Origin of the sequence: Chitinimonas sp. JJ19 (genome assembly GCF_036961565.1) — a bacterium.
Lineage (GTDB): Bacteria > Pseudomonadota > Gammaproteobacteria > Burkholderiales > Chitinimonadaceae > Chitinimonas.
The window spans coordinates 115,344-173,014 of sequence record NZ_JBAMDD010000009.1; the positions used below are offsets into that span (position 1 = coordinate 115,344).

47 protein-coding genes and 1 other RNA gene (2 of these 48 cut by a window edge) are annotated in these 57,671 nt (G+C 61.2%); 25 read left to right on the top strand and 23 right to left on the bottom strand.

The window, feature by feature from the left end; all coding sequences use genetic code 11:
- The 6 genes from aceE to V7714_RS12895 all read left to right on the top strand — a co-directional run.
- Positions 1–572, top strand: partial view of a pyruvate dehydrogenase (acetyl-transferring), homodimeric type gene (aceE, locus tag V7714_RS12870; protein ID WP_335710159.1) — the final stretch only. It extends 2,083 nt beyond the left edge of the window; only the last 572 of its 2,655 coding nucleotides appear in the window; the start codon falls outside the window, past its left edge; it ends in the stop codon at positions 570–572.
- A 98-nt stretch (positions 573–670) separates the two neighbouring features.
- Complete coding sequence (gene aceF / locus V7714_RS12875) at positions 671–2,308, top strand: dihydrolipoyllysine-residue acetyltransferase (RefSeq protein ID WP_335710093.1); 1,638 nt, start codon at positions 671–673, stop codon at positions 2,306–2,308.
- A gap of 190 nt (positions 2,309–2,498) precedes the next feature.
- Positions 2,499–4,277, top strand: coding sequence for a dihydrolipoyl dehydrogenase (lpdA, locus tag V7714_RS12880; protein ID WP_335710094.1), 1,779 nt, complete (start codon positions 2,499–2,501; stop codon positions 4,275–4,277).
- Between the two features lie 159 nt (positions 4,278–4,436).
- Positions 4,437–5,468, top strand: coding sequence for a sensor domain-containing diguanylate cyclase (locus V7714_RS12885; RefSeq protein WP_335710095.1), 1,032 nt, complete (start codon positions 4,437–4,439; stop codon positions 5,466–5,468).
- Positions 5,469–5,599: 131 nt separating this feature from the next.
- Positions 5,600–7,582, top strand: a complete 1,983-nt coding sequence (locus tag V7714_RS12890; protein WP_335710096.1) for a methyl-accepting chemotaxis protein — start codon at positions 5,600–5,602, stop codon at positions 7,580–7,582.
- Positions 7,583–7,728: 146 nt separating this feature from the next.
- Entirely contained in the window at positions 7,729–8,772 is a 1,044-nt protein-coding gene (locus tag V7714_RS12895) for a GGDEF domain-containing protein (protein ID WP_335710097.1), read from the top strand.
- An 18-nt stretch (positions 8,773–8,790) separates the two neighbouring features.
- On the opposite strand, the gene pyk is transcribed toward V7714_RS12895, so the two are convergent.
- The 6 genes from pyk to V7714_RS12925 form a co-directional block, all read right to left on the bottom strand.
- Positions 8,791–10,212, bottom strand: coding sequence for a pyruvate kinase (gene pyk, locus V7714_RS12900; RefSeq protein ID WP_335710098.1), 1,422 nt, complete (start codon positions 10,210–10,212; stop codon positions 8,791–8,793).
- Positions 10,213–10,451: 239 nt separating this feature from the next.
- Positions 10,452–10,940, bottom strand: a complete 489-nt coding sequence (gene tadA, locus V7714_RS12905; RefSeq protein ID WP_335710099.1) for a tRNA adenosine(34) deaminase TadA — start codon at positions 10,938–10,940, stop codon at positions 10,452–10,454.
- A 69-nt stretch (positions 10,941–11,009) separates the two neighbouring features.
- Complete coding sequence (locus tag V7714_RS12910) at positions 11,010–12,008, bottom strand: ABC transporter substrate-binding protein (protein WP_335710100.1); 999 nt, start codon at positions 12,006–12,008, stop codon at positions 11,010–11,012.
- A 206-nt stretch (positions 12,009–12,214) separates the two neighbouring features.
- The gene (gene recN / locus V7714_RS12915) at positions 12,215–13,873 is read right to left on the bottom strand and encodes a DNA repair protein RecN (RefSeq protein WP_335710101.1); all 1,659 of its coding nucleotides are present in this window, start codon (positions 13,871–13,873) and stop codon (positions 12,215–12,217) included.
- 68 nt (positions 13,874–13,941) lie between these two features.
- Positions 13,942–14,820, bottom strand: coding sequence for an NAD kinase (locus tag V7714_RS12920; RefSeq protein ID WP_284195911.1), 879 nt, complete (start codon positions 14,818–14,820; stop codon positions 13,942–13,944).
- A gap of 82 nt (positions 14,821–14,902) precedes the next feature.
- The gene (locus V7714_RS12925; protein WP_335710102.1) at positions 14,903–16,819 is read right to left on the bottom strand and encodes a B12-binding domain-containing radical SAM protein; all 1,917 of its coding nucleotides are present in this window, start codon (positions 16,817–16,819) and stop codon (positions 14,903–14,905) included.
- A 285-nt stretch (positions 16,820–17,104) separates the two neighbouring features.
- On the opposite strand from V7714_RS12925, the gene mnmC reads away from it, so the two are divergent.
- The 10 genes from mnmC (at position 17,105) to V7714_RS12975 (ending at position 28,189) form a co-directional block, all read left to right on the top strand.
- A complete protein-coding gene (mnmC, locus tag V7714_RS12930) occupies positions 17,105–18,982 on the top strand; it encodes a bifunctional tRNA (5-methylaminomethyl-2-thiouridine)(34)-methyltransferase MnmD/FAD-dependent 5-carboxymethylaminomethyl-2-thiouridine(34) oxidoreductase MnmC (RefSeq protein WP_335710103.1) in 1,878 nt (625 codons plus the stop codon).
- A 55-nt stretch (positions 18,983–19,037) separates the two neighbouring features.
- Positions 19,038–20,345 (top strand): TRZ/ATZ family hydrolase, encoded by a 1,308-nt coding sequence (locus V7714_RS12935; RefSeq protein WP_335710104.1) that lies wholly within the window; start codon positions 19,038–19,040, stop codon positions 20,343–20,345.
- Between the two features lie 33 nt (positions 20,346–20,378).
- Positions 20,379–21,125: a bifunctional 2-polyprenyl-6-hydroxyphenol methylase/3-demethylubiquinol 3-O-methyltransferase UbiG gene (gene ubiG, locus V7714_RS12940; protein ID WP_335710105.1), complete on the top strand. Its 747-nt coding sequence runs from the start codon at positions 20,379–20,381 to the stop codon at positions 21,123–21,125.
- On the top strand, positions 21,122–21,778 hold the full coding sequence (locus V7714_RS12945; RefSeq protein ID WP_335710106.1) for an HAD family hydrolase: 657 nt from the start codon (positions 21,122–21,124) through the stop codon (positions 21,776–21,778). Before ubiG ends, V7714_RS12945 begins: the two co-directional genes overlap by 4 nt.
- A gap of 52 nt (positions 21,779–21,830) precedes the next feature.
- Positions 21,831–23,261, top strand: a complete 1,431-nt coding sequence (locus V7714_RS12950; protein ID WP_335710107.1) for a hypothetical protein — start codon at positions 21,831–21,833, stop codon at positions 23,259–23,261.
- Positions 23,258–23,974 (top strand): hypothetical protein, encoded by a 717-nt coding sequence (locus V7714_RS12955; RefSeq protein ID WP_335710108.1) that lies wholly within the window; start codon positions 23,258–23,260, stop codon positions 23,972–23,974. The genes V7714_RS12950 and V7714_RS12955 overlap by 4 nt, the downstream gene beginning before the upstream one ends.
- On the top strand, positions 23,971–25,398 hold the full coding sequence (locus V7714_RS12960; RefSeq protein WP_335710109.1) for a glycosyltransferase: 1,428 nt from the start codon (positions 23,971–23,973) through the stop codon (positions 25,396–25,398). The genes V7714_RS12955 and V7714_RS12960 overlap by 4 nt, the downstream gene beginning before the upstream one ends.
- 55 nt (positions 25,399–25,453) lie before the next feature.
- Positions 25,454–25,814: a transfer-messenger RNA gene (gene ssrA, locus V7714_RS12965) on the top strand.
- Positions 25,815–26,501: 687 nt separating this feature from the next.
- On the top strand, positions 26,502–27,560 hold the full coding sequence (locus tag V7714_RS12970; protein WP_335710110.1) for a PDDEXK nuclease domain-containing protein: 1,059 nt from the start codon (positions 26,502–26,504) through the stop codon (positions 27,558–27,560).
- Positions 27,561–27,634: 74 nt separating this feature from the next.
- Positions 27,635–28,189 (top strand): hypothetical protein, encoded by a 555-nt coding sequence (locus V7714_RS12975; protein WP_335710111.1) that lies wholly within the window; start codon positions 27,635–27,637, stop codon positions 28,187–28,189.
- Between the two features lie 123 nt (positions 28,190–28,312).
- On the opposite strand, the gene V7714_RS12980 is transcribed toward V7714_RS12975, so the two are convergent.
- The 5 genes from V7714_RS12980 to V7714_RS13000 form a co-directional block, all read right to left on the bottom strand.
- A complete protein-coding gene (locus V7714_RS12980) occupies positions 28,313–28,693 on the bottom strand; it encodes a Rieske (2Fe-2S) protein (protein WP_335710112.1) in 381 nt (126 codons plus the stop codon).
- Positions 28,694–28,887: 194 nt separating this feature from the next.
- Positions 28,888–29,646 (bottom strand): 23S rRNA (guanosine(2251)-2'-O)-methyltransferase RlmB, encoded by a 759-nt coding sequence (gene rlmB / locus V7714_RS12985; RefSeq protein WP_284195900.1) that lies wholly within the window; start codon positions 29,644–29,646, stop codon positions 28,888–28,890.
- Between the two features lie 2 nt (positions 29,647–29,648).
- On the bottom strand, positions 29,649–31,343 hold the full coding sequence (recJ, locus tag V7714_RS12990; RefSeq protein WP_335710113.1) for a single-stranded-DNA-specific exonuclease RecJ: 1,695 nt from the start codon (positions 31,341–31,343) through the stop codon (positions 29,649–29,651).
- 43 nt (positions 31,344–31,386) lie between these two features.
- Positions 31,387–32,400, bottom strand: coding sequence for a hypothetical protein (locus V7714_RS12995; protein WP_335710114.1), 1,014 nt, complete (start codon positions 32,398–32,400; stop codon positions 31,387–31,389).
- Entirely contained in the window at positions 32,400–34,001 is a 1,602-nt protein-coding gene (locus V7714_RS13000; RefSeq protein WP_335710115.1) for a hypothetical protein, read from the bottom strand. The genes V7714_RS12995 and V7714_RS13000 overlap by 1 nt, the downstream gene beginning before the upstream one ends.
- Before the next feature lie 536 nt (positions 34,002–34,537).
- On the opposite strand from V7714_RS13000, the gene V7714_RS13005 reads away from it, so the two are divergent.
- The 4 genes from V7714_RS13005 (at position 34,538) to V7714_RS13020 (ending at position 37,965) form a co-directional block, all read left to right on the top strand.
- Entirely contained in the window at positions 34,538–35,779 is a 1,242-nt protein-coding gene (locus V7714_RS13005) for a lipoprotein-releasing ABC transporter permease subunit (protein ID WP_335710116.1), read from the top strand.
- On the top strand, positions 35,772–36,485 hold the full coding sequence (gene lolD / locus V7714_RS13010) for a lipoprotein-releasing ABC transporter ATP-binding protein LolD (RefSeq protein WP_335710117.1): 714 nt from the start codon (positions 35,772–35,774) through the stop codon (positions 36,483–36,485). The genes V7714_RS13005 and lolD overlap by 8 nt, the downstream gene beginning before the upstream one ends.
- A 7-nt stretch (positions 36,486–36,492) precedes the next feature.
- Positions 36,493–37,347, top strand: coding sequence for a phosphoserine phosphatase SerB (serB, locus tag V7714_RS13015; protein WP_335710118.1), 855 nt, complete (start codon positions 36,493–36,495; stop codon positions 37,345–37,347).
- A 423-nt stretch (positions 37,348–37,770) separates the two neighbouring features.
- Positions 37,771–37,965 carry a hypothetical protein gene (locus tag V7714_RS13020; protein ID WP_335710119.1) on the top strand — a complete coding sequence of 65 codons (195 nt, stop codon included), beginning with the start codon at positions 37,771–37,773 and terminating at the stop codon, positions 37,963–37,965.
- On the opposite strand, the gene V7714_RS13025 is transcribed toward V7714_RS13020, so the two are convergent.
- The 10 genes from V7714_RS13025 to V7714_RS13070 all read right to left on the bottom strand — a co-directional run bounded on the left by V7714_RS13025 (position 37,959) and on the right by V7714_RS13070 (position 49,479).
- Complete coding sequence (locus tag V7714_RS13025; RefSeq protein ID WP_335710120.1) at positions 37,959–38,843, bottom strand: alpha/beta fold hydrolase; 885 nt, start codon at positions 38,841–38,843, stop codon at positions 37,959–37,961. The two genes, V7714_RS13020 and V7714_RS13025, sit on opposite strands and share 7 nt — an antisense overlap.
- A gap of 230 nt (positions 38,844–39,073) precedes the next feature.
- Complete coding sequence (locus V7714_RS13030; RefSeq protein WP_335710121.1) at positions 39,074–41,491, bottom strand: DUF1631 domain-containing protein; 2,418 nt, start codon at positions 41,489–41,491, stop codon at positions 39,074–39,076.
- A gap of 396 nt (positions 41,492–41,887) precedes the next feature.
- Positions 41,888–42,805, bottom strand: a complete 918-nt coding sequence (locus tag V7714_RS13035; RefSeq protein ID WP_335710122.1) for an alpha/beta fold hydrolase — start codon at positions 42,803–42,805, stop codon at positions 41,888–41,890.
- Between the two features lie 56 nt (positions 42,806–42,861).
- Positions 42,862–43,989, bottom strand: coding sequence for a GNAT family N-acetyltransferase (locus V7714_RS13040; RefSeq protein ID WP_335710123.1), 1,128 nt, complete (start codon positions 43,987–43,989; stop codon positions 42,862–42,864).
- A 12-nt stretch (positions 43,990–44,001) separates the two neighbouring features.
- Positions 44,002–45,150 carry an NAD(P)/FAD-dependent oxidoreductase gene (locus V7714_RS13045; protein WP_335710124.1) on the bottom strand — a complete coding sequence of 383 codons (1,149 nt, stop codon included), beginning with the start codon at positions 45,148–45,150 and terminating at the stop codon, positions 44,002–44,004.
- A gap of 115 nt (positions 45,151–45,265) precedes the next feature.
- Entirely contained in the window at positions 45,266–45,433 is a 168-nt protein-coding gene (locus V7714_RS13050) for a rubredoxin (protein ID WP_284195887.1), read from the bottom strand.
- A gap of 40 nt (positions 45,434–45,473) precedes the next feature.
- Positions 45,474–45,950, bottom strand: a complete 477-nt coding sequence (locus V7714_RS13055; protein WP_335710125.1) for a rubrerythrin family protein — start codon at positions 45,948–45,950, stop codon at positions 45,474–45,476.
- A gap of 130 nt (positions 45,951–46,080) precedes the next feature.
- Positions 46,081–47,019, bottom strand: coding sequence for a hydrogen peroxide-inducible genes activator (locus V7714_RS13060; RefSeq protein WP_335710126.1), 939 nt, complete (start codon positions 47,017–47,019; stop codon positions 46,081–46,083).
- A gap of 46 nt (positions 47,020–47,065) precedes the next feature.
- On the bottom strand, positions 47,066–48,382 hold the full coding sequence (rimO, locus tag V7714_RS13065) for a 30S ribosomal protein S12 methylthiotransferase RimO (RefSeq protein WP_335710127.1): 1,317 nt from the start codon (positions 48,380–48,382) through the stop codon (positions 47,066–47,068).
- Between the two features lie 404 nt (positions 48,383–48,786).
- On the bottom strand, positions 48,787–49,479 hold the full coding sequence (locus V7714_RS13070) for a substrate-binding periplasmic protein (RefSeq protein WP_335710128.1): 693 nt from the start codon (positions 49,477–49,479) through the stop codon (positions 48,787–48,789).
- Between the two features lie 295 nt (positions 49,480–49,774).
- On the opposite strand from V7714_RS13070, the gene pap reads away from it, so the two are divergent.
- From pap to V7714_RS13095, 5 genes are all read left to right on the top strand, one after another.
- Positions 49,775–51,256: a polyphosphate:AMP phosphotransferase gene (gene pap / locus V7714_RS13075; RefSeq protein WP_335710129.1), complete on the top strand. Its 1,482-nt coding sequence runs from the start codon at positions 49,775–49,777 to the stop codon at positions 51,254–51,256.
- A gap of 96 nt (positions 51,257–51,352) precedes the next feature.
- The gene (locus tag V7714_RS13080) at positions 51,353–51,646 is read left to right on the top strand and encodes a hypothetical protein (protein WP_335710130.1); all 294 of its coding nucleotides are present in this window, start codon (positions 51,353–51,355) and stop codon (positions 51,644–51,646) included.
- 125 nt (positions 51,647–51,771) lie between these two features.
- On the top strand, positions 51,772–53,184 hold the full coding sequence (locus V7714_RS13085; protein WP_335710131.1) for an ATP-binding protein: 1,413 nt from the start codon (positions 51,772–51,774) through the stop codon (positions 53,182–53,184).
- Entirely contained in the window at positions 53,181–53,849 is a 669-nt protein-coding gene (locus V7714_RS13090) for a response regulator (RefSeq protein WP_335710132.1), read from the top strand. Before V7714_RS13085 ends, V7714_RS13090 begins: the two co-directional genes overlap by 4 nt.
- A gap of 132 nt (positions 53,850–53,981) precedes the next feature.
- Positions 53,982–55,307 (top strand): cytochrome-c peroxidase, encoded by a 1,326-nt coding sequence (locus tag V7714_RS13095; RefSeq protein WP_335710133.1) that lies wholly within the window; start codon positions 53,982–53,984, stop codon positions 55,305–55,307.
- A gap of 263 nt (positions 55,308–55,570) precedes the next feature.
- Here the strand turns inward: V7714_RS13095 and V7714_RS13100 are convergent, their stop codons facing one another.
- Positions 55,571–56,245: a general secretion pathway protein GspB gene (locus V7714_RS13100; RefSeq protein ID WP_335710134.1), complete on the bottom strand. Its 675-nt coding sequence runs from the start codon at positions 56,243–56,245 to the stop codon at positions 55,571–55,573.
- A gap of 1 nt (position 56,246) precedes the next feature.
- Positions 56,247–57,671: the 3' portion of an AAA family ATPase gene (locus V7714_RS13105; RefSeq protein ID WP_335710135.1), read on the bottom strand. Its footprint extends 225 nt past the window's final position; the window shows 1,425 of its 1,650 coding nt (coding positions 226–1,650); the start codon falls outside the window, past its right edge; its stop codon occupies positions 56,247–56,249.

Below are 57,671 nucleotides of genomic sequence, written 5' to 3' on the forward strand. Positions count from 1 at the left end.
ACCCTGCCATGCCGGCCGATGTTGAAGCAGGCATCGTCAAGGGCATGTACCTGCTGAAGCAAGGCGGTGCGGGCGATCTGCGCGTGCAGTTGCTGGGTTCCGGCACCATCTTCAATGAAGTGATCGCCGCTGCGCAGTTGCTGCGCGATGACTGGGGCGTGGAGGCCGATCTGTGGAGCTGCCCAAGCTTTACCGAACTGGCCCGCGACGGTATGGCAGTGGAGCGGGAAAACCTGCTCAACCCGCTGGCCGAACCCAAGCTGCCCTATGTGACCCAATGCCTGAAGGACACCCAGGGCCCGGTGGTGGTGGCAACCGACTATATGCGCCTCTACGCCGAGCAGATACGCGCCCATGTGCCACGCCGTTACGTAGTACTCGGCACCGATGGCTTCGGCCGCTCGGACACGCGCGAACAGCTACGGCAATTCTTTGAGGTCAATCGCCACTATGTGACGGTAGCTGCGCTGAAATCGCTGGCCGACGATGGCAAGCTGCCGCGTGCCAAGGTGGCAGAAGCCCTGGCCAAGTACGGTATCGATAGCACCAAGCCCGCCCCTTGGACCGTTTAACCACGTGAAAAGTGGAACGTGAAAGGTGAAATGTGGTGAAACACCACGTTTCACATTTCACCGCCGCATGACGGCTTCACGTTTCACGGAGGATGAAAATGAGCAATCTGATTGAACTGAAAGTGCCCGACATTGGCGATGCCAAGGATGTCGACGTGATTGAAGTCTTTGTCAAACCAGGCGATGTGATCAAGAAGGATGATTCGCTGATCACCCTGGAAACCGACAAGGCCAGCATGGAAGTCCCGGCCAGCGCCGCCGGCTTGGTCAAGGAAGTCCGCCTCAAGGTGGGCGACAAGGCCTCTGAAGGCAGCGTGGTAGTCGTGATAGAAGCGGGTGCTGCTGCCGCTGCGCCCGCTGCAGCGCCTGCGGCCGCGCCCGTGTCCGAAGTCGCAGCCCCCCCCGTAGCAGCGCCAGTTGCCGCACAAGCTGCTGCCAGCACGTCGATCGAGGTCAAGGTGCCCGATATCGGTGACGCCAGCAATGTCGACGTCATCGAAGTCTTCGTCAAAGTCGGTGACAGCGTGAAGAAGGATGACTCCCTGATCACACTGGAAACCGACAAGGCCAGCATGGAAGTGCCCTCCCCTGTTGCCGGTGTCGTGCAAAGCCTAGCCATCAAGGTGGGCGACAAGGCATCGGAAGGTACGCTGATCCTGACCCTGTCCACGCAAGTTGGTGCCGCCGCGACACCCGCCCCCGCAGCCAGTACTCCCACCCCGCCTGCAGCGGCGCCTGCCGTTGCGGCGACTCCCCCTGCACCCGCAGTCGCCGCCGTTAGCCCAGCACCTGCAGCCAAGGTTGATGAAGCCGGCTTCAAGACCGCCCATGCCAGCCCGTCGGTACGCAAGTTTGCCCGCGAGCTGGGAGTGGACCTGGCTCGTGTCAAGGGTAGCGGCCCCAAGGGACGCATTGTTGCCAGCGATATTCAGGCTTTCGTCAAGAACGTACTCAGCGGCGCCGTGGCCGGTACTGCCACGCCCACCAATGGCAGTGGCAGCGGCCTAGACCTGCTGCCCTGGCCCAAGGTCGACTTCGCCAAGTACGGCCCAATCGAGGCCAAGCCACTCTCGCGTATCAAGAAGATTTCGGGCGCCAACCTGGCGCGCAACTGGGTCATGATTCCGCACGTCACCCAGTTCGACGAAGCCGATATCACGGACATGGAAGCCTTCCGCAAGGAAATGGGCGAGGAACTGAAAAAGCAGAACCTCAAGATCACCCCCTTGGCCTTCATCATCAAGGCCGTGGTCGCAGCGCTGAAGAAATTCCCCGACTTCAACAGCAGCCTCGACGGTGAGAACCTGGTGCTGAAGCAGTATTTCCATATCGGTTTTGCCGCCGACACCCCCAATGGCCTGGTGGTGCCGGTCATACGCGATGCCGACAAGAAGTCGCTGATCGAGCTGGCGACCGAAACCGGCGCCCTGGCGGCCAAAGCACGCGACGGCAAGCTGCTGCCGGCCGAGATGCAGGGCGGTTGCTTCTCCATCTCCTCGCTCGGCGGGGTCGGGGGAACGGCCTTCACGCCCATCGTCAATGCACCGGAAGTCGCCATCCTCGGGGTTTCCAAGTCCAGCATCAAGCCAGTCTGGAACGGCAGCGAGTTTACTCCGCGGTTGATCCTGCCGCTCTCGCTGAGCTATGACCACCGTGTGATCGACGGCGCTTCGGCAGCCCGGTTCACCACCTATCTGTCACAGGTACTGGGCGATATCCGCCGCCTGATGCTTTAACCCCAAGTGAACAATGGAAGCGTGAAGGACCAGCCTGCAAACCCCACGGCCCAGCCTGTCCAGGCCAGGTAGTGATGCGCCAGCGGCAGCGAGCGTGGGCTTGAGGGTAGGTCCGGCAAGTGGGGCGGCCGCCAGGCCCTCTCGCTTTCCATCGCCACCCGGCGGTATCACGTTTCACGGAGGAACCCCCATGAGCAATGTGATTGAATTGAAGGTCCCCGACATTGGCGATGCCAAGGACGTGGATGTGATCGAAGTCTTCGTCAAGGTAGGCGACAGCATCGCCAAGGAAGACTCACTGATCACCCTGGAAACCGACAAGGCCAGCATGGAAGTCCCGGCCAGTGCCGCCGGTGTGGTCAAGGAAATCCGGATCAAGGTCGGTGACAAAGTCAGTGAGGGCAGCGTGATGCTGCTGCTGGAGGCACGTGAGGCCACGGCGACCAGCCCTGCTGCGCCACCCGCCGCCGCACCCGCTGCGCCGGTTGCAGCCGCCGTAGCCACACCGCAACCTGCCAGCCATGGCGGCGCGGCTGACGCTGAATACGATGTCCTGGTTCTGGGCGGCGGTCCTGGCGGCTATTCTGCCGCCTTCCGCGCCGCGGACCTGGGCCTGAAGGTGGCCATGGTCGAGCGTTACGCGACGCTGGGTGGCGTTTGCCTGAACGTGGGCTGCATCCCCTCGAAAGCCTTGCTGCATAACGCCGCTGTCATTGACGAGGTGCGCCATCTGGCCGCCAACGGCATCAAGTATCCCGAGCCGGAGATTGATCTGGATGCCCTGCGTGGCTACAAGAACAAAGTGATCGGTAAGCTGACTACCGGGCTGACCGGCATGGCCAAGGCCCGCAAGGTCGAGGTGGTACGTGGCTTGGGACGCTTTCTTGACCCCTACCATGTCGAGGTTGAGCTCACAACCGGCACAGGCCAGGAAAAAACCGGCCAGAAGCAGGTGATCAAGTTCAAGCAGGCCATCATCGCAGCCGGTTCCCGCGTGGTGAAGTTGCCCTTCATCCCTGAGGACCCACGCATCGTCGACAGTACGGGTGCGCTCGGACTGCAAGCTGTTCCCAAGAAAATGCTGGTGATAGGTGGTGGCATCATTGGCCTGGAAATGGGCACGGTCTACTCCACACTGGGTGCCCGCCTGGATGTAGTCGAAATGATGGACGGCCTGATGCAGGGCGCAGATCGCGACCTAGTGCGGGTATGGCAGAAGATGAATGCCCACCGTTTCGACAACATCATGCTCAAGACCAAGACAGTCGCGGTCGAAGCCAAGCCCGACGGCATCTATGTCACCTTCGAGGGTGATGCAGCACCCAAGGAGGCACAGCGCTACGATATGGTGCTGGTCGCTGCTGGCCGTGCCCCCAATGGCAAGCTGATCGGCGCCGAGCAGGCTGGCGTGGCCGTGACCGACCGGGGCTTTATCGAGGTGGACAAGCAGATGCGCACCAATGTGCCGCATATCTTTGCCATCGGCGATATCGTCGGCCAACCCATGCTGGCGCACAAGGCCGTGCACGAGGGCCATGTGGCTGCCGAAGTGGCTGCCGGCCACAAAGCCTACTTCGACGCCCGCGCCATCCCTGGCGTGGCCTATACCGACCCGGAAGTGGCGTGGGTGGGGGTGACCGAGGACGAAGCCAAGAAGAATGGCATCAAGATCGAAAAATCGGTCTTCCCCTGGGCCGCTTCCGGCCGCGCCATCGCCAATGGCCGCGACGAGGGATTCACCAAGCTGATTTTCGACGCGGAGACCCACAGGCTGATCGGGGGTGCCATCGTGGGCACCCATGCCGGCGATATGCTGGGCGAGATAGGCCTGGCGATAGAGATGGGGTGTGATCCTACCGATATCGGCAAGACCATCCATGCTCACCCGACACTGGGCGAGTCCATAGGCTTGGCGGCCGAAGTGGCCGAGGGCAGCTGTACCGACCTGCCGCCTGTACGCAAGAAATAATCGGGCTGCAAGCACAACGCCGGCTTAGCCCCATGAGGGTTGGCCGGCGTTGTCTTGCCGGCGTGTCATCTGCAAGTGCTTGAGCAAACAGGCTACCGACCATCGGTTACCTTGATAATGCTCACTATGGCCTATGCTGAAGCAACTGCGGAGGACACCATGAACCGTCAGAATGCCGACCCGGAAGCCACCCGCCTGGCAGCGCTGCATCGCTGCGGTATATTCCAGACCCCTGCCGAGCAGGATTTCGATTTTCTGACCCGCCTGGCGGCTGAGATATGCCAGGTGCCCTATGCCTTTGTCACATTCGTGGATCAGGACTATGTCTGGGCCAAGGCCTGGCATGGCGTGGAAAAGATCGCCCCAGCGGCCCGCTGTGACGATTACTGCGACTTTGTCATCCGTAGCGGCCAGCCTCTGGTCGTGCATGATCTTTGCAGCGACCCGCGCACCGCCAGCTTGCCACCGACCCTGGACGGTTTCCGCATGTATGCCGGTGTTCCCCTGCTGACTGCCGACCAGCAGGCTATAGGTACGCTCTGCGTGCTCGACAAGCAGGCGGGCCGGCCCAGCGATCACCAGGTAGAGCTGCTGCAGTCCCTGGCCCGCCAGGTCATGGCCCTGGTGGAACTGCGCCAGCACAAGCGTGAGCTGGAAGACAATGTGCATCTGCTGGAACGCCTGGCCACAACCGACGAACTGACCGGGCTGATGAACCGCCGCCGCCTGATGGAGCGCCTGGGCGAGGAGTGTGCCAGGGCGCGGCGGTTCAAGGAGCCGATGGCGCTGGTGCTCTTGGACCTGGACCATTTCAAGCAGGTGAACGACCAGTGGGGCCACGCCACTGGCGATATCGTGCTGGCCAATACCGGCAGACTGATACGCGAGACCCTGCGCGAGACGGACAGCGCCGGCCGTTATGGCGGCGAGGAACTGTGCCTGCTGCTGCCGCATACCGAGCTGGATGGTGCCGCCACCGTGGCGGACACCCTATGCGGCCGGCTGGCTACCCGCTCGCATCGTACTGCCGGTGCGCCGGAATATGTCACCGCCAGCCTGGGGGTGGCAGCCAGCAGCCACCTGGATCAGTGCCACCCGGCCACACTGCTGGCCCAGGCTGATGCAGCCCTGTATCGCGCCAAGGATAACGGCCGCAACTGCGTTGTGGTCGCGCAAGAGGCGCTGGCCTAGTCTAGGCTGAAGCAGCAGCAACTTGATTCGCAACCCAAGCTTGCCAATGATTAGAGCGTAAACCGGCACAGCTGGTTGTCACGATGTTGTCCCGTTGCTACTGACCCTACTCCCTCCAAGCGAGCAGACGCATGCAATCACTACGCAGCAAACTCATTATCGCCATGGCCATTCTGGTCAGCATAGTCGCCTTGATCCTTACCATTGCCTCTTACATACGCATGCGCGATGAGCTGATGGCGGCATTGCAGTCCCAGTCCAGCGAGGCCGCCCAGGCAGCTGCACGATCGGCGGACGAATGGCTGAACGCCAAGTCCTCCATCATCACCGCCCTGGCGGGTACGGCGGGTCAGCTTGCCACGGCTGCCCCACCAGCAGCCCCAGAACCCGCTGCAGATGCGAGCACACCCGCAGCAGGCACGGCAGAAGCCGCCGCACCCGCCGCGCCGCCGACACCAGCAGCCCCGCCCGTGCTGCCCTTCCTGCAGTTGAGTGAGAAGTCCGGGCAGTTCGATACCACCTATGTGGGCTACGACGATAAGCAGATCGTTTTCTCCAAACCACAAAACCTGCCCGAGGGTTACGACCCGACTGGCCGGCCGTGGTACCAGCAGGCCAAGTCGGCAGGTAAGACCATCATCACCGAGCCCTATCTGGATGCTGCCACCAAGAAGCTGGTGATTTCCATGGCCAGCCCAGTCAGCGGCGCAACAGCCGGTGTGGCAGCCGGTGATGTGTTCATGGATGGCCTGGTCAGCGGTGTACTGGGGGTCAAGCTGGCCCATCAGGGCTACGCCTTTGCACTCGATGCCAAGGGTGTGGTGCTGATCCACTCCGAAGAAGCCAAGCGCATGAAGCCGGCCATAGAAATGGCACCAGGGCTGGATGCCAGCAAGCTCAAGACCTTGGCCGAAGGCGGCCAGATGGAGCAGATCACCATTGATGGGCAGGAAAAATTTGTCCAGGTGCGCCCCATCCCCAGCACCGGTTGGTATCTGGCAGTGGCCATAGACAAATCCGATGCCCTGGCGCCGCTGGGCAAGCTGCTGATCTTCTCAGTCATGCTGGTAGTCGTGCTGCTGGCAATATCCATGGCCCTGCTGACGGCCACCATCAGCAAGATGTTGGCAGGCCTGATGCGGGTACGTGATGCCATGCGTGCCATCGCTACCGGTGGCGGCGATCTCACCCGTCGCATCCCGGTCAGCGGTAATGATGAGATTGCCCAGACGGCCCAGGCCTTCAACCAGTTTCAGGAACAACTGCGGCAGATGTTTGTAGAACTGCAGGGCGAAGCCAGCCACCTCACCGACGGCGTCAACAATATCGCCACCCTTACCCGCCGTATGGCGGAGGATTCGCGCCAGTTGGCCGACCACGGGGCGGCTAATGCCGCCACCATAGAGGAGTTGACCGTCAGTATTTCGCACATCGCGGACTACGCGGGTGATGCCAACACGCTTGTCGATGCCACTGGCAAGCTGTCGGCCGAGGGTTCCAACAGCATTGCCCAGGTGTCCGGCGAAATCGACAACTCGGCCAGCGCCGTGCGCGAACTGTCCTCGCTGTTTACCGAGGTCAATCGCCGTGCCGACGATATCGGTGGCATTGTGCAGGTGATCAAGGAGATTGCCGACCAGACCAACCTGCTGGCGCTCAACGCCGCCATTGAAGCGGCACGCGCCGGCGAGCAGGGCCGTGGCTTTGCCGTGGTTGCCGACGAAGTCCGCAAGCTGGCCGAGCGCACCGGCCAGGCCACCCAGGAAATCTCCACCATGATAGGCAGCATGCGCGATGCCACGCAGGGCGCCACGGGCAATATGCAACGCACGCTTAGCTCGGTAGAGGCCGGCGCCGGGCTGATACGTGAGACTGCCAGCAACATCGCCCAGATACAGCAGCGCATGTCGGAAGTCGTCAGCAATATGCGTGAAATCGCCCATTCCACCAGCGAGCAGCGGCAAGCCGCCACCCTGATGGCACAAAATGCCGAGCGCGTGACGGCCCAGATCCAGCAAAGTGACGAAGCCTTGCAGGCCATGACCGGCACCCTGGGCGAGCTGGATCAACTGGCCAGTGGCATCCGCACCATGTTCGCCAAGTTCAAGCTGTGAATAACTTGCACTTGGAAAACTGACACTTTGCTGCCCAAAGCCATGAAATGGCGATATACGGCGGTTACCGCGTGAAATATCTGCCCAAAGGCTGATTGCTTTGTCATAAAACTCCCCTATGCTGAAACAGGCAAAGGGGAGTTTTCATGTCAGGCGCGGCACATTACGACGAAGAACAAAGGCTCAAGGCGCTCTACCAAAGCGGCTTGCTGGACAATCAGAAGCACGAGGATTTCGATTTCATCGTGCAGGCCGCCGCCAGGCTGTGTGATGTTCCCCAGGCCTTCGTCGCCTTTGTCGATCGCGGCCTGGTCTGGATCAGCGCCTCGGTGGACTACCTGCCCTTTCGCCAGTTGCCGCGCAGCGGCACTTTTGCCGACCTGGCACTAACTGGCGATGCCTTTATCAATATCCCCGACCTGCATACCGACCCGCGCACGGCAAGCCACCCGCTGACCCAAAGCGGATTCGGTTTTTGCATGTATGCGGCCACGCCCATCTGCGCGCCAAATGGGCATGCCATAGGGGTATTGAGCCTGCTGGACAATCGCCCTCGCCTGCTGGATGCAGAGCAGCGTGAATGGTTGCTGCAGCTGGGCCGGCAAGCCTCGGCCCTGGTCGAGTGGCGGCGGGTACGCAAGGAACTGGAGGGGGCACTGCTGGAGCAAGAGCGCGCGACCCGGATGGACCATCTCACCGGCCTGCCCAACCGGCCGTGGTTGCTGGCGCGCATTGAAGAGGAATGCAACCGTGCCCATCGGTTTGGCCACCCCTTCTCCCTGATCCTGTTCGATCTGGACAAGCTGGGCGAAATGAACGAGCAAATGGGCCGAGACTGCGGCGATGCCGCGCTGGGTCGGGTGGGCAGGCTGCTGCGTCAATCATTGCGCAATACCGATACCGCAGGCCGCCTGTCTGGCGACCGCTTCTGCATCGTCCTGCCCAACACCTCGGCCGATGGCGCTGCCACCCTGGCCGAGATGCTGCGCGGGCGGATCGAGTCCAAACCCAATCCACTGGAACCCGCCCTGGCCATGACCGCCAGCTTTGGCGTGGCCTGTGCTGCCGAGCACGGCATATACGGCGCGCACAGCCTGTTGGCTGCCGCTGGTGCGGCACTGGACCAGGCAAGAATCGATGGGCGCAACCGCGTGGCGGTAGCCCTCAGCACACCGCCTGATCTGGGCTAAGCGCCGCTGCCGCTCAGATCAGCGTTGCGCCACCCTGACGATCTTCATGGTATTGGTACTACCCATCAATCCCACCGTATCGCCCACTGTGACCACGATCAGGTCACCAGGCTGAACCAGGCCTTGCTCCAGCAGCTTGAGTTCAGCCGACACCAGCAACGATTTCTGGTCGCAATCGTGCGCCAGCATCATGGGATAGACATCGCGGAACAGACTCAGGCGCCGATAGGTGGCGATTTCCGGAGTCATGGCATAGATAGGCACACCGCAGTTCACCCGGCTGGTCCAGAGTGCGGTCGCCCCTGTCTGCGTCAATGCCACGATGGCCTTGACCTTGAGATGGGTAGCGGTAAACAGGGCCGCCATGGCGATGGACTGATCGACCCGGATGAATTCACGATTCAGGAAGTCGCGGTCCAACTGATAGTCCGAGGACTTCTCTGCCTCCAGGCAAACCCGCGCCATCGCTTCCACCGTCTCGATGGGGTATTTGCCCGCCGCCGTTTCGGCCGACAGCATCACGGCATCGGTACCATCCAGCACCGCATTGGCCACATCGCTCACCTCGGCACGGGTGGGCACCGGGCTGGAGATCATCGATTCCATCATCTGTGTCGCGGTAATGGTCAGCTTGTTCTTTTCCCGTGCCAGACGAATCATGCGTTTTTGCAGGGCAGGTACGGCTGCATCGCCGACCTCCACCGCCAGGTCACCCCGGGCCACCATGATGGCATCCGAGCTTTCGACCAGCTCGTCGAGATTGGCAATGGCCTCGGTGCGCTCAATCTTGGCCACCACCTGAGCACGGCTGCCTGCAGCCTGTATCAGGGTACGGGCCATATACATGTCGGCGCTGCTCTTGGGAAAGGACACGGCCACATAGTCAGCCTCCAGCTTGGCGGCAACCTTGATGTCCTCCATATCCTTGGCGGTCAGGGCCGGCGCAGAAAGCCCGCCGCCTTGCCGGTTGATGCCCTTGTTGTTGCTCAGCACGCCCCCTACCCGCACACGGGTATGAATGGCGCTGCCCTGCACGCTCTCCACATCCAGCACCAGGCGGCCATCATCAAGTAGCAGCACATTGCCAGGGCTGACATCGCGTGGCAGCTCCTTGTAATCCAGCCCGACCCGCTCGTTATTGCCCAGCTCGCATGCCGAATCCAGGATAAACAACTGGCCCGGTTCCAGCGTGATCTTGTTCTTCTCGAACTTGCCTACCCGTATCTTGGGGCCTTGCAAGTCCACCATGATGGCGACCGGCAAATTCAGCTTCTCAGCTGCCGCCCGCACCATCTCGGCACGACCGATATGGTCCTCAGGCTTGCCGTGTGAAAAATTCAAACGAACGACATTGACACCCGCTGCGATCAAGCGGGTAAGCACCTCAGGGTCGCTGGTGGCGGGGCCTAGCGTGGCAACTATCTTGGTACTGCGCTGCATGCGGTAGCACTCCTCGGCTTGGGTGGGTGTTCCGTACACCGCCAGGGTTTTCGGCGGCATTCCGGCAACCGGCTGATACCGGTCTCTTATGTAGTAATTCTACAAGCCGATTGCGATGTAATCCCGACTATCTGACTACGCCCTAGCTATCACGACATCTTTATCGCTTTTCGCCCACAGCGGCTACCGCCGGCAAGCCCATGCAGCATGGGCAAGGCAAGCAACAGGTCAGCCCGGTGTTATGCTTCGCCAAGCCCTTGCCTGCGTGCCTTGGCTGCAGCCCGCCGCTCGGCAAAGAAATCCTTGAGCAATTGCCCGGCTTCCTCCGCCATGACACCGCCCTCCACCATGGTGTGGTGATTTAACTGTGCGTAGCCAAACAGGTCCAGCACGCTGCCAGCCGCCCCGGTCTTGGGGTCGGGCGCGGCATAGACTACCCGCGCAAGACGGGCGTGCATCATGGCGCCGGCGCACATGGCACAGGGCTCCAGCGTCACATAGAGTTCACAGCCCGGCAGGCGGTAATTACCCAACAGGGCGGCAGCGGCACGCAAGGCGCGCATTTCGGCATGGGCAGAGGGATCGTGCAGGCCTATGGGCGCATTGCTGCCCCTGGCTATGACCACGCCGTCCTTCACCAGCACCGCCCCTACAGGCACCTCACCGGCCGCCCGGGCCAACTCGGCCTCCTGTAGGGCCAGTCGCATAAAGTGTTGGGCATCGCTCATGGCTTGCTAGGTTCATGTGGGCAGCAAAAGAGGCGGCGAAGTTAACCCGATTCCCGCACTGCCCGCCAGCTATTTGTTGGCTGCCAGGGCCCGTTCAAATGCGGTGGACTGTATCAGGCTACGGGCTTCCGGCTCGGTTTGTATCAACCTCGCCTCGCGCATGAAGCGAAGCACGGCACGCACATGGTATTCCAACCCACCCAGGTCGCCATGGCGCTTGGCAGCTTCTGCCGCATTGGGAAACTTGATGCTGGCCAGGCCCGCCATCATGCTGGTATCGCCCTCGGCGACAAAGCCCTTGAACAGGCCAGCATTCAAAGATGACTTGAAATCGGCAAAGCGGGTGCCGCCACTGCGTACCCAGCTCACCCCCTTGAGCCATCCCCGATAGAACCGCACCCATTGCTCGTCCGGTATGCTGGCAATAGCTTGCTTGTTGGCGGCAAATCCCTCGGTCACGATGCCGGCATAGGTTGCGCTATCGGCCGGTATCGATGCGCCCACGGTGCGGTAGATAAACATGGCTTGCGGGTCGGGCAACACGCTGAGCGATATCTGGCCCTTGGCAAAGGCGGCAGCCAACTTCTCGGGACTGGCCTCCATCAATCTGTAGTCGCTCAGTTGCCGACCATTGGCACTGAGATAACGCGCCAGCAGGAACAGCTGTCCAACCTGCTTGTCGCCTACGCCCAGTATCTGGCCATTGAGTTTGGTGACATCGGCGCCGGCCTTCAGCAGTATCTTCACGCTGCCGTTGGAGGTATGGGTTTCTGCCGTCAGCTTGATCGGTGCGCCTTCCATCTGGGCACCCACGAAATTCGCGGTCAGGTCGCCGGCAATATCCACCTCGCCATCCCCAAGCGCCTTCAGCAGCGTACGGCTCTCGGTGAAGGGCACCAGCTGTACCTGCACCCCCAACTCCTTCCAGTAGCCTTTCTCCTCTGCCACATTGAGCGGGGCAAAGCCCAGGTTGGGTAGATAGCCTACCTTGATCGGTGCAGCGTGCGTCAGCAGCGCCAGCGAGGAAAGAACGGCGGCGAACGCCCCGCGCTTGATAGTAGCCCACATACGTTTGCATCCCTCTGGCACACCCCGTGGTCGGAGCTTTGTTCTAATTGCAGTCAACAGCCGATGCTGACGGCATTAAGCTTAACCAAATTGGTGATGTTGTAGATGCGGGATTACAGCGATGTGACTTTTATCCCTACACCAAGCGCTTAGTTGGCAACACTTTCATGCCAAATACAGGGCAAATACCCGAACTAAATATGCAATCAGGCTATACCCAGCAACTCTGCGGCATGCTTGCGGGTGGTATCAGTAATGTCCACCCCTCCCAGCATGCGGGCGATCTCTTCTATCCGCCCGGCATCGTCCAGCCTGGCAATGCGGCTGAGCACCGTCTCGGCGGTCTGCACCTTGCTGACCTGTAACTGCTGGTCACCGCTGGCGGCAACCTGCGGCAGATGGGTAATGCACAGCACCTGGTGACGCTTGCCCAGCGTCTTGAGCAGCTTGCCCACTATCTCCGCCACGCGCCCGCCTATGCCCACGTCCACTTCGTCAAATATCAAGGTCGGCACCTCGGCCACCTGGCTGGTGACCACCTGCAAGGCCAGGCTGATACGTGACAGCTCGCCGCCCGATGCCACTTTGGCCAGCGAGCGTGCGGGCGCACTGGCGTGCGGCGCCACCTGGAACTCCACTTGTTCCAGGCCATAGGCCGCAGCAATTTCACCGGGTATCAAGGCAATCTCGAAGCGGCTACCGGCCATGGCCATGGTCTGCATCTCGGCACTGACAGCCTTGCCCAGCTTCTCGGCTGTGGCGCCGCGCGCCTTGCTCAGCTGCGCGGCAGGCTTGCGGTAGGCCGCCTCGGCCTTCTGCACCGCTGCCGTCAATGCTTCCATCCCCTCATCGCCGCCCAGCTCGGCCAGACGGGCACGCCAGCCGGCCAGCTTGCCCGCCAGTTGCTCAGGCTCGATACGGTACTTGCGCGCCAAGCGGTAGATATCGTCCATGCGCCTTTCCACCTCGACCAGCCTGCTGGGGTCCAACTCCACCTTGTCGGCGTAGTGCCGCAAGGCATGTACTGCCTCAGACAAGTTGGCATCGGCCGTCGCCAGCAACTCCACCGCCTCATTCAGGCCGGGGTCCAGGCTGGCCAGATCGGCCAGGCGCGACTGCACACCCGCCAGCAATGACTGCGCATTGACCTCCCCATCCGCCAGCGTCTCCAGCGCGCTCTGGCCGCCTTCGATCAGGCTGGCCGCATGGCTCAACCGGCTATGCTCGCTCTGCAGCTCCTGCCACTCACCAGCCGTCATGTTCAGGGTGGCAATCTCCTCGATCTGCCACTGCAAACGCTCGCGCTCGGCAGCGTATTCACCAGCATGCTTGCTGGCCTCATTGAGTTTTTCCTCAGCCTTCTTCCAGGCCACGAACGCCTGCCGCACGCTACGTGCCAACTCAGTCTGGCCGGCAAAGGCATCCAGCAACCCACGTTGCGATTCTGCCCGCATCAGCGACTGGTGGGCGTGCTGGCCGTGGATATCCACCAGGAACTCCCCCACCTCCTTGAGCTGGGCCAAGGTCGCTGGCTGACCATTGATAAAGGCACGCGAACGGCCGGTCGCGTCTATGGTACGGCGCAACAATAGGCTGTTCTCATCGCCTTCCAGCTCGTAGTCCTTGAGTATCTGGGCCAGTTCGTCATGTCCCTGGATATCGAACTGGGCCGACAGGTCCGCCTTGTCCGTGCCATGCCTGACCACGCCGGTATCTGCCCGCGCACCCAGCAACAGCGACAAGGCATCGATCAGGATGGATTTACCGGCCCCCGTCTCACCCGTCAGCACCGTAAAGCCATGGCTAAAGGTCAGCTCGAGTTCATCAACGATCACGAAATCGCGTAGGTGGAGTGTCAGCAGCATGGTTTAGGCACACAAAGATAGAGCCCGGCACCGCAGCTAACCGCAATGCGGGCAGGCAAAATGGCGAATCAGAACAGGCGCTCGCCCCAGTGCAGCTTGTGGCGCAGCATGTCGTAGTAGTTGTACCCCACAGGGTGCAGGATGCGTAGCGAGTTGCGGTAGCGCTTGATGGTCACCCTGTCCATTTCGCGCAGGTCAAAATGTGAATGCCCGTCAAAGTGCACCTTCACCTCGGACCCACGCGTCAGCATGAACTCCACGGTAGACGCATCGTTGACCGCGATAGGCCGTGCTGTCATGGTTTGCGGGCAGATAGGCACCAGGGCAATGGCCGGCACCGTGGGATGCAATATGGGCCCACCCGACGCCAAGGCATAAGCCGTGGAGCCTGTCGGCGTACTGACGATCAGGCCATCCGAGCGCTGGCTGTAAACAAACTGGTCGTCGATAAAAATCTCGAACTCGATCATGGCGCCCAGCGAACCCCGGCTGAACACCACATCGTTGAAGGCCAGGGCGGCATGCACCTCGCGCTCGTCGCGTATCACCTTGGCGGAGAGCAGCATGCGCTCTTCCGGCACAAAGTCGCCGTCCAGTATGCGGGGGATGATGGTTTCGATGTCATCCACACCCACATCCGTCATAAAGCCCAAGCGCCCCTGGTTGATGCCGACCAGGGGAATGCGATAAGGCGCCACCAGCCGCGCAATCGACAGCATGGTGCCGTCGCCACCCAGCACGATGACCAGATCAGCCACCTTGCCTATCTGCTCGGGCGGCACCACCAGGGTATCGGGAATGGGGTGCTCGGCCGCCGTATCGGCATCCAGCACGATGCTGGCACAGTCGTGCTGGCGCAGCAGGGCAGCGAGGCGGCGCAAGGGCTCGCCGATATTGGGGCTGTTGCGCCTCGCCACCAGGGCGATCTTCTTGAAGAGCGTACTCATGGGAAGGATTTAACCATAAGGCCAGCGCCTTGGGTTAGCGCCGCTTGCTTGCATCTTGCTGACGACAGGCCAGCACACCTATTTAGCGGCCTGCAGCCAGCGCCAGGGCAATGAAATCGCGTGGCACGCTGGTGCGTGGCACCCTGCCGACAAACCAGCGCCGTACATCGTCTTCCAGCCCTATACCGTGCATGTAGTTGTACAGGGCCTTGTTCAAAGCCTCGCCCAGGCTGTTATGGTCTACGCCGGTAGGGTCGTGGAAGCCCACATCGTTCTTGGCAAAGCTGATCTCGGGCAAAGGCAGCAGCGTCACCCCGTATTCTTCCGGGTTCTTGCCTACCGGCGAATGCACGGTGCAGACAAAGCGATGGAAGAAGCCAGACTGGATGCAACCTGCCGCAAACAGCTGCCGCACATACTCAAGCGCATCGACCGTATCGTGCACCGTCTGCGTAGGAAAGCCATACATCAGATAGGCATGTACCAGGATGCCGGCCTCGGTAAAACCATGGGTAACCCGCGCTACCTGGTCTACCGACACACCTTTTTTCATCAGCTTGAGCAAACGATCCGACGCAACTTCCAGGCCTCCGGAAATAGCGATACAGCCACTATCGGCCAGCAGCTGGCACAGATCCGGCGTAAACGACTTCTCGAACCGAATATTACCCCACCAGGAGATGGCAACATTGCGTCGCAGCAACTCCTCCGCCAGGGCGCGCAGCATCTTTGGGGGGGCGGCCTCATCGACGAAATGAAAGCCCGTCTGGCCTGTCTCGGCAATGATGGCCTCTATCCTGTCTACCAGGGTGGTGGCGGAGGCCGTCTCATAGCGAGAGATGTAATCCAGGCTCACATCGCAGAAACTGCATTTCTTCCAGTAGCAGCCATGGGCTACCGTCAACTTGTTCCAACGCCCGTCCGACCATAGCCGGTGCATGGGGTTGAGCATGTCGAGCAGGGAGAGATAGTGGTCCAGCGGTAGGCCGTCCCAGGTCGGCGTGCCTATCTGCTCGAACGGCACATCCGCTTCCATGAAGTTGATATAGCGCACCTTGCCCGACTCAGCATCGCGCACATAGGTACGCACCAAGCGTTGCTGCGAGCGTTTGCCCTTGAGGTGGTCCAGCAAGGCCAGCAAAGGCCGCTCGCCTGCGTCCAGCATCACATAATCAAAGTAATCAAACACCCGCGCCTCGGTCAGCTCGCGCAGCTCGGTGTTGACGAAGCCGCCGCCCAGCAGAGTCACGATCTGCGGGTGGCGGGCCTTGATGGTCTGGGCAATACGGAAGGCCGCATACACGGCGCCAGGAAACGGTACCGACAGCAACACCACCTGCGGCACCTCACGCTCGATGGCAGCCAGCGTCAATTCGGCCAGCAGGTCGTCGACCAGGTTAAGCGGTGCGGCCAGGGCCTGGGCCAGAGGCTCGAAAGTAGGCTGCGCCTGCGCCAGCGACTCGGCATAGCGGACAAACTCGAAGCGCTCATCCACCGCGTCGCGCAGCACATCGGCCAGGTCATTCAGATAGAGCGTAGCCAGGTGGCGGGCACGATCCTGCATGCCCAAGGCCCCAAAAGCCCAGGCCAGCGGGTCGCCGCCCTCTGGATCATCCGGGTCTACATAGACATCCAGCGCGTCGAATCGCGGCCCTTCCGGCAAAAAGCGCCGGCTGCAGATGCGATGGGCGACGGTGGAGTCTCGGCCCTGCAGGAAGGCGATCACCGGGCCTACCGTCCCCTGATACAAATCGAAGTGGGTATCAAAACCCTCGACCAGGGGTGTACGCGCCGACGGCGGCAGCGTTGCAATATGCTCACGCACCCGCGCCAGACCCTCGGCAGAAAACAGGCGCAGCACCAGGGCCAAGGCCAGATCCTGCTGTACTGCATCCACCCCCTGCGAACGCAGGAAGCCCGTCAGGTAGGCTGTAGAGGGGTACGGCGTATTCAGCTGCGTCATCGGCGGGATAAGCGACAGCACACGCGGGGATTGCATATCGGCGCTCATGCCGCTGCCCCCAAGGCCCATATACAGGCCGTCCTGCTGCTGTCTATCCACCATACTTGCTGCATCTTCATCACCAACTACCTAACAGAACTGCCGCCCCAGACCGGGCTGCCCACCCGTCATTTTGCCTGATCAGCGCGCCCAGGTGGCGATGGTGCAAGGCTATCGCACCAAGCCCTCACCCCGCGCAGGCCCCAAATCGCTGCAAAAGCGCCGCAGCCATGATTGAATACGCTCTTTCGGCACCCCGCGCTATCTCGCCTTCTTCTTCGCATGCCCCCCGCCCCGCTGCACCTTACGCCTGCCACCCTGCATCTCACCGAGCAAGGCATCCCCTATTCCGCTGCGTTCGACGATATCTACCACACCCAGGATGGCGGCCTGGCGCAAGCGCGCAATGTGTTCCTGGCCGGTAATCAGCTGCCGCAGCGCTGGCAGGGTACCCAGCACTTTGCCATATGCGAAACCGGCTTCGGCCTGGGCTTGAGCTTTCTGGCCACCTGGCAGGCCTGGCGTGCCGATCCGGCACGCGGTACCCGGCTGCACTTCATCTCCTGCGAGTTACACCCCTTCAGCGCGGCCGATCTCGCCAGTCTGTACCAGCATCTGTTTGCCGATGATGCCGATCTGCACGCACTAGGGCAGGCGCTGATAGCGCAATGGCCCACCCTGGTGCCCGGCCTGCACCGGCTGGAACTGCCCGACGGCGTGGTGTTGACCCTGCTGCTGGGCGATGCACTGGAATGGCTACCCAGACTCTCAGCCCAGATCGACGCCTTTTTCCTGGATGGTTTTGCGCCCAGCAAAAACCCGGAGCTATGGCAGGCGGCGCTCTACCAGCAATTCACCCGCCTGGCGGCCAGTGGCGCCACGCTGGCTACCTACACGGTAGCGGGCGCAGTCCGGCGTGGTTTGGAGGCCGCCGGCTTCAATGTGGCCCGCCAACCGGGCTTTGGCAGCAAACGGCAGATGCTGACAGGCCAATTTCGCGGAAAGCGCCACCGGCAAGCAGCCCCGGCAACACAGCACGCAATCGTGATCGGTGCAGGCGTAGCGGGCAGCGCTATCGCCGCGCGACTGGCAGCGCGTGGCTGGCGCATTACCCTGCTGGATCAGGCCCAGGCTGCGGCACAGCAAGCATCAGGCAACCATGCGGGTGCCTATCGCCCTGTGCTTTCAGGCGATGACAACCTCCAGGCACGCCTGGTCCGGGCGGCCTTTCTCTATGGTTTAAGGGGCTTGCGCAAACTGCCCAATGTCATCTGGGCCACCTGCGGTGCACTGCAACTGGCACGCGACACCGCCGAGGCCGAACGCTTCGAGCAACTACCCGACAGGCTGGGCTTGCCACCAGAATATGCCCAGGCCGTTACCCAACAAGCAGCCAGTGCGCTGGCCGGGCATGAGCTGGCCGCAGGTGGCTTGTGGTTCCCACAAGCCGGCTGGGTCAACCCGCCCAGCCTGGTACAGGCCCTGCTGGCTGAAGCGGGCGGTCGCCTGGATGCCCACTTTGGCAAGACCGTGGCCCAGTTGCAGCCTGGGCCCGACGGATGGCAGGCATGGGATGCCGCCGGGCAGTTGCTGGCGAGCGCGCCGGTGGTCGTCCTGGCCAATGCGGCAGACGCCACCCGCCTTGCCCCAGAGCTGGAGGTCGGCCAGGATGAACGCCTGGTCAGCCACCTGCCGCAAGCGCAAGTGCCGGCACTCCGTACAGTGGTGTGTCGTGGCGGCTATCTCACGCCCGCCCATGGCGGCCTGGCCTGCATAGGTTCCAGCCCGGCAGGCGCCAGTGCAGCCAGCGACAACCTGGCCCTGCTCGCGGCCATGCTACCCGCTGCTGCCCATGGCCTGGATGCCAGCCAGCTCGGCGGCCGGCGCTGCCATCGGCCCGGCACCCCCGATCGCCTGCCCCTGGTTGGCCCGCTGGTCGCGGTAGAGCGCTTCCAGCCCAAGCATGCCGGCAGCCTGCATCTGGCCCCGCGCCGCGCCGGGTTGTACGCCTTTACCGGCCTGGGTGCCCGTGGCCTCGTCTGGTCGCAGCTCTGTGCCGAGCTGCTGGCATCACAGATCTGTGGCGAGCCCTTACCACTGGAACGGGAGCTGGTGCAGGCCCTGGACCCAGCCCGCTTCCTGGCGCGCCGCAACAAATAAGCCCTGCTTGCGCAGGCAGGTTAAAATGGCGGGCTAGATCAGACTATCCAAGCCTATGACACTCACCGTATTACACCCACGCTGGCTTATCCCCGTCGAGCCGCAAGGCCTGGTACTGCAGCAGCATGCCCTGGTCATCGAGGCCGAGCGCATCGCCGCCCTGCTGCCCAGCGAGCAAGCCCGCGAACGCTACCCGCAAGCCCGCCATATCGAGCTTGCCGATCACGCCCTGCTGCCCGGCCTGGTCAATCTGCACGCACACTCGGCCATGAGCCTACTGCGCGGCCTGGCCGACGACCTGGCCCTGATGGACTGGCTCAACAACCATATCTGGCCGGCCGAGGGCAAGCATGTATCCGATGCCTTCGTCTATGACGGCACCCTCCACGCCATGGCAGAAATGCTGCGTGGCGGCACCACCACCGTCAACGACATGTATTTCCACCACGAAGCTGTGGCCCGTGCCGCCATTACCGCCGGCATGCGCACCGTGGTCGGCTGCTCCATCCTGGAGTTTCCTACCGGCTACGGACAAAACGCAGACGACTACATCAGCAAGGCCATCGCCGCGCGCGAAGCCTTCCGTGGCGAACCACTGGTCGGCTTCAGTCTGGCGCCCCACGCCCCCTATACGGTATCGGACGAGACCTTCAGCAAGGTGGTCACCCTGGCCGAGCAACTGGAGATGGGCATCCATTGCCATATCCATGAAACCGAAGACGAGATTGCCGGTAGCCTCACCCAGTATGGCGTCCGCCCATTGGAACGGCTACGCGCCCTGGGCGTGCTCGGCCCCGGCCTGGTGGCCGCCCACGTGGTTCACGCCAACGATGCAGAAATCGAACTGCTGGCCCACCATGGCGTGCATGTGGCACACAACCCGGCCAGCAACCTCAAACTGGCGTCCGGCTTTGCCCGCATCCATGCCTTGCAGGCAGCCGGTGTCAACGTAGGCCTGGGCACGGACGGTGCCGCCAGCAACAACAAGCTGGACATGCTGGGCGACCTACGCCTAGCCGCCCTGATCGCCAAGGCACAATCGGCCAACCCCACGGCATTGCATGCCGCCGCCGCACTCGAAATGGCCACGCTGGCCGGCGCCCGTGCGCTGGGCATGGCCGACCAGATAGGCAGCCTGGTCGTCGGCAAGCAGGCCGACATCATTGCCATCAACCTGGCCGATATCGGCTCACAGCCGCTGTACGATCCCATTTCGCAAATCGTCTACGCAGCAGGCCGCGAGCAGGTATCCCACGTCTGGGTTGCCGGCCGCGCCTTGCTACACGAAGGCGAACTGAGCACGCTCAACCCCGGCCAGTTGCTTGCCCGTGCCCATTTCTGGCAAGCGCGCATCAGCGCCTGAACGCCGCCCGCCCATCACGCCAGGACACCACATATGACGGAATCCACACACAACCTAGGCCAGCAGGCCAACGACGCCGTACGCAACGCCGACGATGCCGAACTGGCCAAGTTTGCCGACCTGGCCCACAAATGGTGGGATATGGAGAGCGAATTCAAGCCCCTGCACGAGATCAACCCCCTCAGGTTGGGCTTTATCGATGGCCACGCCGGGTTGGATGGCAAAACCGTGCTGGACGTGGGTTGCGGTGGCGGCATCCTGGCAGAAGCCATGGCCCGTAGGGGCGCAACGGTCACCGGGCTGGACCTGGCCGAGAAGTCACTCAAGGTAGCCCGGCTGCATGGCCTGGAATCCGGCATCAAGGTCGATTACCGTTGTCTGCCGGTAGAGCAACTGGCGGAGAGCATGCCCGCCGCCTTCGATGTGGTGACCTGCATGGAGATGCTGGAACACGTGCCCGAACCCAGCAGCGTGGTGGCCGCCGTCTCCCGCCTGGTCAAACCGGGTGGCTGGGTATTCTTCTCTACCATATCGCGCAACCCCAAGGCCTATCTGCAGGCTGTCGTGGGCGCCGAGTATGTGCTGGGCCTGCTGCCACGGGGCACGCATGATTACGCCAAATTCCTCAAGCCTTCCGAACTGGCCCGCATGGCCCGCAACAACAGCCTAGACCTGGTCGAGCTAAAGGGCATGGGCTACGACCTGATAGCCAAGAGCTACCACTTGAACGACGATGCCAGCGTCAACTACCTGCTGGCCTGCCGGAAAGCCGCAGCATGATCTCTGCCATTCTGTTCGACCTGGACGGCACGCTGGCCGATACCGCACTGGACTTGGGCGGCGCGCTGAACCGCTTGCTGGCCGAGGAAGGCCGGCCACCGGTAGCACATGAACGGATACGCCCCATCGCCAGCCACGGCGCCCGTGGCCTGGTTGAGCTGGGTTTTGGCATGAAACGCGACGAACCCGGTTTCGATGCCTTGCGTTTGCGCTTTCTGGACCACTACGAAGCCGGTTTCTGCGACCAGACCGTACTGTTCGATGGCATCAACCCGCTGCTGGAAGCGCTGGACGGCTTGGGCCTGCAATGGGGCATCGTCACCAACAAGCCCATGCGCTTCACCGACCGCCTGGTACCCAGCCTGGGTTTTAGCGTGCCGCCCTGTGTGGTGGTATCGGGCGACACAGTAGGTGTGGCCAAGCCCGACCCCCGCCCCATGCGCTACGCCTGCGAAGCCATGGGGGTGTCCAGCGCACACTGCTGGTACGTGGGCGATGCCGAGCGCGATATCGCCGCTGGCCGGGCGGTAGGCATGACCACCGTGCTGGCGGATTACGGCTATATCGCCGCAGAAGAAAAACCAGACGAATGGGGTGCGGATCTGCGCATCGCCACCCCGATGGAACTACTCACGCTGCTGCCGGCGCGTTGACACCGGCAGGCTCGGCTATGATGGGGGCTGAGACTCTATTCTTCCGGTTGGCATGAAACCCACGCGGCGCAGCTTCGACATCTTCGATACCCTGATCACACGCCGTCATGTGATGCCGCAGTGGGTACAGCATGAGCTGGAGCGCCGCACCGGCCTCGTCGGCCTGGCCGATGCTAGGCGCCAGGCAGATTTCCAACTCTACCAGGCAGGCCAGCCCTATGGCCTGGACGACATCTGGTATGCGACAGCGCAGCAACTGGGGCTGGACGACCGCACCCGCCAGCATTGCCAGCAGCTGGAAATCCAGCTCGAGCAGGAAGAACTCATCCCCATCCAGGCCAATCTGCAACAGGTGCAGGACGGCGACCTGCTGGTGTCAGATATGTACCTCAGCGTGCCCATCATTGAAGCCTTGCTGACGCAGGCAGGATTGCGCCGCAAGGTCGGCATGGTCATCAGCAACGATGGCAAGCACCGTGGCCATATCTGGCCAGCCCTGCTGGCCGAGTGCACCATCGCCAGCCACCTCGGTGACCACCCCCACAGCGATGTCGCCAGCCCCCAGTCTGCCGGCATTCCCAGCCAGCATTACACCGGTGCCAAGCTGACCCAGACCGAGCAATGGCTAAGCGACCAAGGCCACGCCAGCCTGGCAAGGTGGCTGCGCGAAGCCAGGTTGGCCAACCCCTATTCAGATCATCCCGGTAGGCCTGCCCTGGCGCACCTGTGGCTGCTGGCCACCCAGTTCAATCTACCCCTGCTCTACAGTGCCAGCCTCGCGCTGGAGGCGTATTGCCGCCAGCATGCCATCACCGATCTACTATTTATCAGCCGCGATGCCTGGCTGTGGCAGAAGCTGCACCAAGCCCTGTTTCCGCAGCGGCGCTGCCATTACTTCCTCAGCTCGCGCGCCTGCCTGCTCAAACCCAGCGCCAGCTATATCCAGTATGCCCAAACCATGCTGCACCCCCATGCCCTGCTGGTGGACCTGGCCGGCACCGGCACCTCCTGGCAACAATTCCTGGCAGAACAGCAACTAACAGCCCAATTATTCCTGCTGCAGCAGGTAGACAACTACCAATACCTGCAACATGCCCCCCCAACCAGCGACAGACTAGCCCTGCACGCACTCAGTCGTGCCAGCGAAATCGGCCCGCCCTACTCCAATGCCCTTGAGCAGCTCAATTTCGCGCAGCATGCCCGCGTGCAGGATGTGGTGCAAACCCCCGATGGCCAGTGGCAAGCGCAACTGGTCGATACGTTGGAATACCCCGAGGTCTATGCCCAGACGGCTGCCCAGGGCTTTGCCGCCGGCCTGGCAGCCCTGCCGCACTACCCTGAACTCACCGACCCCGTGGCAAACCAGGCTAGCGATCTGATACCCACGCTACTGCGCGCCATCAATGCCGACCGGGGTCTCGCTGGCCTGTATCAAAACCAGCGCCAGCACGACGCCCGCTATATCGCCAGCCTGCAAGCATGAACGGCCCACTCACCCAGCTCGCCAATCACTACCATTCAGATAAGGGCACGGCCTTTCTCGATGCACACGGCTACACCCGTGTCTACGACGCCCTGTTCGCCCCCTTGCGCCACACCCCGATACACCTGCTGGAAATCGGCCTGCTGCACGGGCTGGTACAAACCCGCAGCGGGGTCAGCCAGTTCAGCGATTGCCCCAGCCTGCGCATGTGGCGCGATTATTTCCCACAAGCCACCCTCTATGGCCTGGACATCGCCGATTTCTCGGCTGTGCAACTGCCCGGTACCGAGATCATCCGGGGCGATCAAGGCCAGCGTAACGATCTCACCAAGCTGGGCGAGATACTGGCACGCCATGGCAGCGATGGTTTCGATGTCATCATCGACGATGGCAGCCACGCCTCGCACCATCAGCAGATCAGCCTGGCCACCCTCTTCCCCCTGCTCAAACCAGGCGGGCTCTACATCATCGAAGACCTGCATTACCAGCCCGCCGAACTGGAACGCCCCGGCATCACCAAGACCCGGGCGCTACTGCAGTATCTACGGCATCGGCAAGGCACACTCCAGGCCGCCATCAGCCAGCAGGAATTCGACTACCTGCTGGAATACACCGCCGAACTGGGCTTTTTTGACAGCCTTACCAGCAACTACCCCATCACCCAGACAGCCGATGCCTTGGCCGTGCTGGTCAAGCGCGCGCCTACACCATGACAGCCACGTTCAACATCGTCCTGATCTCACCGGCAGGCTACCGTCATCCCGCCGCTTTCACCGAGCTGGCCCTGATACTGCGGCAAGCCATCACCGATGCCGGCTACCAGGCCGACATCGCCTACAACCAGCTAAGGCACGATGCCATCAACCTGGTGTTCGGCCCCCACCTGCTCAAGCCCCATGACCTGCCCGCCGTCCCGCCCGGCACCGTCTTCTTTCAGCTGGAGCAGATAGACGCCAATTCCCCCTGGTATCAACAGACCCTGCCCCACCTTATCAAGCACTTCGAGGTATGGGACTACAGCAGCCGCAATCTGCAAGCGCTGGCCCCTCAGTTGGGGCAGGCAAAGCGCTACCTGCATATGCCGCTGGGCGGCCAGCCACAGCGCGCGCCCATGCCGCCTGTTGAGCAGGACATCGATGTCCTGTTCTATGGCTCCCCCATGCCACGCCGGGACGCCATCATCCAGGCCCTGCAGCAGCAAGGCCTGGTAGCGCAGCAATACTGCAATATCTACGGCCCCGAGCGCGACGCCCTCATCGCCCGCGCCAAGCTGGTACTCAACCTGCACAGCTACGACGCCAAACTGTTCGAAATCGTCCGGGTAGCCCATCTGCTCGCCATAGGTGCTGCCGTCGTCAGCGAAACCAGTAGCGACCAGGCCGACTACCCCGGCATAGACCAAGCCATCTGCATCGTGCCGTACGAGCAATTGGTAGCAAACTGCATCAAGCTGGTCGCCGACCCCGCCGCCCGCCTGCAACAGGCCCAGCAAGGCCAGGCCTGGCTGGCGAACTACCCTCCGCTCCCCCAACTGTTACCAGCACTACAGCGCTTGGCCGCAGACTGGCAACCCGCCGCCGCCAGCGCCTGCCCCAACCGCATCAAGCTAGGCCTGAACCTGGCAGCCCATCCAGGCTGGCTAACCATCGCCGACAGCCCCGCAGCCGATATCCGCCACGACCCCTGCCAACCCCTGCCTCTTGGGCAAACCTTTCAGACCACCCGCTACGGCCCTGTCACCCTGGCGCCCGGCCTGTTCCAGCAGATAGACACCGCCGACTACGCCATGCTGTGCGACGACCTGCCCAACTTCATGGCCGCCTGCGCCCGGCTGCTTGTGGCCGACGGCGAATTCCGCCTCAACCTGCCACACGAACTCTCCGCTTATGCCTGGCGCCATCCCCGCACCCGCCGCAGTTTCAACGAGCAGAACTGGGGCATCTGGCACGACGCCCATGCCACCCTGGGCTGGGGCGATGTGGCGCTGGACTTGGCCGAATGCCGTATCACCCTCAGCCCCCTGGGCCAACAGCTGCAACGCACCGGCCAGCCCGACGACATCCTGCTACGCACACCGCGTGCCGTGGATAGGCTGGAAATCACCCTGCGCCGCCGCTGGCTAAGCGCAATAAACTAGTTTCCCTGCCCCCGTTGGGGGTATAATGGCCTCGCTTAAGACGCAAAGCACAACCGGGGACGACATGGCTTCGACGGGGGTTGCGAAGCGGATGAGGGCATGCCGGGATCTCAGCACCCCGTTAAACGCTGAATCGATTTAGTCGCAAACGACGAATCCTACGCTCTGGCTGCTTAATCCCAGCCGGACGCTGCACTGATCTGCTCATGGGTCAGGCCGGGCAACCGGCAGCAGCGTTATATACATGAGATCGCAGTACGGCGGGCTACTTGTCGTACTGTCAAATCTAGGTAGCTCGCGGTTGGCAAGCCTGTCGGTCGGCGTGTCACCCGTTAAATCCAGTTGGCCAGACTAAGCATGTAGAACTTGCCGTAGAGGGCTTTCGGACGCGGGTTCAATTCCCGCCGTCTCCACCAACACAACCAAGCGAAATCAACAACTTAGATTTTGCGGATTGTCATTAGAACGACTGTTTCTGCCCTGTTTTGCCTATGTAATGACAGCTTTAATGACAGCACCTAGCCCCGCCGCAAGCGGGGCTTTTGCTTTTGCAGAACGCTCGTCCCCGCTCGCAACACCCATGAGGACAACTCCCTCATGCGCTACATATCGCACACGGCCACCCCGCTCTCATCACCCGAATCTCGCATCGAGACCATCTGACGTAACGCGCTGGGCCTACCGCCACCGCAGCGCCTTGGCCAACTCCATAGGGCGGACGGCGTGAATACCGTTCTATGGCTGTACATACAGTCGGCGATAAAGCAATTGCGAGCCGATGACACCAATTCGCTGCGTGAACAGGTTAAGCGACAGACTGCGTTACTCCACGTGCTCTGCCCCAATGCCAACTCGGAGAGAGATGTGACGAGCCGCAGATCGATGATGGGCACACTTTACAATGCGTCGGCGCCTCGCCATCGGTCAGCACTTGAAGCGATGCGCCGCACCCCATGGCTATGCATAACTACTCGCAACTGAGTTGAGCTAAGTTAGCAGGCTGGGACGTAGGTCGCTTACCGTTCGTCGGATGTACCAATAAATGCCCATTTTCTGGAAGGCGTATACTGCGGATTCTGACTTTGACCACCAAGTGAGACAGGATGAGTCATCCAGCACCCCATGCGGGAGCCCTGCTTAGCGAATTGCGTGAGCTGATAGAAGACGCTCGGCGCCAAGTCGCGCGCACGGCGAATTCGGCACTGACCATTACTTACTGGCGTATCGGCAAGCGCCTGCTGACCGATAACCTTAACGAAGGCCGGGCTGCGTACGGTCAGCAGATTCTTGCATCACTGGCGCAATCATTGGAGCGCGAGTTTGGCAAGGGCTTCAGCTACTCGGCCTTGACCAGAATGATCCGATTTGCCGAACTGTTTCCCGACGAGCAGATTCTTGTGCCACTGATACAAGAATTGACCTGGACCCACTTCCTGGCGCTCCTGCCGCTGAAAGACCCGCTAGCTCGTGAGTTTTACGCCGAAATGTGTCGGATCGAGCGGTGGAGCGTTCGCACACTGCGTCAGAAGATCGGTGGCATGCTGTTTGAACGTACAGCGTTGTCGAAGCACAGCCAAGACGTTGTGCGGCAGGAACTGGCCTCGTTGCGCAACGGCCAGTTGTCGCCCGACCTGGTATTCCGTGATCCGTACCTACTAGATTTCCTCGGCCTCTCTGGCGCATGGAGCGAAAAGGACCTGGAGACAGCCATCCTACGCGAGATGGAGACCTTTCTGCTCGAAATGGGCAGTGGCTTCTGCTTCTTAGCCCGCCAGAAGCGCATGTCGGTAGGCAAGGATGATTTCTACCTGGACCTGCTGTTCTACCATCGCCACCTTCGGCGCCTGGTGGCCGTCGAACTGAAGCTGGAATCCTTCCAACCAGCACACACCGGTCAGATGGAGCTTTATCTGCGCTGGCTGGACAAGTATGAGCGTGCACCGTGCGAAGAAGCTCCGATCGGCCTGATTCTATGTGCCAGCGCCGACGCAGAGCAGGTCGAGTTGCTGCAGCTGGACGACAAGTCGATTCGCGTCGCTGAATATTTGGTCGAATTACCGCCGGCCGAGATTCTCCGAGAGCGCCTACACCGGGCGATTGAACATGCGCGCGAGCGTGATGACGGCATGCTACTACCCAATGAGTCAAAGCGTGAACGATGAGGGACGATCAACGGTATCGTTACGCATCTGCCGAGCAATATTTAGAGTCACAATCCGGAGCCAGGGCCCTCCCAATGAAATATCTTGAACGATTCGATAACTGCCTCATCAACCCAACGGAAGCAGAATCCTTGGACCGCGACCCAATCAGTGCGTTCTCGTTCTATCTGTCTGGTCGTGTCGCTGCGCTAAGCAAACTTGCGGCTGAGATAGTTGAGGACTTGGACGCGGGCTACAACGCGGGGGCCATAGACGGTGCAAAAATTGCACACGCAGAAACGCTTATGTGGCTGTGGATACTTGGTGCATACGAGGTGGTTCGCACAATGCACCAGGCCAAACAGTGTTTTAGCCAATCTGTTGCGGCTGATCTCGGCAAACTGAAGAAGCAACTGGCCAAGGTTAGAATGCCAGCAGCCAAGATGGAGAAAGCAGGGAGTCAGGCACCTGTAACATCGAATCGCAGCCCATCCGGCTGGGACGTTTCAAGGAAGGATATCTTGGTGAACGATCCTGAAGATTCAATAAACGTTTCTGCTCGCGCACTGTTCGCTGAATTTGATCGCGTCCTCTGCGGCATCAAGCGAGCAGACATCCTGTCGTCACACGACGAATCTTACGAGACATAGCCTGCCTGGGTTTTGAGGTCAGCGGTAGAATCATGCTCTTACTTTTAAACTAACACCCAAGAATTCACACGGTTTTTCAAGACTTAAACTCAACCAAATGCCGGGCAAACACTCTTGCCAGCCTCACCCCACCAACACCACCCCATCCTGCACACACAGCGGCACCGCCAGCAAGGCCGCGCCCGTGCATTCACCCGCCACGCACACGCCGTCCTGCCAGCGATACCGGGCGTAATGCACATTGCAGCTCACGCTCTCGTGCGGCTTGAAGATCAGTTGCTCCTGCTGCTTGGCCAGCGGCACACCAAAGTGGGCGCAACGATTGACGTAGCCGTAGACAACCTCGCCGCTACGCAATAACAGCAGGTGGAACGGCATGGCCGCTACACCCAGCGTCCGCATGGTCGCCACCCCATCCACCAAGTCCGCCAGCGCGCACACTGGCGCGCCCGGCGAGGGGGCATGGGGCACTTGGGTCCAGTGCTGCGGCTCGGTCGGGCTCATGAGTAGGGGCTCCATCTGCCGTAGATCATTCTGCACACTCCCTAGGTCCACCCATACACCGGATTCGTGCCCAGCAGGATGGCAAGCGCCTCACCCGCCTGCAACACGCCACCTTAGTGTAGCCCCAACCAAAACCGGTGCCGTCGCTGGCTAACCTCCACGGCCAGCCAGCACGACAATGCCGATGGAGACGCTCAGCGCTTGGCGGCTTCTGCGGCCATCACACGCTGGCGGCGGCTTTCTGCCACACACATGCCGGTCGCAACCGAGACATTCAAGCTTTCTACCGTGCCGAACATGGGGATGTTGACCAGCACGTCGCAGTGTTCGCGCGTCAGCCTGCGCATGCCCTGCCCTTCCGCGCCCATAACCCAGGCCAGCGGGCCGGATTGATCAAAATGGAACAGGTCGGTATCGGCATCCATATCCGTACCGGCTATCCAGACCCCGGCGTCTTTCAACTCCCTCAGGCTGCGGGCCAGATTGGTCACCACAATATAGGGCACCACTTCGGCGGCACCGCATGCCACCTTGGAGACAGTCGCATTGATGCCGACCGATTTATCCTTGGGTGCCAGCACGGCGTGCACCCCCATGGCGTCTGCCACCCGCAGGCAGGCGCCCAGGTTATGGGGATCGGTTATACCGTCCAGCACCAGCAGCAGGGGCGGTTCGGTCAGGTCTTCCAGCACGTCTTCCAGCGCAACAAAGGTCTTGTTGGCATCGATGACGGCCGCCACCCCCTGGTGCCGATGATGACCTGTCAGGCCGTCCAGCCGTGCTGCATCGGCGTGTATCAGCCGCACGCCAGTGTGTTCCGCCAGTTTCAGCAGCTCGTGCATGCGCGGGTCGTGCCGCTCGCGGGCCACATAGAGTTCCAGCACGCTTTCGGGCAGGCGGCTGAGGCGGGCGGTGACGGCATGGAAGCCGTGCAGTACGCGGGTATTGGCCATAGTCATGGTTCCTGGTGGGCATGATCCAGCAGCAGTTGCAGGCTACGCCTGCCTTGCCACTCATTCACGCAAAGTTGGTAGACCGCCTCTACCCGGTCGGGTAGCGGTTCGGCATGCTGGAAGTACATGGCGTCAAAGGTTTGGCCGCCCTGGCCTTCCAGTTGTAATTTCAGGTGCTTCTCGCCCACCACCCGCTGGCTGCGCACGCGAAAGCGGCCGATAAACCTTGGCGCGGGAAAACCCTGGCCCCATACCCGGCAATCGAGGCGCTCGGCCAGCTCCATACTCATGGCAGCGGCATCCAACTCCCCGTCGGTTTCCACCGTGCGGGTCAGGGCCTGTGTGTCCAGCAGCTCGCGGCACACCGTCTCGAAGCACTGCCTGAACAACCCTACGCCATCGGGGTCGGCCAGGGTCAGGCCGGCGGCCATGGCGTGGCCGCCAAATTTGGCAATCAGGTTAGGCTCGCGCTTGGAAACCAGGTCCAACGCATCACGCAGATGCAAGCCGGGGATGGAGCGGCCAGAACCCTTGATCTCGCCTTCGAGGCCTTGCGCAAACACGATGGTGGGACGATGGTGCTTGTCCTTGAGCCGGCTGGCGACCAGGCCCACTACGCCCTGGTGGAAATCCGGGTCGAACACGGTCAGGCTGTAGCGATCCCCGACATCGATCTGATCGAGCTTGGCCTGGGCGATATCCTGCATCTCAGCTTCGATATGGCGCCGCTCACGATTGAGCTGATCCAGCTCGCGCGCCATGGCCAGCGCCGCGTCGGCATTGGCCGCCGTCAGGCAGGCAATGCCCAGGCTCATATCGTCCAGCCGCCCTGCTGCGTTCAGGCGCGGCCCCAGCATGAACCCCAGGTCGAAGGCGCTCGCCCGGCGTGCTTCGCGGCCAGCCGCCTGGTACAAGGCCTGGATGCCGGGACAGGCACGGCCGGCACGCATGCGCTTGAGGCCTTGCTCCACCAGAATGCGGTTGTTGACATCCAGTTTGACCACATCTGCCACCGTACCCAGCGCGACCAGGTCCAGCAACTCCGCCAGGTTGGGGCCGGTGCCCTCGCCAAAGGCGCCCCGCTGGCGCAGTTCGGCGCGCAAGCCCAATAGCACATAGAACATCACACCCACACCGGCCAGATGCTTGCTGGCAAACTCGCAGCCGGGCTGATTGGGGTTCACGATCACGGCCTCGGGCAGTATCTCGCCGGGCAGGTGGTGGTCGGTGATCAGGACATCCATGCCCAGTTGCCGGGCACGCTGCACACCGGCGGCACTGGCGATGCCGTTATCCACCGTCACAATCAGCTGCGGCTGGCGGCTTGCCGCCAGCTCGACGATCTCCGGTGTCAGGCCGTAACCGTATTCAAAACGGTTGGGCACCAAAAACTCCACCTTGGCACCCAGCATGGAGAGCCCACGCAAACCCACCGCGCAAGCAGTGGCGCCGTCGGCATCGTAATCGGCCACGATCAGGATACGCTCCTGTGCAGCGACGGCATCCGCCAGTCTGGCAGCGGCTTGCGCCAGACCCTTGAGCCCGCTGGGTGGCAACAAATGCTTCAGCTCGGTTTCCAGCTCAGTGGCGCTGCATATGCCCCGGGCGGCATAAACGCGGGCCTCCACCGGGTGCAGGCCTGCGGCAAGCAGGCTGTGCTCTGCCTCGGGTGGAATCGTACGGGTCAGTATTTGCATGTAGGGAAACGTGGCACAACAGAGGTTACAAGGGCCGTCATGGTCACACAGCTTCGGCCAGGCAATCACGCAACAGTACCGGTCGCCGCCAGAGCTTCCAGCGATCGCCACGGCGCAAACTCGCCTGCAGGGTCTGCTGTGCACCTAGTAGCACCATATCGATGGCGTCCACCTCACCCGCTTGCCAAGCAGCCAGCAGGGGTTGGAACCAATCGCGCTCCAGCTGCTGCAAGGCCTCTCGCCAGGCGTGGATATCACCCTGCCTTGCACTGGCCACCAGTTGATCCAGGCAGATCAGGGTGTGGCCGGCACCGGATGCCTTCCAACCCGCCGGTAGTGCCTGGTGGGCCACGCCGGCAGCCTGCGCCAGGCCACATGCCAGCGCATCATTACCGACCAGCCTGTCGCAGGGCTTGATCAGCCCATGGGGGGCAACGCCCTCGCCCCACAGCCAGATCGAATTGATGGTGGGCCTACCCGCCTGCTCGCGCGCATCATTGGCAGGCTGGGTATAGAGCAGCATCTGCAGCTCGTTGAGCAAGCGATGCCAGCGCAGTGCCGTGGGGCCTTTGGGTAGGTGTGCATGCACATCCTGCCCCACTACCCGCGCCAAGGGCGTGGTGGTGAAATCAGGCGCCTCGGGCAGGCGCAAGTACCAGCGGTTGGGTGTGGCTGCCACAAACTGGTAGCCGTCGTCGGCATACAGCTTGTTCAAGGCTGCCACCAGGGCATCCGCCTCGGCCTGGTCGATTGCCAGCAGGCTGGCATCAAACAAAAAGGCCCTATCACGGTCTGCCCGCAGGTGTACCGGGTCGGCGCGCAGCCAATGGCCCGCCGCTGCGCCTGGCAGATCCAGCGGCAAGGTGAGGGCGGCCGCACCGCCCCCCTCGCCACCAAACTGCTGGCGCAACCAGTCTTCCATGGTGGTGGCAGGCTGTGGACGACGGTCGGCGCGGCCCAGCAGGCTACTCAGTCCGGGCAACGCCATTTCCACCACAGGGTCAAACCCCGCCTGCCTGGCAAAACGCAGGTCGGGCAACAGCAAAGTCAGTTTCATCAGCTACTCGAATCGCGCTTCGCGCCGGTCTGTGTGTCGCCCGCGACCGTGGCCAACCGCTCTACCCGGTAGATCACGCAATCAGCACCTATCTCCTGCTGGCTGATTACCCGGAAAGCCAGGTCCCCCTCGCGGGTTGCCGGCGCCCCGTAGGTCTTACCAGCAACCAGGTCGGCCTTGGCCAGTATCAGTAGATGGCTGTTCTCATTCAGCGGATCGGGCCGCAGGTAGAGGCCCAGCAGGTTGTCCCAGGATTGGTGGTCAGACACCATGTCCCATTGCGATACATTGGCGCGACGCGTCAGGCGCACCGATTCCGGATCGCGTGCCAGCAGTTGCACGCCAGCTACCATTTGTCCCTGACCACGGGCAATGGCCCGACGGACGATACCAATGCGCCAGTTCACATCCTTGTCGGTCTTGACCCCCATCAGCATGCCCACCTTGAGCCAGCCTGTATGCTTGTTGAGCTGCAGGCCCACACCGGTGGCACTGACATCCTCCACCATGGCGCGCTCTATGGTGGTCTCGTTGGTGCGAGTCTTGGTCTCCTGGGTGGCTTGCACCACCATGCGGCGTATGGCGCCGAAGTCGTAGCAGATGGTCAGCGAGCCGCTGATGGCCTTGCGCTCGGCCTGCCGCTTGACTTCGCGGCCGCTCCAGCGATTTTTCAGATGCTTGATCACCACCAGGGTCTCTGCCACCTCCAGGTGTTCGTCCGCATTCATCTTTTGCGGCACCTTACCCTGGCTGGTGATGATGTTTTCCAGCGCCACCAGTTCCATCAGGGTCTTCTCAAGGCCATAGAACAAACCACGGCCCTGCACCAGCGCCTGGGTAGGCATGCGGGTCAGCATGGTGGGCGGGTTGTCATCGCTGTTGGCCTGGCCGAACGGCGTCTGGCTGGAGTGCTTGTCGCTGACCTTGATAAAGCTTGCCAAGGTATCGGCCACTCTATCGGCAATCAGCAGTTGCCGCCCCTGCAAGTCTGGCGTCAAGGTACGCGACAGCAACACCAGGTGCGACAGTTGTTTCTGCAGGCGCCCAGCCTCGCCATCGGGCCGGGCTATCCTGGAGGCAAAGGTGCCGCCCAGGCTCAGGGCAAACTCCGCAGCCGGGCCAATTTCGTGCCAGGGCAGGCGGTCCATCTTGGGCTCGCGCACAAAACGCACTACATGGTCACGGCCTATCCAGTACAGCCAGTTGGCCACCGATGCCTGCACCAGCGGTGCATTGGCCGGCTTGCGCGCCAGCTCGACCATATCGCGGCGCAAAGCCTCGGTATAAGCCTCGAGTATCACGGCACAGAAGGGTACGGTGGTCTGCAGCAGCAGATTCAGCCTGGCATGGTTGGTCTTGGCCTCCAGCATGCCTGCCATGGCACCCTCCAGGATGCTGCGCAGGTCGTCATCAATCGCCCGCATGATGGCCAAACCATCGCGGCGATGTTCGGCGCGGCGAAGCTCCTGTGCCAGCCACTCTCCTGCCGATTGCATGGCCTGGACAGGCGCCAGCGTAGCCGAGCTCTGCACGGTGGCCACCGCCTTGTCCAAGCGGGATTCCCGGCCGAATACGAATAGCTTCTTGAAGGTGTCTATCATCTAGCAGCAGTACCCAGTGTTATCCCCGCAGGGGCCATCCAGTATGTCATCCCATCATATCGGCACTGCGGCGCAATAATCCATGGGTGCATTGGGAATGCCTTCAGGAACCTCATAAAACCCACGTTCTCGCGCCCACCACCCAGCCACGCCGGGTGCCCGATGGCAAGGTGCGCAAGCCATACTCCCACCGCACCGCTCGCTGTAGCGCAGACACAATCCGCCATAGGCGATTGATTTTACCGGTTCCGGCAGCACGCCGTCCTGCTTATGGGCTGATGCAGCAATGGAAACCGGGCATTGCAACCTCACCCGGCAAAAGCTGGCCGCATTCTACCCCGCCACCGCCCGCCACATGAAACTAAGGCAAAGCCCCCTGGCTCACAAAGCTATATGTTATGACGCTCTTGAGCGGTGTCCGGTTCACTCTTGGGAACTCCTCGCCAGCATCAGGATCGACTCGGCTCCGATGTGGGCGGGCAGCCCCCTGCTGTGGCACACTTCGCCCCTTACTTCCCTTACTAGCATGGTATCGCGTGAATTCATTTGAATGGCTGATCGGTCTGCGCTACACCCGCGCCAAGCGCCGCAACGGCTTTATCTCGTTTATCTCGGCTGCCTCCATGGCCGGTATCGCCCTGGGGGTCATCGCCCTCATCACGGTACTGTCCGTCATGAACGGTTTCCAGCGCGAAATCCGTGGCCGCATCCTGGAAGTAGCCTCCCATGTGCAGGCCGGCGGTGAAGGTGGCAGACTGGCGCGCTGGCAGGAAGCCGATGCCACGCTGAAACAGCATCCGGACGTCATCGCCAGCGCACCCTATGTGCAAGGCCAGGGCCTGCTCTGGCACGAGGGTGCCACTCAGGGCGCCATGGTGCGCGGGATCGTTCCCAAGCTGGAAGAACAGGTGGCCGGCCTGGGCAGCCACATGGTGGGTGGCAGTCTGGACGCACTCAAGACAGGTGAATTCAACGTGGTGCTGGGCCAGGAGCTGGCTCGGGCCTTGGGTGTCGGCCTTGGTGATAAGGTCACGCTAGCCATCCCGCAGGGCAACATCACCCCAGCCGGCATGATGCCGCGCTTTCGCAGCTTTACCGTGGTCGGCCTATTCCGTATTGATATGTACCAATACGATGCTGGCCTGGCCCTGGTGGATCTGGCCGATGCACAAAAACTCTACCGGCTGGGTGAGGATATCAGCGGCATACGGCTGAAAATCACCGACCCGCTTGCTGCCCCCACGGTGCGCGAGACCCTGCAAGCCAGCCATCAGTCCTTATGGATCAGCGACTGGACTATGGAGAACAGCAACTACTTCCGCGCGGTACAGATCGAAAAACGCATGATGTCGCTGATACTGACGCTGATAGTCGGTATTGCTGCCTTCAACCTGGTATCCAGCCTGGTCATGACCGTCACCGACAAACAGGCCGACATTGCCATTCTGCGCACCCTGGGTGCATCGCCCGGCAGCATACTCAAGATATTCGTGATACAGGGTGCCACCATAGGCATAGTCGGTACGCTGGTAGGCGTTTTGTGCGGCACGCTGCTGGCCTACAACGTAGGCGCGGTGGTCAGCTTCTTTGAGGGCCTGCTGAACTTCAAGATACTCTCGCCCCAGGTTTATCTGATCTCGTCTGTCCCCAGCGAAGTATTGGTCGGCGACGTCGTGTTTGTCGGTACGGTATCGCTGGTGCTGGCCTTCCTGGCAACGCTCTACCCTAGTTGGCGTGCTGCCCGCATCAACCCTGCGGAGGCCTTGCGCTATGAGTAATCCCATATTGCTGGCCCAGGGCCTGGGCAAGACCTATCCCGACCTGGAAGTGCCTGTACTCAACGGCATCGACCTGCAGGTAGAGCGTGGCGAAAAGCTGGCCATTGTAGGTAGCTCCGGCTCGGGCAAGAGCACCTTGTTACACCTGCTAGGCACGCTGGATACGCCTTCCACAGGCACGCTCAGTGTCGATGGGCAAGACCCATTCAGCCTGGGTGAAGCGGCGCGCAGTGCCTTGCGCAATCGTTTGCTGGGCTTTGTCTACCAGTTCCACCACCTGCTGCCCGAGTTCAGCGCGCTGGAAAATGTCGCCATGCCCCTGCTGATACGACGCATGCCACGCAAGGAGGCCGAAGCCAAGGCGGCGACCATGCTGGAACAAGTGGGCCTGGGCCATAGACTCAAGCACAAGCCGGGCGAGCTCTCGGGCGGCGAGCGCCAGCGTGCCGCCATAGCACGTGCCCTGGTGACCGACCCGCTATGCCTGCTGGCCGACGAGCCCACAGGCAATCTCGACCGGCATACGGCCAACACCGTGTATGAATTGATGCTTAGCCTCAACGACAGGCTGGGTACAGCCCTCATCATCGTCACCCACGACATGGAATTGGCAGCCCGCACCGGCCGGGTACTTACCTTGAACGACGGCAAACTGGCCAGAGCCGATGCCGCCTCCGACAGATCACGCCTGCTCAAGACCACCTGACCCTGCCATGCACAAGCTCATTATCCAGGCACCGGAAATCGCCACCCAGAACCTCAAGCGACTGGCACAGCTGGCCGGTGCCGATCAGATCAGCGCAGTCCGTCCTGGCGCCCTGGGTCATCAGGCCTTCAAACTCGCTCATGCAGATATCTTCAGCCAGGATGCCGTGGCAGCCTTCTGCGCCGAAGCCGGTTACGACCATGCCTTCATACCGGTCTCGGCCCGTTTGGCAGATATTGGTCTGGTGGTCATGGATATGGATTCGACTCTGATCACCATCGAGTGCATAGACGAGATTGCCGACATGCAGGGCATCAAGCCCCAGGTTGCTGCTATTACTGAGCGATCCATGCGTGGGGAACTGGATTTTCGGCAAAGCCTGACCGAGCGTGTAGCCCTGCTGGCCGGCCTGCCCCAGACAGCACTGGATGCGGTTTACGAGCAGCGCCTGCAATTGATGCCAGGTGCAGAGACCATGCTGCGGGCGGTGCAGGCCGCAGGCGGCAAGACGCTGCTGATATCTGGCGGCTTTACCTTCTTTACCGACAAGCTCAAGCCCCGGTTGAACTTGACGCGCGCCATCGCCAACGTGCTGGGGGTGGAAGATGGCAAGCTGACTGGACATATCGTTGGCGACATTGTCGATGCCCAGACCAAGGCCGACGAACTGGTCAGGATGCGTGAGGAGCTGGGCTTGCGGCCCGATCAGGTGGTGGCCATGGGCGATGGCGCCAATGATTTGAGAATGCTGGCCGTGGCTGGCTATGGCATCGCCTGCCACGCCAAGCCCCTGGTAAAAGCCCAGGCCGCCTACGCGCTCGACCATACCGGCCTGGATGGCATGCTGGCCTATTTCGACTGAGCATCGGGTATGAATTCCAGCCATTGATGGGTGGTGTGGCCTGAATAGGCACCAGGAGCACCTGGCTCTAGACATCAATGCAGCCCGAACCCGCAGGCTCTCCCCTGATTGATGCCCCGCCCACATCGCTGTAACGGAAGTCCAGCTTGCACGGTGCGTGGCGGGAATCTCGCAGGCACTCACCATCATTGCTACCGCAAATCATGCTGCATCGCAATATTCACAAAGGCAGCCACCAGCACCGGCTGCGTTTCGTTTGCCAGCCCAATACCCTGCAAGCCAAGGCCTAGAGTATTTATTCCGATTCTTTCAGGCACGATGGGATTATTGCTGAGCCTGCGTTTTGTTGTTGCACTGCAGCAAACTACACGCCATCATGACCTTACGTTCACAAGACGTACATTGCTTGAAAGGAGCGCTGTCATGATACCCACTCCCGCCCTGTTCCAATCATTGGTGCATCAGCTGGAAGCGCTGTTCCGCGATACCGATGCACAGGCAATCAGCCTGCATGCAGAACGGCGTACCGAAGCCACGCGTGATGCCGGCATCAGCCTGCCCCAATACCACCAGTTGCAACCCGGCTCGCCAGTCTATCTCCCGGCCAAGTATCACTGAGCCAGGAAGTCTGCCACGCGCTGTGCCACCAAGGCCGGCGCGTCATGATGCAGGTTGTGGCCACAGTCGGGCAACACCTGGTATTGCAGGCGAGCGATGCAGGCTCGCCGCAATGCAAACTGCTCGGGTGTCTCTCCCAACCACGAGAGCAGCTTGGCCTCGTCGCCGGCCAACCACAACGTGTCGGCGCTCACCTCGCGCCAGCAGGCCATGGCCTCTTCCAGCCTATACAGCACCGGGTTGACCCAGCGATGCCTAGGATCGGCCCGATAGCGCCAGCCATCATCCCCCCCGGCCGTGAGTGCCGCCGCAAGCCAGGCAGCCTGATCGCCATCGAGCTTGGCATGGGTCTTCTGCAGGCGCGCAGCCATCTCTTCCAAACCAGCCAGGCTACGCCAGCTCGCTCCCGCGGCCTGTTCATCCAGCCAGCGGCGGTAGCGTGCTGGCGCCTGCTCGGGCTGGGTGGCTGGCAGGCCAAACCCTTCCAGTGATATCAGCTTGCCTACGCGCTCTGGCCGTATGCCCGCGTACAACCCTGCCACGATGCCGCCCATGCTGTGGCCCAGCAGGGCAACTGGCCCCGCTGGCGCCAGCCATGCCAGCAAGGCATCCAGATCAGCCAGATAGTCCGGAAAATAATATCCCTCGCCAGCCCAACTGCTTAGCCCGAACCCACGCCAATCCGGTGCAATCACATCGTATTCGCGCAGGGTAGCGGGTGCCTCGTCCAGCATGAACTGAAAAGTCTCTGCACTATCCATCCAGCCGTGCAGCAATAGCAAAGGCTGAGCACCGGCTTGCCCCCAGCGTAGCAAGCGATAGTCCACGCCTCGCAAGCGTTGATATTGCTGCCGGGCAGGATACAAAGGCTGGTACATGAATCCGACTCCAGTCTGGTCGAAAGGATGCTTCCGCAAGCCGCGGCATGTCAGCGAGCAAAACCATACTGCGATGAAAGTGCAGTTTCTGGAAGTACCCGAAAAAATGCCCGCCATAAGGCGGGCATGATTGAGACCCTGTAATGCACTTGAATTGATGAACAACTGAGGCCAGACCAGGTGCTGACGAGCAGCGCCGAGGGCGAGCAGTCGGAGGCGTATCTGCGGGTTCAGGCCGCCTGTTGGGTCTGCAGCATGTCTATCATGTCGCTGACAGCACGCTCCACCGATGGGCCGCTCTCGATCAGGCTGGCATCACCGCGCTTGAACAAGGCTATCAACTCCATCAGCGTGAACTCCAGGCCGTTCTCCCCCTGGCGGTTGGTAAACAGGTAGCGGCTCTTGCGCGGGCTTACCCAGGCCAGCTTGGCGCGGCTCAAGCTGCCGTCATCCTGGCGGAACTCCACCCAGGCGCCACGCTTGAGCTGGTTGGCCACCACGTCATCGTAATCACGGTATTTATCCAGACCGCTATCCCAGTTCGCATCGGTAATCTGGAAGCCGCCATCAGCCGGGCCGATATCCAGTACGGGCAGATCGGCCAGATCACTCAGATTGACGGCAACTGCTGGTGCCGGTGCCGGTGCTGCGATCTCCAGCGGGGCCAACACTGGCGCTGGCGCAGGGGCAGCGCCTGCCACCTCTGGCACAGGCATAGGCACGGGCTCAGCCTGCTTGAGACCAGACTTGATGGCATAAGCGTGGCAATGCACCAGTTCGGCAAAGAATGCCTCACGCTTGCTACGGTCCACACCAGCTTCTTCCGTGCCACGCTCCAGACGCTTGAGCAGCTTGGGCAGCAGGTTCACGAGGCGCAAACGCTCTTCCACACCGATCTTCGGCTGTATGCTCCAGATCAGGTCTTCCATGGCCTTGATGGCATCAGGCCAGGCTTCAGGCTGAGTCTCGTTGTTCAGCGCGGCATAGCGCAGCACCTCACGCCATTGCTGGTCTGCGAAATTACGCAGCAGCTCCGGCATATCGGCGTAACTTGCCAGCAACTGGCTGATGGCCACTTCGGCCTGCTTGCTGGCCAGTTCGGCCTTTTCAGCCTCTATCAGTTGCGCAGTAGCCGCCTCGGCGCTGGATTCCGCCAGCACTTCTTCCTCGGCCAGAAATCCTTCCAGCTCGGTCAGCGCCTCATCAAACAGAGAGATGTTCTCGTCGAACTCCTGCACGATGCGCTCGACGATATCGGACAGCTTCTTGTACAGCCGGTCATCCAGACCGTCACTCTCTTCCCAGCCCAATGCGGCTTGCGCCAAGGCATCCAGCAGCTTACGGGTAGGGTGCTGCTTGCGGGCAAAGAACTTGGTGTCCAGCATGGCCACCTTGAGTACCGGTATCTGCAGGCGGCCAATCAGCGCCTTCATCGGCGCGGGGATATTGCGGTCATCAAACAGATTGTCGAACAGCATGGCCACGATATCGATGGTCATGGCGTCGACATGTCCCAGCGAGGAAGCCAGGCTAGTGGTCTTGATCTGGTGCAGCACATTGGCTGTGCCGGCGGTCAGTGCTTGGGCATCCAGGTCGCCGGTATCCGCCAGGGTACCATCTACCCGGCCTTGCTGCAGCAGGTTCAGCGCATCCAAAAAGCTTTGGCCCACGCTGCTCATGAACATGGGCGCAGCCGGCGGCATCTGCTGCTCCGGCATGCCGGCTACCGGCAGGGCCATGCCCATGGCCGGCGCACCCAATTGGGGCAAGCCCTGCATGGCCTGATTGAAGGCAAGCAGCTGTTGCAGCGATGAAATCAGCTCATGCTCGTTGCCAACCGCATAAGCAGGCAGGTCCATGCCACCCGCAGCCTGTGCCGGGGCAAAGCCGCCCGTGCCAAAACCCATCTGCGAGGCATAGCCGCCCATGCCGGCATCGCCCTGCATCATGCCTGCATCCATGCCGTGGCCGCCCTGCTCTACCTGCGTAGCTGGGCGGCGCGGTGCACCACCAGCGCGGCGACGGAAGCCTGCCTTGGGCAGGACGGGCAGGATATTACGGTCCACCAGGAAGCGATTCAGGTTCTGGTAGACATTCGGCACATTCTCGGCCGCCATCTGCTCGAACTGCTTGAGCACCAGCAGGCGTACATTGAGGTCAGACTCGATTTTCATGCAGGCGCTGCGGAATGCATCCACCACCGCCTGCGGGCTCATGGGGTGATCGTCGCGGCTGGCCTCGGGCAGCTGCATGAGGTGGCCCATGCGGAAATTCAGGGCATTGAGCTCATCGCCCAGCTTGGACTTGAGCTTGCTGGCGATATTGGTGGCCGCCAGATCCTCTTCGTAGTCGTCATGGCCAACCAGCGAGAGTTCCAGGTTGTCGAAGTCGACCTTGTCAAAGCTGGCGTTATCTTGCTTGCCGGTCAGCGTGCGGTTGAAGCCTTCTACAAAACGCCGACGAAACTCAGCCTCAATCTCGGAACGCTTGGATTGAGCCTGTCCGCGCGCCTCCATGTAGAGATTGTAGCTATCGCGATCCAGCGCCTTGTCGGCCAGCTCGAACAGCGACTCCTCGATCTTGTCGAGCATGGTGGTCAGCGACTTCGACAGCAGATCGGCTGCGAGATCGCGACAGGAGTTCAGCATGCTTAGAGATTCTGGCTTAGGTGTCATTGTGCTCGGGCGCGTCGCACCGGCGGGACGACCATCGGTCGTACCCTGCTTGGTTTCGGGTGAAAAATACAATCCGGCCGCACTCATCGCTTGTCCCCATGCGCATGGGCGGTGCCTATCCATGGTAGCACCGCCAAATTTTTACACATGCTGTCTCAGCCAACCATCAAAACACCCACGCTTTATGCGATAAGCATTTCATTGGAATATAAGTGCATGTTAATTTTCAAGCCAGAGCGCGTCAACCTAAGTAGAAAAAACCTCAAGTATTAATCGTAACTTATTGATTAAACTTGAATTCAACAACACGCCCTTGGCGATGCCACAGGCATTCTAAACCAAGATTGCCCTGTGGATAACAGGAAATCATTATTTTCCCAACCAAGCCAGCACCTGTGGGTAGACCTCATGCTCAGCCTGGGGGTGAGTCAACATGTCAATATGACCATAATCACGAGTCATACCAGCAGTGCGCGCCAGCAAGCCAAAAGCATGTTCATGCGGCCCAGATTCGGCAGCAAAACGCCGCACATCACGCTCATGTCCACGTACCGGGTCATTCCCGCCTATCAGGTAAAGGGTGGGTGGCAATCCGCCTTGGGCTAAGGCGGCGGCATAATCAAAACCGTCGTCGCTATCGCGCCATACACCTGCTGCAACCCATTGCGCACTTTGCCGCAGGCTCTTGCGGGTCTCGTCGTCAGACCCCATGCCCAGGCGCGCGGCAGGCAGGTAGCCTTGCCACCAAGCCAGCAAGCGCCCTGCCCGCTTCCAGAAAAACTCGATCTCATAACAACGGTGCCAGTTCCACACCCGTATGCTGCGCTTGCTGCCCAGATAGACACTGGCTTTGATTCTGGCAGCCCAGGCTGGCTGTCTGGCTAGAAAAGCCGACAGCAACACCCCACCCCAAGAGTGCGCCACCAAGGCGAGTTCCACCGATTCGCCGCGCCGCCGCACGATCTCTTCAAGCGCCAGAGGGATATCCTCACAAATGCTCTCGGTCTGTCCGTGGGCATGGCCGTGGCCGATCTTGGGCGTGGACAGGCCACGGCCACGCAGATCCAGCACATAGACATCGTAACCACGCGCCGCCAACCAAGGGCCAAGACCCTTGCCGCGATCGCTGTAAAAAGTACGCGCGTTGGCAACGGCACCATGCACCATCAGTACGGCACGCCCAGCCCCAGGAGCGTGGATATGCCGCAGGTGCAACCGCGCCCCATCGGGCGTGGCAACAAACAATGAATCCTGCTGGGGCGTAACGGGTAGTTGGGAGGCAGTCATGAATTAATTCTAACGAGCGCTTGATTCAACCATGCTACGCAGCCCCCTGATGGAACTCAAGCGCCGGGCATTACCCGAAACGGTGCCCGCTCATCCAGCTCACCGAGATAATGTTGCACGCCCTGCCCCTCGCGCAGCAGAAAGCGCTCCACGGCCTGGGCCATACCCGGCTGCGCCAACCAATGCCAGGATCGAGTCTCTACCGCCTCGAAACCGCGCGCCAGCTTGTGCTCACCCTGAGCGCCCCCTTCGAAAACCGCCAGGCCCCGCTCGATAGCGAACTCGATACCCTGGTGGTAGCAAAGCTCAAAATGGAGACTGGGCACGAAGCATGTCGCCCCCCAATAGCGACCATACAGGCGCTGCTCATCAAACAGATTGAGCGCCGCCGCGATGGGCTGGCCATGCTGGTAGGCCAGGACCAGCAAACAGTGCTGGTCCATGATGCTGCCCAGGCGCTGAAAGAAAGCCAGATTCAGGTAAGGCGTGGAGCGATGCTCAAGATAGGTCTGTTGATAGCAGCGTGCAAAAAAGGCCCAATCGGCTGGCGTGATATCACCGGCCGTCTTGCGTATGACGGTAATGCCGGCATCCAGCACCTTGCGCCGCTCCTGCCGCAGCTTTTTGCGCTTATCACGCGTCAATGCCGCCAGGAAGTCCTCGTAATCCCCATAGCCGCGATTGAGCCAATGGAACTGCAAGCCTCTGCGGCACAGCAAGCCCGCCTCAGCCAGGCTGGATTCCTCTGCCTCGGCCGGAAACAGGCAATGCACGCCAGAAAAGCCAGCCTGCCCCGCCATGGCCAACACCCCTTGCAACAACAGGCTTCGGCTCTGGTCGTCTCGCGCCATCAGCCGGTTGCCCGGTACGGGTGTAAAGGGGACGGCCGACAGCAGCTTGGGATAGTAAGGCAAGCCTGCACGCTCGCTGGCATCCGCCCAGGCCCAGTCAAACACATACTCGCCCCAGGAATGGGTCTTGGCATAGAGCGGCATGGCCGCCTGCAGGCCGTGTCCATCCTCCAGCACAGCGTGCAAAGGCTGCCAGCCGGTTTGCCCGCCTACGCAGCCGGTATCTTCCAGTGCTGCCAGAAAGGCGTGCTGCAGAAAAGGCTGCTTACCGGCCAGCGCATTCCACGAGGCTGCCGGTATGGCATGCATGCCTTCCAGCAGGCGTAGTTGCATGGTGCTCGGCTATCAGGCCAGCACAGCCGGCAGTTGCGGCGCCAGTGCTTGCCGCTCCGACGTCGCAGCGCCCAACAAGGCAAAGCCCAGCAACTGATCCTGCTCGCCCTTGAACAGCGCCTTGACGCCAGTTTCACTGCGCTCCACCTGCCAGGCACCCACGCTACCCATGGCAGGCGGTGCCACCACGGTTGGGCACACGGGCGTCTTCACCACCACCGGCATGGCCGGATACACCACCGGCGTCGGTGTACCTGCCAGTGTCGGCGCCAGCGCACGGGCGGCCTGCATGATAGGCAATACAAAGGGCAGCACCTGGCCATCCACCTCAGCGCAGTCGCCCAGCGCGTAGATATCCGGGTCGCTGGTCTGCAGCAATCGATTCACCACGATGCCACGATTGACTGCCAGCCCAGCAGCGCTGGCCAGTTGCAAGCGTGGCCGCAGGCCGATAGCCGAGAGCACCAGCTCGGCCTCCAGCACCTTGCCGTTGGCCAGGCTCACGCGGTACCCACCGGCTTCCCCCGCTACCGCCTGCACGCTGGTGCCAAGGTGAAAGCGCACCCCCAGGCCAGCCAGCTTCTCGTGTAGGTATTGCCCCGCCATCTCAGGTAGCAAGCGTGACAAGGGCCAGTTGGCCAAATCCACCACATCGACCTGCCTGCCGCTGGCCGCCAGGTCATTGGCAAACTCACAACCAATCAGGCCCGCCCCTAGCAGGACAATACGCTGCTTGCCTTCCAGCAACTCACGGAAATGGGCGTAATCAGCCAGGTCATTGACACTGACCACGGCCGCTGCGGCATCGCCCGCCAGGCCGGGCAGCAATTGATCTGCCCCCAGCGCCAGTACCAGCTTGCTGTACGGCAGCTCGCCCGCAGCGGTGTGCAGTACCTTGGCGGTACGGTCTATGGCGGTTACCCGGGTATGGGTCAATACCTCGGCCTTGAGTTCTTCCACCATCTTGCCCACTGGCTTCATGGCAAGTTGAGCCGCTGTCTTGTTGGCAGTCAGTGCATTCGACAGCATGGGCTTGGAATAAAAATCGCCCGCATCGGCCGTTACGACACGCAAGGGCGCATCAGGCAGAAGTTTGCGCAGTTCGCGCGCCAGGTTGTAACCAGCCAGGCCAGAGCCGACCAAGGTAATCGGGGCAGTCATGCATGCTCCACAACAAAAGGTAAAAACTAAGACTAAATTGCCCGGCCGGGATGGCAGCCACCAAGGCTAGCCACACCAAGCCGGGCAGCGCGGATCAGCCATGCGGAACCCGCTATCAGGCGATCTGCACCATCTCGAAATCAGCCTTGGCCACGCCGCAGTCAGGGCAGGACCAGTCTTCCGGAATCGCATCCCACGCGGTACCAGCAGCAATGCCATCTTCAGGCAAGCCTACCGATTCGTCGTAGATGAAACCACAAACAATACATTGAAATTGACGCATGACGATGCTCCTATTTTTAGCTTTATCCGCGATCCGCCTATCAGGCGGACAGACTCGCGAGAACCGCACGGTAATGGTTGGCGTGGCGCTCTTCAACCTTGGCGAGTGCGGCAAATCGCTTGGCGGCTTTTTCCAGCGTCTGCTTGAAGCGCTCGGCATGCTCTTTCGACTCGGCGATCTGCTCGTCGATTTCGCGTACGGCCGCGTCATTGCCCTCTTTCACGGCCTCGTGGCGGAAAGTCGGATACATCTCCGTGTATTCGTAGGTCTCGCCATCAATGGCGTACTGCAAAGCCTTGGCAGGCGTCATGGTGTCTTTTGGAAACAACAGGTCCAGATGGCCGAAGGCGTGCATCACCTCCTGTTCGGCGGTTTCCTCGAAAGCCTTGGCGGTTTCCAGGTCACCGGCCTCGCGGGCCAACTTGGCAAAATAGCGGTATTTGATGTGCGCCATCGACTCGCCGGCAAAGGCCGATTCGAGATTCTTTATGGTGGCAGATGGGGTATGGGCAGCCATGTCACTTCTCCTTACATGCTCGGTTGCGTTCGGATGAGCGTATGGTAGAGAGAAGCTATCAATAATAGAAATTGAATATCAAAAAGCAATCAATAGCTTTTTGCTATCCACGACACAAAGGCAGTTGGGGTTACTCGATGGGTGAGTCCGGCAGCATGGTGACGCCCGCCATGGCACTACCCAGTATGGCTTGGCGTACCGCCTCTATGGCCTCGCGCCGGGGGAAATTGCGCCGCCAAGCCAACACCACCCTGCGTATGGGCGCATGCCCCTTAAACGGACGGATGGTCAGTAATTGCTCATCGGCCGAGGTAATGGAGGTAACCGGCAATACCGTCACCCCGATACCCCCCGCCACCATATGCCGGATGGTCGTCAGTGACGACCCCTGCAAGGTACGCTGCAGGCTGCTGCCCGCATGCACCGCCTCCCGATTAAGCTCGGGGCAGGTCTGCAACACCTGATCGCGGAAACAATTGCCGGGGGAGAGCAGCAAGACGTTCTCTTCTTCCAGCTGCGCTGAATCCACCGACTTGAGCTTCTCCCAGGGATGGCCCTTGGGGGTAGCCACGACGAAAGGTTCGTCATACACCGCTTGCGTAGCGATACCACTTTCACGGAATGGCTCAGACAGAATGGCCACATCGATATCGCCCTGCTTGAGCATCTCGGCCAGCCGTGCGGTGTAGTTCTCTTCCAGCAACAACTGCATCTGCGGTGCTGCCAGACGCAAGCGGGGAATCAGGAAAGGCAGCAGATAGGGGCTGATGGTGTAGATGGCGCCCAGACGCAAGGGGCCAGACAGGGGATCCTTACCCTGTTCCGCCAGTTGCTTGATGGTCTGCACCTGCTCCAGCACCCGCTGCGCTTCCGACACAATGCGCTCGCCTATGGGTGTTACCGAGACATCGCCAGCCGAGCGCTCAAACAAGGTCACCCCGAGTTCGTCTTCCAGCTTCTTGACCGCCACACTGAGCGTGGGCTGGCTGACAAAGCAGGCACCCGCAGCCCGGCCAAAATGGCGTTCACGGGCGACAGCGACAATGTACTTCAGTTCGGTGAGCGTCATGGGTGCCGGTCAAGAGTTGGTACGTGGGTGCAACATTAGTAAAATCTTACACTCGCTGTGCCCACAAGTCATATTCGTCGGCATCAGTCACTTCCACTTCCAGGAAATCACCAACGCGGACACCCTCTGTCTCTTCAATGTAGACCAGACCATCGATTTCCGGGGCATCAGCGTAACTACGGGCCACCACACCCTGCTCATCAATCTCGTCCACCAATACGGTGAGTTTACGGCCTATCTTGGCTTGCAGCTTGGCGGCACTGATGGCGGCCTGCTTTTCCATAAAGCGTGCCTTGCGCTCTTCTGCCACCTCAGGGTCGACATGATTGGGCAAATCATTGGCTGTTGCCCCTTCAACCGACGAATAGGTAAAGCAGCCCACCCGATCCAGCTGTGCCTCATCCAGGAAATCCAGCAGCATCTGGAAATCCGCCTCAGTCTCGCCAGGGAAGCCAGTGATAAAGGTCGAACGGATGGCGATATCAGGACAGACCTCGCGCCAACGAGCCAGGCGCTTCAGCACATTCTCGGCATTGGCTGGCCGTTTCATGGCCTTGAGCACAGTGGGGCTGGCATGCTGGAACGGAATATCCAGGTATGGCAGCACCTTACCGGCCGCCATCAGCTCGATTACCTCATCCACATGCGGATAAGGGTAGACATAGTGCAGGCGTACCCAGGCACCCATATCACCCAATTCACGCACCAGCTCAGTCATGCGTGTCTTGATCGGGCGGCCATTATGGAAGCCGGTCTTGTATTTCACATCCACCCCATAAGCCGAGGTGTCCTGCGAGATCACCAGCAATTCCTTCACCCCGGCCTTCACCAGATTCTCAGCCTCTTTCAGCACCTCGTGTATGGGCCGCGAATCGAGATCGCCGCGCATGGACGGGATGATGCAGAACGAGCAACGATGGTTACAGCCTTCCGATATCTTCAGATAGGCATAATGCTTGGGTGTGAGTTTCACCCCTTGCGGCGGCACCAAGTCGATAAACGGGTCATGAGGCTTGGGCAGATGCTCGTGCACCGCTGCCATCACCTCCTGGGTTGCATGGGGGCCAGTCACCGCCAGCACAGAGGGATGCACATCACGTATCTGATTGCCGCCATCCTTGGCGCCCAGGCAGCCGGTCACGATGACCTTGCCGTTTTCATTCAGCGCCTCGCCGATGGCATCCAGCGACTCGGCCACCGCACTATCAATAAAGCCACAGGTATTGACCACTACCAAATCAGCATCCTGGTAGCTAGGCGAAATGGCGTAACCCTCGGCACGAAGCTGGGTCAAAATCTGCTCAGAGTCGACCAACGCCTTGGGGCAACCGAGTGAAACGAAACCGACTTTTGGGGCGTGCATAGCAATTCCTCAGTACAAAAGCATAACGGGCGTGCCACGCGACACGCCCGCTTGAATAAAAGCCATTTTAAATCAGTACGCTAGTTCTTGTCGCTAACAACAGGCACAAAACCTGCCTGACACAGCCCGCAACCCACCCCGCGCAAACCAAAGAATGGCGCCTTACCCTTATCGAATAAGCAGTAGCGCTGGTGCCCAGGCTAGGGTCACCAGCCGTCAAACTTCGGGGCTGCAGGCAAAACAGAGCATGATAGGGAGCTGCTAGCAATGCCATCCAGCCAACCATGGCAAAGCCACCCACAAGGCGCCACATGTCTTTGATAGACAAGTGGAAACGCTCTCCAGCCACCTCTTGGTGCAAGAAAAAGGACAACGCTGAAACGGCCCGGGCCACAGCCCAAGCACTACTGCACAGCCAGATGGCGGGCATAGATTGCCGGTAGATCCACCTTTGCCAAGGCCGCATTAAAGCGCTGCGCCAAGGCCCGGCCTTCGGCCGTGGGGCGAAAGCAGATATAGAGCTGTTTGTCCTCCAACAACCTGGGGTGAAACAGCAACTGCGTACGTTTGCCTGCCAAAGCCTTGTCTGTCCTAAGCAGATAGTCGTAGACGTGTTTGTCCATGACCCCTGCATCAAATCGGCCTGCCGCCAGCTTTACCAGCACGCGGGTATCGTCTACTGATCTATCCACCCGCTGCTGGCCCGACGCCACATCGGCATCAAAGCGAGTGGTGTTCACGTAGTCCTGTACCACGCCTATGACATAGCGCCGTAGATCGGATGGCTGCTGCCATTCAACTGGGCGGTCTGTGCGGTACACCAGGCCCAGCGGTGAATTGCCTATGGGGGCGCTAAGATGACAGCGGCTGCGCACTTCCGGCGTATCGTATTCAGGGAAGTAACCCGCATAGCCAGGTGTCCCCATGCCCGTAGCGACAGCACGCGCCCAAGGATAGAAATCCACCTGCAGCTTGCTTTCGGCCGCATGGAATGCAGCGCGGGCCACCTCGACCGAAATACCCTGCCCCGCCAGCTTATCTCCCGAGTAGGGAGGCCAGAACAGCGAGGCCAACCGCACCTCTGCGGCCTGAGTCACAGGTAGTAACAACCACAGAATCGCTGCAATCAACCTGTACACGATACCAGCCTCGTTGCATTGCACTAGGCTCCTTCCGTGGTGGATCACGGTCATGCCGCAATCCTTGTATGGCACTACTCACCAAGCCCGCTACGCCGCATACGCCGTCAGCCGCACTGCTGGCCGGCATATTCATACGATGTTCGGTGATAGCCTTAAACCAGCATAGCAACGAAACATGACGTTCAGACTTTATAAAATCCATTCTGCGCTACCTTTAATAGCGCACCGATAGCCCCGTGAAAGCACCACCATGTTCGAAGCAGCAGAACTCGGCCACAAGGTCGACAAGGAGAGTTACAAGGCACAGCTACCCGCCCTGCGGGAGGCTCTGCTGGATGCGCAGTACGAGTTGCGCGAACGGGGCAGCTTTCCCGTCATCATCCTCATCAATGGGGTAGACGGCGCAGGCAAGGGTGAGACGGTGAACCTGCTCAATGAGTGGATGGACCCCAGGCTGATCGATACCCATGCCTTTGGCGATGCTGGCCTGGAAGAGTACGCCCAGCCAGCCATGTGGCGATTCTGGCGCGCCCTGCCCGCCCGTGGTCGTATCGGCATACTGTTTGGTTCCTGGTATACCTTGCCCATCCTGAATCGGGTGGTGGGCAAGCTCGATAAAGCCGATCTACGCGGCGCAGTGGACGACATCGTCCGCTTTGAAGACATGCTGTGCCACGAAGGCGCCCTACTGCTGAAATTCTGGTTTCATCTGGGCAAGAAGCAGCAAAAATCCCGCCTCAAGGCCCTAGAGGCCGACCCACTGACGCAATGGCGTGTACGCGAAGAAGACTGGGAGCACTACAAGCAATACGACGAGTTTCGTGATGTCTCCGAGCAGGTATTGCTGCGCACCAGCACCGGCCACGCGCCCTGGGTGGTGGTAGACGGCGAGGATGAGCGCTACCGCAGCCTTACCGTAGGCAAGCTGCTGCTACAGGCTTTGCGCAGCCGGCTGGAGCAGACCACCCCAGACAGCCCCCGATCCAATGCGCCGCCTTTGCTAGCCCCGCTGGATGGCGTGAGGGTGCTCGATAAACTGGTGTTGGACCAAGCCATGAGCAAGGCCGACTATCTGGTCGAGCTTGAGAAGTGGCAGGGCAGGCTCAACCAGCTCAGCCGCCATCCCCGGTTTCGCGCGCATGCCGTGGTCGCGGTATTCGAAGGTAACGATGCTGCCGGCAAGGGCGGTGCCATACGCCGTATCACTGCGGCACTGGATGCCCGCCAATACCATGTCATTCCCATTGCCTCGCCCAGCGAGGAGGAGCGTGCGCAGCCCTACCTCTGGCGCTTCTGGCGGCATCTACCCAAGCACGGCAAGTTCACCTTGTTCGATCGTTCCTGGTACGGCCGGGTACTGGTTGAACGGGTGGAAGGCTATGCCAGCGATGCGGACTGGATGCGGGCCTACGGCGAGATCAATGACTTTGAGCGGCAGCTGAGTGATGCCGGGGTCGTGGTGGTCAAGTTCTGGCTGGCCATCGATGCCGATGAACAGCTCAAACGCTTTGAGGCGCGAGAACAGACCGGTTTCAAGCGCTTCAAGATCACACCGGATGACTGGCGCAACCGCGAAAAATGGGACGCCTACCGCGAAGCGGTACACGATATGGTAGAGCGCACCAGCACCAGCGAAGCCCCCTGGACACTGGTGGAAGCCAATAACAAGTATCACGCCCGCATCAAGATACTCAGGACCTTGTGCGAAGCCATGGCGGCACAACTCGATTAAGCTGCGCAGCGATGGACACCTCCGCAATTGCTCCACAGTTGTGGGGCAATATGCAGACATCGGCCACCAATCCGGCCTGCCATCCAGGAGTCTGCCATGCACAAGCCATTGCTCAAGCGTATTGCCCCCATGATCGCCCTTGCTCTATCCCTGCCCAGCCTGGCCGCCGCCAATCCTGCGGCACCGGGGCAGGCACCAGGCCAGCGCCGGGTACCGCCCAGCGAAGCCTTCGCCGCCTGCGACGGCAAGCAGGAAGGGGTCAAGGTCAGTTTCACCACCCCACATGGCGATACCGTCAGTGGCACCTGCAAGATGATCGCGGCACGGCTGGCAGCCATACCCGATCATCCACCCCGGCAGAGGCCAGGCGCACCCGGCGCTGCCAAGTGATAAGGATTCAGGTGCTTCAGCCATGGTTTTTCTGCAGACAGCCCCGCAGGGATAGCCACACAAGCCCAAGGCAGGCCGCCGCCCCTTTCGCTACACTGCTGCAGATTCTTGCCTAGCTGCCCGCCATGCCACGTATGCGCTCCATCGGCCTTACCTTGTTTATTGCCATCTCCTTAACCGTATTGATGGTGGTACTGGTATTAGCCGGCCTGTTCCGGCTCAGCCTGGGCAAAGGTTTTGACGACTATGTAGCCAAGCTGGAGCTGACCCGGCTCGACGTGGTGGAGCAGGTATTGACCGAGCGCTACCAACGCCATGGTGACTGGCGTTTCGTCCATAGCCAGCAAGACCTGCTACCCGGCCCTGATTTCAATCGCCCGCCACCACCTAGGGGGGCTGAGGCTGGCCCGGGTCGCCTGCCACCGCGCCGGGAAGACCGGCTCGGTCTCGGCCCGCGCCTGGCTCTGTTCGATGCTCAAGGGCAGTTGCTGATGGGGCCGCCCGAGGCCCAGGGACGCCCACGCCGGCCTATTAAACTGGAAGGCGGTGGGCAGCCCATCGGCTATATGGCCCTGGCACCCGCTGGCGGCGGCGATATCCTCACCCGGCAGTTCCTGGCCAGCCAGACCCGCAACATGCTGTGGAGCGTGTTGGCAGCCTTTATCCTATCGGCCCTGGCGGCCGCCTGGCTGGCCCGGCACTTCCGCGCCCCGATTGCAGCGCTGGCCCAGTCTGCCAAGCAACTGGCCGCGGGCCAGCTACAAACCCGGGTACAGCTGGAACGTGCTGACGAGTTGGGCCAGCTGGCACGTGACTTCAACCGCATGGCCGAACAGTTACAGCAATTCGAACAATCGCGCCGCCAATGGATGGCCGATACCTCGCATGAGCTACGTACCCCGCTCACCATACTGCGCGCCCATATCGAAGCCATGAATGATGGCGTGATGCCCATGGACCAACGTGGGCTGACGCGCTTACAAGGCGCCGTGGGCGAGCTTGATGGGCTGGTGGCCGACCTTTACCAATTGGCGCGCGCCGATGTGGGCCTCCATGAATACAAGCCCGAGCCCATCGTACTCGCCAGCCTGTTTGAGGAGCTTGCCGACAGGCTGGCCCACTCGCTACAGCAGGCAGGCCTCAAGCTCAGCCTGCATGCCCCTGCCGAGCTGGCCGTGCAGGCCGATCCTGCCAAGATCCAGCAACTGTTCGGCAATCTGCTCAGCAACACCCTGCGCTACACCGATGCCGGCGGCGAAGTACGCCTGAGCGCAAGCGCCCATGGGTCTTCAGTGGAGATTATCCTGGACGATACCGCGCCCGGCGTGCCCGATGCCGCACTGCCACGCTTATTCGAGCGCTTCTATCGGGTCGATGCCTCGCGTAGCCGCCAGTATGGTGGCTCCGGCCTTGGCCTTGCCATCTGTCTCACCATCGTCGAAGGCCACGGTGGCAAGATCAATGCGCAGCACTCCCCCTTGGGTGGCCTGCGCATCCAGATACAACTACCCCGTGCCCCAGGAGCACGTACACGATGAACCCACCACGCATCCTGCTGGTAGAAGACGAACCCCGCATCGCCGAAGTCATGGTGGCCTACCTGGCCCAGGCCGGATACCTAGTTGACCATCTGGAACGGGGCGATCAGGTACTCGCCCATATGGCCCGCCAAGCGCCTTCCTTGCTGGTACTGGATCTGATGCTACCAGGCATAGACGGCATCAGCCTATGCCAACAGATACGGCTATCGAGCGCCTTGCCCATCATCATGGTGACAGCCCGGGTGGAAGAAATCGACCGCTTGCTGGGGTTTGAGGTCGGTGCTGATGATTACCTGTGCAAACCCTTCAGCCCCCGTGAATTGGTCGCCCGGGTACAAGCCCTGATGCGACGCAGCCTATCTGCAGCACCGCCACAGCCGCCGCTGTTCGACAACGATATCGCCAGCCAGCGCATACGATGCCAGGGCCAATTACTCAGCCTGACGCCACAGGAGTATCGGCTACTGGGCGTGCTGCTGGCGGCACCGGGGCGCATCTATTCGCGCACCCAATTGTTGGAGCTGGCCCACAGCGAAGGCGCAGAAGTGTTTGATCGCGCCGTGGATAGCCACATCAAGAACCTGCGCAAGAAGATCGCCACCGTTCTGGGCGAGCGCGAAGTCATACACTCCGTCTATGGCGTAGGTTACCGCTACGAATAAGTACTACCCACAAAGCCCAGCGTAGTGGTTCTTCAATGCATTGCCGCTTCGCGTCTCCACGATTCCTCCACAGTCTCCCCGCACAGTATCAACTGTGCCACCACCCACACCGCCTACTGCGGGGAGACCATCATGACAACAGCCAAGCCCTATCCACAGCCAGGCCGTTTGCTGGGCCTGATCGCCAGCATGTTGCTAGCGGGCCTTGCTGCAGCGACAGAACCGCCCCAGCCAACCCCCATACCGGCCACTGGCCTCTCCGCCACGGCCAGCATAGGCCGCAGCCTGTTCTTCGACCCCAATCTTTCTGCCTCAGGGCGGCAGTCCTGTGCCAGTTGCCATCATCCGGGCAATAGCTTCTCGGCCCCCAACAACCTGGCTGTGCAGTTGGGTGGTGCCGGGCTCAATCTGCAGGGGCTGCGCAATACACCTACGGCAAGCTATACCCGTTTCGTACCAGCTTTCGCACTGAACCCACCACCGCCCCCCGGCCAGCCCCGCCCCAGCCCAGCACGCGGCGGGCTGCTGCACGACGGCCGCGCCAATACCTTGGCGATACAAGCCCAAGGCCCCTTCCTGACCGCCTTTGAAATGGGCAACCGCAGCGCAGCCGAGGTATTGCAGCGCTTGCGCACACGCCCCTACCTGACGCAGTTCAGCACAGTATTCGGTGCCGCCACGCTCAATAACCCAGACGCAACGCTAGCCGCCATGGGCCGCGCCATCGCAGCCTATGAGCAAGAGGAACCCAGTTTCAGGCTATTCAACAGCAAGTTCGACGCCGTCACCAATGGCCGCGCCCGCTTCAACCCAAGAGAAGCGAATGGCCAGCGCCTGTTCAATGACCCCAATCGCGGCAACTGCGCCAGTTGCCACACCGCACGGCCAACAGGCGGCGTGCCAGCCCTGTTTACCGACCATAGCTACCGCAACCTGGGCATACCCCGTAACTGGGCCATCCCTTACAACCGCGACGGCACCGCATTGCCCAGTTTTATCACCGCCAACGGGGCCAACCTGGGTGTGCCCCATCACCTGTACTACGACATGGGGTTATGCGGGCCTGTCCGCGCCGACCTTGCCGGCAATCGCGCGCTCTGCGGCATGTTCAGGGTGCCGACCTTGCGTAATGTGGCGGTGAAACAGGCCTACTTCCATAACGGGGTATTCAGCACGCTCAACCAGGTCATCAGCTTCTACACTAGCCGTGAACTCACACCGGCACGCTGGTACACCAAGGCCGATGGCTCGGCCGACATCCGCTACAACGACCTACCCACCGCCCTGGCCGGCAACATCACCCAAGGCCCACCGTTCCGCCGCAACGGCCCGCCAGCGCTGAGCGATACCGAGATTCGTGACATGACGGCTTTCCTGTGTACGCTGACCGATGGCTACGACCCACAAAACCCTGCGGCCTACCGGCAGCCGGCGCAGTGTGTGGCTGCGGCGAACTAGTTAAGGACGCGACCAGGCCAATGCCTGCGTCGCGGTAACGCAGGGCCATTGCAAAATGGGTACCGGAAAGCAATACCAATGCGCCAACTTATGACGAACTGATGGCCAATGAAGCTGTTGTCCTTAAGCGGGAACTGGGCATTGCAGCAGATGAATGCATCAAGACGTTGAAGGCAGAGATGCTGGCAGCAACTGTCTGATCTGTAGAAGATGTATGAAAAGGGGCTGCAAAGCCCCTTTTCCTATCTCCACAGGCAAGGCCACTAACGCACGCCCGTCCTGAACCTCACCCCCTTGTGGATGAAGATCATCCCCTCGGGGGTGATCTCTTCCAGCCTGACCTCAGCTGTCAGGTAGTCGCCTTCGTGGAGTGGCTTGTTGTTGATCATCACCACCCTGTCCTTGCGCTGGCTGGAGTAGGAATGCACCAGTACCGTCATCGCGGGTATGCCTTGTCGTAGCGCGGCTGGCAAGGTATCCAGCAGTGGTGGCTCGCCAAGCGGCTGGGCTGGTACTGTGGGTGCTGGCGCAGCAGCAGGCGGCGCAGGCCTTGCCGCAACCGTGGCAGCGGGCACAGCTTGGGCTATCGGCGACGGAGTGGGCACAGGGTCAACCGGCGCGGCCGGTGGCGCATTGGCCGCCACGGGTGGTGCCGCCGGTGTAGGGGGTAGCGGGGTGGCCGCCACAACCGGCTGGGTGGGTTCGATGCGCTGCGCTACCGGTGCAGCAGCGGTTGCCGCAGCATCGGCCTGGCGCCAGGGTTGCAGCCAGCCTATCAAGACGCCGCAAGCCACCAAGATCAGCGCCAAAATCAGATAGAACCATTGGGTGGGACGAACCTCCGGCATGGGTGCTGCCAGGGTGGTATGGAGCGTTGGCACCGCCCCCATCTTGCGCTCACGCTCTGCTTTTTGCAGTGCGTCCAATATATAAGACATCTCAGTTCCTCCCACTCAGGCTGGGCGCCGCCATATCGCCTACCAGGCTGAGCCTGACCAGCGTTTGCGCACCTACCTGGCCATCTGGTGCCAGGCCTTGCGCCAGCTGAAACTGCTTCACCCGCGCGCGTAAGGCCTCGTCAAACACAGGCGGCGTGCTTGAGCGATGCTCCAGGGCATCCAATTGCCTGGCCAGCCAGGCGACCAACGGGCCGCCATCACCCAGCCGTACGGCGCCCGGTGGTGCATCCGGCGCACGCCACAGCAAGGTATATCGGCCAGACCAATACTGCGCCAGCTCGACATGGCTGATGCGCTGTGGCTGGCCTGCAATCAGCAGGCCGACCGATTGTGCATCCATACTCTGCAGCAAGGCCGGCACTTCCCGCTCGGTCGCGTCCACCAGATACAGTACGGCGGGTCGATCAAACTGGCGCAACTCCTCCAACCCGCCCCGCGCATTGCGGCAGCGCAATGCAGCCACCTTGGGGCAGCGCTCGGTCGGGTTGTAATCCTGCCCCCAGGCTTGATAGAGCCCGGCAAAGGCAGTGTCCGTCGCCTGCAGGCGTGCCGCCTCGTCTGGCCAGCTCAAATCGGGCAGCACCCTGGCCGGTGGGGGACTGGGCTTGGCCACGGGTGGCGTGGCAACAACCAACGGAGTCTTCTTGCTGACCGCTGCGGCCGCAGGTTCTGCAGCAGGTACGGGCGCTGGCACTTCGGGCAAGGCGGCTTGCTGCGCAGTAAACAACAGCTTCAGGCCCAAGCCTGCTAGGCCTAGCGTTGCCACGCCCGCCCAAGGCCACCAACGCGGGCCGGCGCGCTTGTGGGCCAGCGGCAATACCTCGCTGGCAGCGCGTACCAGGATGCGTCGGCTCACCGTCTGCTTGCCCTCGGTATAGGCACCCAGCAGTGCTCGGTCGCACAGCAGGTTAACCAGCCGTGGCACGCCACCGCTCAGGCGATAGAGCGTGGTCATTAGGGAATCCGCAAACAACGGCCGATTGCAGCCCGCCACCTGTAAACGGTGCCGTACATAGGCAGCCACCTCGGCTCGGCTTAGTGCCGCCAGGTGGTAACGGGCCACCACACGCTGGGCCAACTGGCGCAACGCGGGCCGGGCCAGCATCTCGTCAAGTTCAGGCTGTCCTACCAGGATGATCTGCAACAGCTTGCGCTCGTTGGTCTCCAGGTTGGTCAGCAATCGCATCTGTTCGAGCACCTCGGCCGAGAGATTCTGCGCCTCGTCGATGATCACTACCGCATGGCGCCCCTGGGCGTGGCCTGCCAGCAAAAAACCGTTGAGCGCATCGACCAGGGCCTTGATGCTGTGGTCTGGCGCAGGCGGCACAATGCCAAACTCGCTGCAGAGCGTAGCCAGCAGCTCTTCTGCAGTGAGCTTGGGGTTGAATACATAGGCCAGATCACA

Excerpts from the sequence above, each read along its gene's own strand:
- aceF (WP_335710093.1), top strand. The coding sequence starts at position 671 with ATGAGCAATCTGATTGAACTGAAAGTGCCCGACATTGGCGATGCCAAG.
- lpdA (WP_335710094.1), top strand. The coding sequence starts at position 2,499 with ATGAGCAATGTGATTGAATTGAAGGTCCCCGACATTGGCGATGCCAAG.
- V7714_RS12885 (WP_335710095.1), top strand. The coding sequence starts at position 4,437 with ATGAACCGTCAGAATGCCGACCCGGAAGCCACCCGCCTGGCAGCGCTG.
- V7714_RS12890 (WP_335710096.1), top strand. The coding sequence starts at position 5,600 with ATGCAATCACTACGCAGCAAACTCATTATCGCCATGGCCATTCTGGTC.
- V7714_RS12895 (WP_335710097.1), top strand. The coding sequence starts at position 7,729 with ATGTCAGGCGCGGCACATTACGACGAAGAACAAAGGCTCAAGGCGCTC.
- pyk (WP_335710098.1), bottom strand. The coding sequence starts at position 10,212 with ATGCAGCGCAGTACCAAGATAGTTGCCACGCTAGGCCCCGCCACCAGC.
- tadA (WP_335710099.1), bottom strand. The coding sequence starts at position 10,940 with ATGAGCGATGCCCAACACTTTATGCGACTGGCCCTACAGGAGGCCGAG.
- V7714_RS12910 (WP_335710100.1), bottom strand. The coding sequence starts at position 12,008 with ATGTGGGCTACTATCAAGCGCGGGGCGTTCGCCGCCGTTCTTTCCTCG.
- recN (WP_335710101.1), bottom strand. The coding sequence starts at position 13,873 with ATGCTGCTGACACTCCACCTACGCGATTTCGTGATCGTTGATGAACTC.
- V7714_RS12920 (WP_284195911.1), bottom strand. The coding sequence starts at position 14,820 with ATGAGTACGCTCTTCAAGAAGATCGCCCTGGTGGCGAGGCGCAACAGC.
- V7714_RS12925 (WP_335710102.1), bottom strand. The coding sequence starts at position 16,819 with ATGCAATCCCCGCGTGTGCTGTCGCTTATCCCGCCGATGACGCAGCTG.
- mnmC (WP_335710103.1), top strand. The coding sequence starts at position 17,105 with ATGCCCCCCGCCCCGCTGCACCTTACGCCTGCCACCCTGCATCTCACC.
- V7714_RS12935 (WP_335710104.1), top strand. The coding sequence starts at position 19,038 with ATGACACTCACCGTATTACACCCACGCTGGCTTATCCCCGTCGAGCCG.
- ubiG (WP_335710105.1), top strand. The coding sequence starts at position 20,379 with ATGACGGAATCCACACACAACCTAGGCCAGCAGGCCAACGACGCCGTA.
- V7714_RS12945 (WP_335710106.1), top strand. The coding sequence starts at position 21,122 with ATGATCTCTGCCATTCTGTTCGACCTGGACGGCACGCTGGCCGATACC.
- V7714_RS12950 (WP_335710107.1), top strand. The coding sequence starts at position 21,831 with ATGAAACCCACGCGGCGCAGCTTCGACATCTTCGATACCCTGATCACA.
- V7714_RS12955 (WP_335710108.1), top strand. The coding sequence starts at position 23,258 with ATGAACGGCCCACTCACCCAGCTCGCCAATCACTACCATTCAGATAAG.
- V7714_RS12960 (WP_335710109.1), top strand. The coding sequence starts at position 23,971 with ATGACAGCCACGTTCAACATCGTCCTGATCTCACCGGCAGGCTACCGT.
- V7714_RS12970 (WP_335710110.1), top strand. The coding sequence starts at position 26,502 with ATGAGTCATCCAGCACCCCATGCGGGAGCCCTGCTTAGCGAATTGCGT.
- V7714_RS12975 (WP_335710111.1), top strand. The coding sequence starts at position 27,635 with ATGAAATATCTTGAACGATTCGATAACTGCCTCATCAACCCAACGGAA.
- V7714_RS12980 (WP_335710112.1), bottom strand. The coding sequence starts at position 28,693 with ATGAGCCCGACCGAGCCGCAGCACTGGACCCAAGTGCCCCATGCCCCC.
- rlmB (WP_284195900.1), bottom strand. The coding sequence starts at position 29,646 with ATGGCCAATACCCGCGTACTGCACGGCTTCCATGCCGTCACCGCCCGC.
- recJ (WP_335710113.1), bottom strand. The coding sequence starts at position 31,343 with ATGCAAATACTGACCCGTACGATTCCACCCGAGGCAGAGCACAGCCTG.
- V7714_RS12995 (WP_335710114.1), bottom strand. The coding sequence starts at position 32,400 with ATGAAACTGACTTTGCTGTTGCCCGACCTGCGTTTTGCCAGGCAGGCG.
- V7714_RS13000 (WP_335710115.1), bottom strand. The coding sequence starts at position 34,001 with ATGATAGACACCTTCAAGAAGCTATTCGTATTCGGCCGGGAATCCCGC.
- lolD (WP_335710117.1), top strand. The coding sequence starts at position 35,772 with ATGAGTAATCCCATATTGCTGGCCCAGGGCCTGGGCAAGACCTATCCC.
- serB (WP_335710118.1), top strand. The coding sequence starts at position 36,493 with ATGCACAAGCTCATTATCCAGGCACCGGAAATCGCCACCCAGAACCTC.
- V7714_RS13020 (WP_335710119.1), top strand. The coding sequence starts at position 37,771 with ATGATACCCACTCCCGCCCTGTTCCAATCATTGGTGCATCAGCTGGAA.
- V7714_RS13025 (WP_335710120.1), bottom strand. The coding sequence starts at position 38,843 with ATGTACCAGCCTTTGTATCCTGCCCGGCAGCAATATCAACGCTTGCGA.
- V7714_RS13030 (WP_335710121.1), bottom strand. The coding sequence starts at position 41,491 with ATGCTGAACTCCTGTCGCGATCTCGCAGCCGATCTGCTGTCGAAGTCG.
- V7714_RS13035 (WP_335710122.1), bottom strand. The coding sequence starts at position 42,805 with ATGACTGCCTCCCAACTACCCGTTACGCCCCAGCAGGATTCATTGTTT.
- V7714_RS13040 (WP_335710123.1), bottom strand. The coding sequence starts at position 43,989 with ATGCAACTACGCCTGCTGGAAGGCATGCATGCCATACCGGCAGCCTCG.
- V7714_RS13045 (WP_335710124.1), bottom strand. The coding sequence starts at position 45,150 with ATGACTGCCCCGATTACCTTGGTCGGCTCTGGCCTGGCTGGTTACAAC.
- V7714_RS13050 (WP_284195887.1), bottom strand. The coding sequence starts at position 45,433 with ATGCGTCAATTTCAATGTATTGTTTGTGGTTTCATCTACGACGAATCG.
- V7714_RS13055 (WP_335710125.1), bottom strand. The coding sequence starts at position 45,950 with ATGGCTGCCCATACCCCATCTGCCACCATAAAGAATCTCGAATCGGCC.
- V7714_RS13060 (WP_335710126.1), bottom strand. The coding sequence starts at position 47,019 with ATGACGCTCACCGAACTGAAGTACATTGTCGCTGTCGCCCGTGAACGC.
- rimO (WP_335710127.1), bottom strand. The coding sequence starts at position 48,382 with ATGCACGCCCCAAAAGTCGGTTTCGTTTCACTCGGTTGCCCCAAGGCG.
- pap (WP_335710129.1), top strand. The coding sequence starts at position 49,775 with ATGTTCGAAGCAGCAGAACTCGGCCACAAGGTCGACAAGGAGAGTTAC.
- V7714_RS13080 (WP_335710130.1), top strand. The coding sequence starts at position 51,353 with ATGCACAAGCCATTGCTCAAGCGTATTGCCCCCATGATCGCCCTTGCT.
- V7714_RS13085 (WP_335710131.1), top strand. The coding sequence starts at position 51,772 with ATGCCACGTATGCGCTCCATCGGCCTTACCTTGTTTATTGCCATCTCC.
- V7714_RS13090 (WP_335710132.1), top strand. The coding sequence starts at position 53,181 with ATGAACCCACCACGCATCCTGCTGGTAGAAGACGAACCCCGCATCGCC.
- V7714_RS13095 (WP_335710133.1), top strand. The coding sequence starts at position 53,982 with ATGACAACAGCCAAGCCCTATCCACAGCCAGGCCGTTTGCTGGGCCTG.
- V7714_RS13100 (WP_335710134.1), bottom strand. The coding sequence starts at position 56,245 with ATGTCTTATATATTGGACGCACTGCAAAAAGCAGAGCGTGAGCGCAAG.